This is a genomic window from Stenotrophomonas cyclobalanopsidis (assembly GCF_008710035.1).
In the GTDB taxonomy this organism is placed as follows: domain Bacteria; phylum Pseudomonadota; class Gammaproteobacteria; order Xanthomonadales; family Xanthomonadaceae; genus Stenotrophomonas; species Stenotrophomonas cyclobalanopsidis.
This window is the reverse complement of sequence record NZ_VYKI01000010.1, coordinates 23,304-80,333: the sequence shown is the minus strand read 5'-3', so window position 1 is coordinate 80,333 and position 57,030 is coordinate 23,304. Positions and strand designations below refer to the sequence as shown.

49 protein-coding genes and 1 other RNA gene (1 of these 50 cut by a window edge) are annotated in these 57,030 nt (G+C 67.4%); 30 read left to right on the top strand and 20 right to left on the bottom strand.

Going from position 1 to position 57,030, the window contains the following annotated elements:
• From FJU31_RS09810 to FJU31_RS09785, 6 genes are all read left to right on the top strand, one after another.
• Positions 1-491, top strand: the 3' portion of a protein-coding gene (locus FJU31_RS09810) for an SDR family NAD(P)-dependent oxidoreductase (protein WP_150454590.1). It extends 280 nt beyond the left edge of the window; only the last 491 of its 771 coding nucleotides appear in the window; its start codon lies off the left edge, out of view; its stop codon occupies positions 489-491.
• A 91-nt stretch (positions 492-582) separates the two neighbouring features.
• Positions 583-1,803, top strand: coding sequence for an efflux RND transporter periplasmic adaptor subunit (locus FJU31_RS09805; RefSeq protein ID WP_150454589.1), 1,221 nt, complete (start codon positions 583-585; stop codon positions 1,801-1,803).
• A 127-nt stretch (positions 1,804-1,930) separates the two neighbouring features.
• Positions 1,931-5,101, top strand: a complete 3,171-nt coding sequence (locus FJU31_RS09800; RefSeq protein WP_150454588.1) for an efflux RND transporter permease subunit — start codon at positions 1,931-1,933, stop codon at positions 5,099-5,101.
• A gap of 63 nt (positions 5,102-5,164) precedes the next feature.
• Entirely contained in the window at positions 5,165-5,902 is a 738-nt protein-coding gene (locus FJU31_RS09795; RefSeq protein ID WP_150454587.1) for an SDR family oxidoreductase, read from the top strand.
• Positions 5,896-7,317: an efflux transporter outer membrane subunit gene (locus FJU31_RS09790; RefSeq protein WP_150454586.1), complete on the top strand. Its 1,422-nt coding sequence runs from the start codon at positions 5,896-5,898 to the stop codon at positions 7,315-7,317. The genes FJU31_RS09795 and FJU31_RS09790 overlap by 7 nt, the downstream gene beginning before the upstream one ends.
• Before the next feature lie 151 nt (positions 7,318-7,468).
• The gene (locus tag FJU31_RS09785; RefSeq protein WP_150454585.1) at positions 7,469-7,732 is read left to right on the top strand and encodes a hypothetical protein; all 264 of its coding nucleotides are present in this window, start codon (positions 7,469-7,471) and stop codon (positions 7,730-7,732) included.
• A 16-nt stretch (positions 7,733-7,748) separates the two neighbouring features.
• On the opposite strand, the gene FJU31_RS09780 is transcribed toward FJU31_RS09785, so the two are convergent.
• Positions 7,749-8,606 carry an endonuclease/exonuclease/phosphatase family protein gene (locus FJU31_RS09780; protein WP_150454584.1) on the bottom strand — a complete coding sequence of 286 codons (858 nt, stop codon included), beginning with the start codon at positions 8,604-8,606 and terminating at the stop codon, positions 7,749-7,751.
• A 205-nt stretch (positions 8,607-8,811) separates the two neighbouring features.
• Here FJU31_RS09780 and FJU31_RS09775 point away from each other — a divergent pair, with 205 nt between their 5' ends.
• A complete protein-coding gene (locus FJU31_RS09775; protein ID WP_246161275.1) occupies positions 8,812-10,920 on the top strand; it encodes a TonB-dependent receptor in 2,109 nt (702 codons plus the stop codon).
• A gap of 20 nt (positions 10,921-10,940) precedes the next feature.
• On the opposite strand, the gene FJU31_RS09770 is transcribed toward FJU31_RS09775, so the two are convergent.
• Positions 10,941-12,950: an esterase/lipase family protein gene (locus tag FJU31_RS09770; RefSeq protein WP_150454583.1), complete on the bottom strand. Its 2,010-nt coding sequence runs from the start codon at positions 12,948-12,950 to the stop codon at positions 10,941-10,943.
• A 121-nt stretch (positions 12,951-13,071) separates the two neighbouring features.
• Between FJU31_RS09770 and FJU31_RS09765 the strand changes: the two genes are divergently transcribed.
• Positions 13,072-13,527 (top strand): methyltransferase family protein, encoded by a 456-nt coding sequence (locus tag FJU31_RS09765; protein ID WP_150454582.1) that lies wholly within the window; start codon positions 13,072-13,074, stop codon positions 13,525-13,527.
• Positions 13,528-13,543: 16 nt separating this feature from the next.
• Here the strand turns inward: FJU31_RS09765 and FJU31_RS09760 are convergent, their stop codons facing one another.
• Both FJU31_RS09760 and ssrA read right to left on the bottom strand, forming a co-directional pair.
• Positions 13,544-14,014 (bottom strand): hypothetical protein, encoded by a 471-nt coding sequence (locus FJU31_RS09760; protein ID WP_150454581.1) that lies wholly within the window; start codon positions 14,012-14,014, stop codon positions 13,544-13,546.
• A gap of 155 nt (positions 14,015-14,169) precedes the next feature.
• Positions 14,170-14,562: a transfer-messenger RNA gene (gene ssrA, locus FJU31_RS09755) on the bottom strand.
• Positions 14,563-14,872: 310 nt separating this feature from the next.
• Between ssrA and FJU31_RS09750 the strand changes: the two genes are divergently transcribed.
• Both FJU31_RS09750 and FJU31_RS09745 read left to right on the top strand, forming a co-directional pair.
• Positions 14,873-15,832 (top strand): hypothetical protein, encoded by a 960-nt coding sequence (locus tag FJU31_RS09750; RefSeq protein ID WP_150454580.1) that lies wholly within the window; start codon positions 14,873-14,875, stop codon positions 15,830-15,832.
• 109 nt (positions 15,833-15,941) lie between these two features.
• Positions 15,942-16,514, top strand: a complete 573-nt coding sequence (locus tag FJU31_RS09745; protein ID WP_150454579.1) for a hypothetical protein — start codon at positions 15,942-15,944, stop codon at positions 16,512-16,514.
• Between the two features lie 144 nt (positions 16,515-16,658).
• On the opposite strand, the gene smpB is transcribed toward FJU31_RS09745, so the two are convergent.
• Entirely contained in the window at positions 16,659-17,162 is a 504-nt protein-coding gene (gene smpB / locus FJU31_RS09740; RefSeq protein WP_065722998.1) for an SsrA-binding protein SmpB, read from the bottom strand.
• A 57-nt stretch (positions 17,163-17,219) separates the two neighbouring features.
• On the opposite strand from smpB, the gene FJU31_RS09735 reads away from it, so the two are divergent.
• Both FJU31_RS09735 and FJU31_RS09730 read left to right on the top strand, forming a co-directional pair.
• The gene (locus FJU31_RS09735; RefSeq protein ID WP_150454578.1) at positions 17,220-17,645 is read left to right on the top strand and encodes a type II toxin-antitoxin system RatA family toxin; all 426 of its coding nucleotides are present in this window, start codon (positions 17,220-17,222) and stop codon (positions 17,643-17,645) included.
• A gap of 3 nt (positions 17,646-17,648) precedes the next feature.
• Positions 17,649-17,906, top strand: coding sequence for an RnfH family protein (locus FJU31_RS09730; RefSeq protein ID WP_150454577.1), 258 nt, complete (start codon positions 17,649-17,651; stop codon positions 17,904-17,906).
• A gap of 36 nt (positions 17,907-17,942) precedes the next feature.
• Here FJU31_RS09730 and FJU31_RS09725 read toward each other — a convergent pair whose 3' ends face one another.
• Complete coding sequence (locus tag FJU31_RS09725) at positions 17,943-18,332, bottom strand: outer membrane protein assembly factor BamE (RefSeq protein ID WP_116863924.1); 390 nt, start codon at positions 18,330-18,332, stop codon at positions 17,943-17,945.
• A gap of 103 nt (positions 18,333-18,435) precedes the next feature.
• Here FJU31_RS09725 and fur point away from each other — a divergent pair, with 103 nt between their 5' ends.
• On the top strand, positions 18,436-18,849 hold the full coding sequence (fur, locus tag FJU31_RS09720; protein WP_150454576.1) for a ferric iron uptake transcriptional regulator: 414 nt from the start codon (positions 18,436-18,438) through the stop codon (positions 18,847-18,849).
• A gap of 77 nt (positions 18,850-18,926) precedes the next feature.
• On the opposite strand, the gene FJU31_RS09715 is transcribed toward fur, so the two are convergent.
• On the bottom strand, positions 18,927-20,198 hold the full coding sequence (locus tag FJU31_RS09715) for an SGNH/GDSL hydrolase family protein (RefSeq protein ID WP_150454575.1): 1,272 nt from the start codon (positions 20,196-20,198) through the stop codon (positions 18,927-18,929).
• Between the two features lie 97 nt (positions 20,199-20,295).
• Between FJU31_RS09715 and FJU31_RS09710 the strand changes: the two genes are divergently transcribed.
• A complete protein-coding gene (locus tag FJU31_RS09710; protein WP_150454574.1) occupies positions 20,296-21,213 on the top strand; it encodes a LysR family transcriptional regulator in 918 nt (305 codons plus the stop codon).
• Between the two features lie 104 nt (positions 21,214-21,317).
• On the opposite strand, the gene recN is transcribed toward FJU31_RS09710, so the two are convergent.
• Positions 21,318-22,979 (bottom strand): DNA repair protein RecN, encoded by a 1,662-nt coding sequence (gene recN, locus FJU31_RS09705; RefSeq protein ID WP_150454573.1) that lies wholly within the window; start codon positions 22,977-22,979, stop codon positions 21,318-21,320.
• A gap of 114 nt (positions 22,980-23,093) precedes the next feature.
• On the opposite strand from recN, the gene hrcA reads away from it, so the two are divergent.
• The 4 genes from hrcA to dnaJ all read left to right on the top strand — a co-directional run bounded on the left by hrcA (position 23,094) and on the right by dnaJ (position 28,121).
• Entirely contained in the window at positions 23,094-24,158 is a 1,065-nt protein-coding gene (hrcA, locus tag FJU31_RS09700; protein WP_150454572.1) for a heat-inducible transcriptional repressor HrcA, read from the top strand.
• Positions 24,159-24,221: 63 nt separating this feature from the next.
• On the top strand, positions 24,222-24,737 hold the full coding sequence (grpE, locus tag FJU31_RS09695) for a nucleotide exchange factor GrpE (protein WP_150454571.1): 516 nt from the start codon (positions 24,222-24,224) through the stop codon (positions 24,735-24,737).
• A 179-nt stretch (positions 24,738-24,916) separates the two neighbouring features.
• The gene (gene dnaK, locus FJU31_RS09690; protein ID WP_150454570.1) at positions 24,917-26,839 is read left to right on the top strand and encodes a molecular chaperone DnaK; all 1,923 of its coding nucleotides are present in this window, start codon (positions 24,917-24,919) and stop codon (positions 26,837-26,839) included.
• Positions 26,840-26,993: 154 nt separating this feature from the next.
• Positions 26,994-28,121 (top strand): molecular chaperone DnaJ, encoded by a 1,128-nt coding sequence (gene dnaJ, locus FJU31_RS09685; RefSeq protein WP_150454569.1) that lies wholly within the window; start codon positions 26,994-26,996, stop codon positions 28,119-28,121.
• Between the two features lie 153 nt (positions 28,122-28,274).
• Here the strand turns inward: dnaJ and FJU31_RS09680 are convergent, their stop codons facing one another.
• The gene (locus FJU31_RS09680) at positions 28,275-29,072 is read right to left on the bottom strand and encodes an AraC family transcriptional regulator (RefSeq protein WP_150454568.1); all 798 of its coding nucleotides are present in this window, start codon (positions 29,070-29,072) and stop codon (positions 28,275-28,277) included.
• A gap of 73 nt (positions 29,073-29,145) precedes the next feature.
• Between FJU31_RS09680 and FJU31_RS09675 the strand changes: the two genes are divergently transcribed.
• The 3 genes from FJU31_RS09675 (at position 29,146) to FJU31_RS09665 (ending at position 33,153) form a co-directional block, all read left to right on the top strand.
• Positions 29,146-30,345: an MFS transporter gene (locus tag FJU31_RS09675; RefSeq protein ID WP_150454567.1), complete on the top strand. Its 1,200-nt coding sequence runs from the start codon at positions 29,146-29,148 to the stop codon at positions 30,343-30,345.
• 772 nt (positions 30,346-31,117) lie between these two features.
• On the top strand, positions 31,118-32,026 hold the full coding sequence (gene pdxY / locus FJU31_RS09670; protein ID WP_150454566.1) for a pyridoxal kinase: 909 nt from the start codon (positions 31,118-31,120) through the stop codon (positions 32,024-32,026).
• Positions 32,023-33,153, top strand: coding sequence for a prephenate dehydrogenase (locus FJU31_RS09665; protein WP_150454565.1), 1,131 nt, complete (start codon positions 32,023-32,025; stop codon positions 33,151-33,153). The genes pdxY and FJU31_RS09665 overlap by 4 nt, the downstream gene beginning before the upstream one ends.
• A 206-nt stretch (positions 33,154-33,359) precedes the next feature.
• Here the strand turns inward: FJU31_RS09665 and FJU31_RS09660 are convergent, their stop codons facing one another.
• The 5 genes from FJU31_RS09660 to FJU31_RS09640 form a co-directional block, all read right to left on the bottom strand.
• Positions 33,360-33,554, bottom strand: coding sequence for a hypothetical protein (locus tag FJU31_RS09660; RefSeq protein WP_150454564.1), 195 nt, complete (start codon positions 33,552-33,554; stop codon positions 33,360-33,362).
• Positions 33,555-33,625: 71 nt separating this feature from the next.
• On the bottom strand, positions 33,626-35,398 hold the full coding sequence (locus tag FJU31_RS09655; RefSeq protein ID WP_116865347.1) for an ABC transporter transmembrane domain-containing protein: 1,773 nt from the start codon (positions 35,396-35,398) through the stop codon (positions 33,626-33,628).
• Positions 35,391-35,987, bottom strand: coding sequence for an IMPACT family protein (locus FJU31_RS09650; RefSeq protein ID WP_150454563.1), 597 nt, complete (start codon positions 35,985-35,987; stop codon positions 35,391-35,393). The genes FJU31_RS09655 and FJU31_RS09650 overlap by 8 nt, the downstream gene beginning before the upstream one ends.
• Before the next feature lie 34 nt (positions 35,988-36,021).
• Entirely contained in the window at positions 36,022-37,023 is a 1,002-nt protein-coding gene (locus FJU31_RS09645; protein ID WP_150454562.1) for a hypothetical protein, read from the bottom strand.
• Positions 37,020-37,574, bottom strand: a complete 555-nt coding sequence (locus FJU31_RS09640; RefSeq protein WP_281290819.1) for an RNA polymerase sigma factor — start codon at positions 37,572-37,574, stop codon at positions 37,020-37,022. The genes FJU31_RS09645 and FJU31_RS09640 overlap by 4 nt, the downstream gene beginning before the upstream one ends.
• Before the next feature lie 263 nt (positions 37,575-37,837).
• On the opposite strand from FJU31_RS09640, the gene FJU31_RS09635 reads away from it, so the two are divergent.
• The gene (locus FJU31_RS09635; RefSeq protein ID WP_425473675.1) at positions 37,838-40,642 is read left to right on the top strand and encodes an EAL domain-containing protein; all 2,805 of its coding nucleotides are present in this window, start codon (positions 37,838-37,840) and stop codon (positions 40,640-40,642) included.
• 34 nt (positions 40,643-40,676) lie between these two features.
• On the opposite strand, the gene FJU31_RS09630 is transcribed toward FJU31_RS09635, so the two are convergent.
• Positions 40,677-41,270 carry an LOG family protein gene (locus tag FJU31_RS09630; RefSeq protein WP_150454559.1) on the bottom strand — a complete coding sequence of 198 codons (594 nt, stop codon included), beginning with the start codon at positions 41,268-41,270 and terminating at the stop codon, positions 40,677-40,679.
• 102 nt (positions 41,271-41,372) lie between these two features.
• Entirely contained in the window at positions 41,373-42,869 is a 1,497-nt protein-coding gene (locus FJU31_RS09625) for an aminotransferase class III-fold pyridoxal phosphate-dependent enzyme (RefSeq protein ID WP_150454558.1), read from the bottom strand.
• 210 nt (positions 42,870-43,079) lie between these two features.
• Between FJU31_RS09625 and queA the strand changes: the two genes are divergently transcribed.
• The 6 genes from queA to fabV all read left to right on the top strand — a co-directional run bounded on the left by queA (position 43,080) and on the right by fabV (position 50,859).
• On the top strand, positions 43,080-44,147 hold the full coding sequence (gene queA, locus FJU31_RS09620) for a tRNA preQ1(34) S-adenosylmethionine ribosyltransferase-isomerase QueA (protein ID WP_150454557.1): 1,068 nt from the start codon (positions 43,080-43,082) through the stop codon (positions 44,145-44,147).
• 175 nt (positions 44,148-44,322) lie between these two features.
• Positions 44,323-45,453, top strand: a complete 1,131-nt coding sequence (tgt, locus tag FJU31_RS09615; RefSeq protein ID WP_150454556.1) for a tRNA guanosine(34) transglycosylase Tgt — start codon at positions 44,323-44,325, stop codon at positions 45,451-45,453.
• 136 nt (positions 45,454-45,589) lie between these two features.
• The gene (gene yajC / locus FJU31_RS09610) at positions 45,590-45,934 is read left to right on the top strand and encodes a preprotein translocase subunit YajC (protein ID WP_057498089.1); all 345 of its coding nucleotides are present in this window, start codon (positions 45,590-45,592) and stop codon (positions 45,932-45,934) included.
• A gap of 61 nt (positions 45,935-45,995) precedes the next feature.
• Entirely contained in the window at positions 45,996-47,852 is a 1,857-nt protein-coding gene (gene secD, locus FJU31_RS09605; protein WP_188115481.1) for a protein translocase subunit SecD, read from the top strand.
• 15 nt (positions 47,853-47,867) lie between these two features.
• A complete protein-coding gene (gene secF, locus FJU31_RS09600; RefSeq protein ID WP_150454554.1) occupies positions 47,868-48,848 on the top strand; it encodes a protein translocase subunit SecF in 981 nt (326 codons plus the stop codon).
• Between the two features lie 751 nt (positions 48,849-49,599).
• Positions 49,600-50,859, top strand: a complete 1,260-nt coding sequence (gene fabV, locus FJU31_RS09595) for an enoyl-ACP reductase FabV (RefSeq protein WP_150454553.1) — start codon at positions 49,600-49,602, stop codon at positions 50,857-50,859.
• A 111-nt stretch (positions 50,860-50,970) separates the two neighbouring features.
• On the opposite strand, the gene FJU31_RS09590 is transcribed toward fabV, so the two are convergent.
• The 3 genes from FJU31_RS09590 to FJU31_RS09580 all read right to left on the bottom strand — a co-directional run bounded on the left by FJU31_RS09590 (position 50,971) and on the right by FJU31_RS09580 (position 54,861).
• A complete protein-coding gene (locus FJU31_RS09590) occupies positions 50,971-53,040 on the bottom strand; it encodes an EAL domain-containing response regulator (protein ID WP_150454552.1) in 2,070 nt (689 codons plus the stop codon).
• A 91-nt stretch (positions 53,041-53,131) separates the two neighbouring features.
• Positions 53,132-54,316, bottom strand: a complete 1,185-nt coding sequence (locus FJU31_RS09585; RefSeq protein WP_150454551.1) for a BaiN/RdsA family NAD(P)/FAD-dependent oxidoreductase — start codon at positions 54,314-54,316, stop codon at positions 53,132-53,134.
• Entirely contained in the window at positions 54,313-54,861 is a 549-nt protein-coding gene (locus FJU31_RS09580; RefSeq protein ID WP_150454550.1) for a YaeQ family protein, read from the bottom strand. Before FJU31_RS09580 ends, FJU31_RS09585 begins: the two co-directional genes overlap by 4 nt.
• Positions 54,862-54,996: 135 nt before the next feature.
• On the opposite strand from FJU31_RS09580, the gene FJU31_RS09575 reads away from it, so the two are divergent.
• Positions 54,997-55,875 (top strand): pseudouridine synthase, encoded by an 879-nt coding sequence (locus FJU31_RS09575; RefSeq protein ID WP_150454549.1) that lies wholly within the window; start codon positions 54,997-54,999, stop codon positions 55,873-55,875.
• A 17-nt stretch (positions 55,876-55,892) separates the two neighbouring features.
• On the opposite strand, the gene FJU31_RS09570 is transcribed toward FJU31_RS09575, so the two are convergent.
• Complete coding sequence (locus FJU31_RS09570) at positions 55,893-56,378, bottom strand: YaiI/YqxD family protein (protein ID WP_150454548.1); 486 nt, start codon at positions 56,376-56,378, stop codon at positions 55,893-55,895.
• A gap of 302 nt (positions 56,379-56,680) precedes the next feature.
• Between FJU31_RS09570 and FJU31_RS09565 the strand changes: the two genes are divergently transcribed.
• Positions 56,681-56,890 (top strand): cold-shock protein, encoded by a 210-nt coding sequence (locus tag FJU31_RS09565; RefSeq protein ID WP_004153307.1) that lies wholly within the window; start codon positions 56,681-56,683, stop codon positions 56,888-56,890.
• Positions 56,891-57,030: the final 140 nt, after the last annotated feature.

The window sequence follows — 57,030 nt, the reverse complement described above, 5'->3', positions numbered from 1 at the left end:
ACAACCGCGGCCGTGTCATCGACCGCAGTGGCGATGCCCTGCTGGATGCAATGCGGGCTGACCTGATGCCGCATGCCCACGCGGTTCGCCACCTGCTGCCGCTGCTGCAGGACAACCCTCATGCCCGCCGCTACGTGATGATCGGCAGCCCCGCCGGTGCCAAGCCCTGGGCTGGCTACGGTGAAACCTCGATCACCACCGCCGCACTGCGCATGTACGCGCAGGTCGTGCACCAGGAAGCGCAGGCAGTGGGCGTGCGTGCGCAGATGCTGGAAGTGTGCAGCCCCGTGTGTACCCCGGCCAATGCGGCCAACGCGTGCATCGAGTGGCCCAGCTCGCTGCTGGTCGGCCGCCGCGTGGTGTCCCTGCTCGATGGATGCCGCGACAACCGCGCCATCGTCCGCTGCGACAGCAGCGATGCGGAACTGCCGCGCGGCCTGTTGAACCTCGACCTGCCACCGCTGTGGCGCGACACCGCAGGCATTGCTTGACCTCAACCATCGTTGAGGTCGCAGGCTACGCCGCCGATTCACCGATCTTAGATTTACACGCACTACCACCCCTTCCGTACGGATGCATGCCATGACTTCTCCCAACACCACCCCAAACCGTTTCAGCCATCGCCTGGCAATGGCCGGCGTGTCGATCCTGGCCGCCGCGGTGCTGGCTGCCTGCAATGGCGGCCATGCCGAAGAGGCCGGCGCACCGCCGCCGCCGCAGGTCAGTGCCGCCCCGGTGCTGGTCAAGCCGATCAGCCAGTGGGACGAGTTCAGCGGCCGCGTCGAGGCCGTGCAGAGCGTCGAACTGCGCCCGCGCGTCTCCGGCTACATCGACAAGGTCAACTACGTGGAAGGCGAAGAAGTGAAGAAGGGCGCCGTCCTGTTCACCATCGACGCCCGCAGCTACCAGGCCGAGTACGACCGCGCCGCTGCTGAAGTGGCCCGCGCCCGTACCCAGGCCAGCCTGGCCCGCAGCGAGTCCGAGCGTGCCAAGCGCCTGTCCGAGCAGCAGGCCATCTCCACCGAGACCGCCGAACAGCGTCGCGCCGCGGCCGACCAGTCCGGTGCCGCGGTGCAGGCCGCGCAGGCCGCACTGGATGCCGCCCGCCTCAACCTGGAATTCACCAAGGTGCGCGCGCCCATCGATGGCCGTGCCGGTCGCGCGATGGTCACCGCCGGCAACCTGGTCACCGCCGGCGACAGCGCCAGCGTGCTGACCACGCTGGTCTCGCTGGACACGGTGTTCGTGTACTTCGATGCCGACGAAAGCACCTTCCTGCGCTACGCCCAGATGGCGCGCAAGGGTGAACGCCCCAGCGAGCGTGACAGCGAACTGCCGGTGAAGGTCGGCCTGTCCGGTGAAGAGGGTTACCCGCATACCGGCAAGGTCGACTTCCTCGACAACCAGGTGGCCCGCAGCACCGGCACCATCCGCGTCCGCGCGCTGCTGGACAACGCCGACCGCCAGTTCACCCCGGGCCTGTTTGCCCGTGTGCAGCTGCTCGGCAGCGGCCAGTTCCAGGCCATGCTGATCGATGACAAGGCCGTGCTGACCGACCAGGACCGCAAGTACGTATACGTGGTCGACAAGGATGGCAAGGCCCAGCGCCGCGACATTCAGCTCGGCCGCACCGCCGAAGGCCTGCGCATCGTCGAGAGCGGCCTGGCCGCCGGTGACAAGGTCATCATCGACGGCGTGCAGAAGGTCTTCATGCCGGGCATGCCGGTGCAGGCCAAGGCGGTGGCGATGCAGCCGCCGGCCGCCGCACCGGGCCGCGATGCCACCGCCGCTCTGAACCACTGATCCGCCGTCCTCTGATCCAGGTTTCCGCTTAGCTGCCGGCGCCAGCAGCAGCCTTCCCTGCCTTCGTCAGACTGACGAGGGGCAGGGCGGCTGTTGCCCGTCGGCGGCATTTCCCAGGAATTTTTCCATGGACTTTTCCCGTTTCTTCATCGACAGGCCGATCTTCGCGGCGGTGCTGTCGATCGTGATCTTCGCCGCCGGCCTGATCTCGATCCCGTTGCTGCCGATCGGCGAGTACCCCGAAGTGGTGCCGCCGTCGGTGGTCGTGCGCACGGTCTACCCGGGCGCCAACCCCAAGGTCATCGCTGAAACCGTGGCCACCCCGCTGGAAGAGGCGATCAACGGCGTCGAGGGCATGATGTACCTCAAGTCGGTGGCCGGCTCCGATGGTGTGCTGCAGATGACCGTCACCTTCCGCCCGGGCACCGACCCGGACGCGGCGGCGGTGAAGGTTCAGAACCGCGTGGCGCAGGCGCAGGCGCGTCTGCCCGAGGACGTGCGCCGGCAGGGTGTGACCACCCAGAAGCAGTCGCCGACGTTCCTGATGGTGGTGCACCTGACCTCGCCCAATGGCAAGTACGACACCCTGTACCTGCGCAACTACGCCCGCCTGCACGTCAAGGACGCGCTGGCGCGTATTCCGGGTGTGGGTGATGCGCAGATCTTCGGTGGCGGTGACTACGCCATGCGCGCCTGGCTGGACCCGGACAAGGTGGCCTCGCGTGGCCTGACTGCCAGCGACGTGGTTGCCGCCATGCGCGAGCAGAACGTGCAGGTTTCGGCCGGCCAGCTCGGTGCGGAACCGCTGCCCAACAGCCAGTTCCTGACCCTGATCAATGCCCAGGGCCGCCTGAAGTCCGAGAAGGAATTCGGCGACATCGTGCTCAAGAGCGGCACCGATGGCGAGATCGTGCGCCTGGCCGATGTCGCCCGCGTGGAACTGGGTGCCGGCGATTACACCCTGCGCTCGCAGCTGGATGGCAAGAACGCGGTGGGTATCGGCATCTTCCAGGCGCCGGGCGCCAACGCGCTGGAAATCCGTGATGCGGTCATCGGCACCATGGACGAGATGCAGAAGACCATGCCGGCCGACGTGAAGTACGAGGCGGTGTATGACACCACCATCTTCGTGCGTGACTCGATCAAGGCCGTGGTGTCCACCCTGCTCGAAGCCATCGCCCTGGTGGTGCTGGTGGTGATCCTGTTCCTGCAGACCTGGCGTGCCTCGATCATTCCACTGATCGCCGTGCCGGTGTCGGTGGTGGGTACCTTCGCTGCACTGTACCTGCTGGGCTTCTCGATCAACACGCTGAGCCTGTTCGGCCTGGTGCTGGCGATCGGCATCGTGGTCGACGATGCGATCGTGGTCGTGGAAAACGTTGAACGCAACATCGAGGAAGGCCTCACCCCGCTCGCGGCGGCCCACCAGGCCATGCGCGAAGTGTCCGGCCCGATCATCGCGATCGCGCTGGTGCTGTGCGCCGTGTTCGTGCCGATGGCCTTCCTGTCCGGCGTCACCGGCCAGTTCTACAAGCAGTTCGCCGTCACCATCGCCATCTCCACGGTGATCTCGGCGATCAACTCGCTGACCCTGTCGCCGGCCCTTGCCGCGCGCCTGCTGAAGCCGCATGACGCTGCCAAGGATGCGCCGACGCGCATCATCGACCGCCTGTTCGGCTGGGTGTTCCGTCCGTTCAACCGCTTCTTCAAGTCCAGCTCGGAGAAGTACGAGCGGGGTGTCTCGAAGATCCTCGGCCGTCGTGGTGCGGTGTTCGTGGTCTACGCGATCCTGCTGGTCGGTACCGGCATGATCTTCAAGCTGGTGCCGCCGGGCTTCATCCCGACCCAGGACAAGCTGTACCTGATCGCCGGCGTGAAGCTGCCGGAAGGCTCGTCGATCGCGCGTACCGATGAAATGCTGCGCAAGGTCGCCAGGATCGCCCAGGAAACCGATGGCGTTGCCCATACCATCTCGTTCCCGGGCCTGAACGCGCTGCAGTTCACCAACACGCCCAACACCGGCGTGGCGTTCATTCCGCTCAAGCCGTTCGCCGAGCGTCATGGCCGTACCGCTGCGCAGATCAATGCCGAGATCAACCAGAAGATCGCCGGCCTGCAGGAAGGCTTTGCCTTCGCGATGATGCCGCCGCCGATCCTCGGCCTGGGCAACGGCAACGGCTACCAGATGTTCATCCAGGACCGTGGCAACCTGGGCTACGGCGCGCTGCAGAATGCGGTGCAGGCGATGCAGGGCACTGTCGCGCAGACTCCGGGCATGGCCTTCCCGATCACCAGCTACCAGGCCAACGTGCCGCAGCTGGATGCGGAAGTGGACCGCGTCAAGGCCAAGGCTCAGGGCGTGCAGCTCACCGAGCTGTTCGACACCCTGCAGACCTACCTGGGTTCGGCCTACGTCAACGACTTCAACCAGTTCGGTCGTACCTGGCAGGTGATCGCCCAGGCTGACGGCCCATTCCGTGAGAGCGTCGAAGACATCGGCAAGCTGCGAACCCGCAATGCCCGTGGCGAGATGGTGCCGATCGGTTCGATGGTCACCATCAAGCAGACCTTCGGTCCGGACCCGGTGCTGCGTTTCAACGGCTACCCAGCTGCCGACCTGGCTGGTGAAGCCGATCCGCGCCTGCTGTCCTCGGCTGAAGCGATGAACAAGCTGACCGAGATCGCCGGCAAGGTGCTGCCGGTGGGCATGACCACCGAATGGACCGACCTGAGCTACCAGCAGGCCACCCAGGGCAAGGCCGCCTTCATCGTGTTCCCGGTGGCGATCATGCTGGCCTTCCTGGTGCTGGCGGCACTGTACGAAAGCTGGTCGCTGCCGTTGGCGGTGATCCTGATCGTGCCGATGACCCTGCTGTCGGCCCTGTTCGGCGTGTGGATGACCGGTGGTGACAACAACGTGTTCGTGCAGGTCGGCCTGGTGGTGCTGATGGGCCTGGCGTGCAAGAACGCGATCCTGATCGTCGAGTTCGCCCGCGAACTGGAAATGAGCGGCAAGGGCATCGTTGAAGCGGCGCTGGAAGCCTGCCGCCTGCGCCTGCGTCCGATCGTGATGACCTCCATCGCGTTCATCGCCGGCACCGTGCCGCTGGTGCTGTCCCACGGTGCAGGCGCCGAAGTGCGCTCTGTCACCGGCATCACGGTGTTTGCCGGCATGCTGGGCGTGACCCTGTTCGGCCTGTTCCTGACCCCGGTGTTCTACGTGGCCCTGCGCAAGTTCGTCACCCGCAACGGCGGTGGCCAGCTGGTGCAGCACGGCGATCCCACCCTCCATCACTGACATGCACTCCCGCGGTCGCCGCCCCGAGCGGCGGCCGCTTCCCCCAAACCAAGGCATGAATCCATGAACACCCATCAGAACAAGATCGCGCTGGTCACCGGCGCCACCCGTGGCATCGGCCTGGAAACCGTGCGCCAGCTGGCCCAGGCTGGCGTGCACACGCTGCTGGCCGGTCGCAAGCGCGAGACCGCGGTGGAGCAGGCACTGCTGCTGCAGGGCGAAGGCCTGCCGGTGGAAGCCATCCAGCTGGACGTGACCGATGCCGCCAGCATCGCCGAGGCCGTCGAGCAGGTGCGCCAGCGCCACGGCCGCCTGGACATACTGGTCAACAACGCCGGCATCATGATCGAGAACCCGGCGCAGGCGCCGTCCGAGCAGTCGCTGGACACCTGGCACCGCACCTTCGACACCAACGTCTACGCGCTGGTCGCGGTCACCCAGGCGTTCCTGCCGCTGGTCAAGCAGGCCAAGTCCGGCCGCATCGTCAACGTGTCCAGCATGCTCGGCTCGCAGACCCTGCACGCCGACCCGAACTCGGGCATCTACGATTTCAAGGTCCCGGCGTACAACGCGTCCAAGGCGGCCGTAAACAGCTGGACCCTGGCGCTGGCGTACGAGCTGCGCAACACGCCGATCAAGGTCAACACCGTGCATCCGGGCTACGTGAAGACCGACATGAACGGTGGCAACGGCGAGATCGAGATCAGCGAAGGCGCGCGTTCCAGCGTGGAAATGGCGCTGATCGGCGAAGCCGGTGCCAGCGGCAGCTTCACCTACCTGGGCGAGGTACTGCCATGGTGATCCGCACGTTGGCGATGGCCATCTCCAGCCTGGTGCTGGCAGGGTGTGTCAGCGTCGGCCCCAACTACACGGCCCCGGCGCAGGAGCCGGTGGTCCTGCAGGGCGCACAGCAGGCGGTGTTCAGCACCGCCTCGCCGGTGGCCAGCTGGTGGGCGCAGTTCGATGATCCGGTGCTGGAAGAACTGGTGCACGGCGCACTGTCGGAGAACCTGGACCTGCGCGTGGCTGTGGCCCGCGTCAGCCAGGCCCGTGCGGTGTTCGTCGAAAGCCGCTTCGACCAGGCCCCGCATGTCACCGCTGGCGGCAGCTACGATCGCCGCAAGCAACCTGATCCGCAGCTGGGTGGGCAGCGGGTGTTCAGTGAAAGCTACCAGCTCGGCTTCGACGCCGGCTGGGAGCTGGATCTGTTCGGCCGCAAGCGCCGCGCTGCAGAAGCCGCACGCGCCGATCTCGGTGCCGAGCAGGCCAACCTGGCCGATGCCCAGGTGCTGGTCGCCGCCGAAGTGGCGCGCAACTACTTCGAGCTGCGCGGCACGCAGAAGCGCATCGCGGTGGCCCAGCACACGCTGGAGAACCTGCGCGATACGCAGAAGCTGACCGAAGCGCGCTGGGAACTGGGCGCCGGCAGCGAACTGGATGTGCAGAGCAGCCGCGCCCGCCTGAAGGCGATCGAGGCCGACATCCCGCTGCTGGAAGTGTCCGAGGCACAGTCGCGCAACCGCCTGGCGGTGCTGCTGGGCCAACGCCCGGACGTGTTGACCGCGATGCTGGCACCGCAGGACGTGCCGGCGTTTGCCAAGGCGCTGCCTCTGGGTGACACCCGCGAACTGCTGCGCCAGCGTGCCGATGTGCGCGTGGCCGAGCGTCGTCTTGCTGCCGCCACCGCGCGTATCGGCGTGGCCACGGCCGATCTGTTCCCGCGGCTGTCGCTGTCCGGTTTCGTCGGCTTCCTCGGCGGCGATGCCAGCGGCCTGGTCAACGGTAACAACAAGGCCTGGTCGCTGACTCCCTCGCTGAGCTGGGCGGCGTTCGATTTCGGCACCGTGCGTGCGCGCCTGCGTGCCAGCAAGGCCGAGGCCGAAGGCGTGGCCGCGCAGTACGAACAGGCCGTGCTGCTGGCGCTGGAAGACACCGAGAACGCGCTGACCCGCTACTCCAAGCAGCAGGCGCGGCTGGCCATCGTGGTCGAGCAGGCGCAGGCGGCGCGGCGTGCCGAATCGCTGGCGCAGATCCGCTTCCGCGAGGGTTCGGAGGACTTCCTGACCCTGCTGGATGCGCAGCGCACGCAGCTGGCCGCCGACGATGCATTGGCCGCAGCCGAGGCGGAGGTCAACGTCAGTGTGGTCGGTGTCTACAAGGCACTGGGCGGCTGGGGGCAGTCGCCGCAGGCGCCGAGCGTGGCGCAGGTGCAGTAACCGCGGGGTTGCAGTACCCACGAAGGGGCGGATGCGCAGGCATCCGTCCCTTTGTTGTTTCTGGCCCGGCTGCCGCAGTGACGCTTCTGACTCTGCCGGAACGCTGGCCCGCCGTAGTAACTAATGGGGCAGGTTCCAGGGAGCGGCGGCAATGAGTGGCGACAAGCAATCGACGCAGCGGGTGCTGTTCGGTGATCCCGGCCTGCCTGGCGCAGGCCTGTCCGTAGTGGTGGTGGCGCTGCTGGTGCTGGCCGCGCTGGCAGTGGCCATCGGCTTCCTGCGCCTGCCCGATTCGCTGCTGGCGCCAGGCCTGGTCGGCATCGGCCTGTTCCTGGCCATCGCCGCGCGCATCTGTCAGGCGCGCGACCAGCATCAGGCGCTGTATCGCCTGCTGGGAAGGCGGCCACCGCCGTAGCGATGGCCCCACGTGCTCAGGGCTTCGGCCAGTCCAGTTCAACTACCAGCGGGAAGTGGTCCGACGGCAGCACGCCGCCGATGCGACGGTCGTCGGTGGTGAAGCTGCGTGCATGGAAGCCACGCACCAGTACCCAGTCCAGCTGCACGGTGGCCTTGCCGGTGAAATCGTGGAAGGTCTCGCGCGGGCCCTTCGGCGCCTTCACCTGGGTGCGGGTGTCCTGCAGCACGCGGGTGAACGCCTTGTAGGTCTCGCTGCCCGGCTCGGTGTTGAAATCACCGGTCATCACCACCGGCAGGTCGGCCGGGAGCGTTGCCAGGCGCTTGGCGATCAGCTCGGCACCCTTGATCCGGCGCGGCTCGTCCTCGTCGCGATAGGGCAGGTGGGTGTCCATGAAGTAGAAGCGGCGGCCATCGTCCAGGCGGCGGAACAGCGCCCAGGTGACCATGCGCGGGTACAGGTTGCCCCAGGTGATGCTGCCCGGCACGTCCGGCGTATCGGACAGCCAGAAGTTGCCCGACTCCTCGATGGCCAGCACCTTGGTGTCGTAGAACACGCCCATGTGCTCATCGCCGTCGCCACCGCGGCGGCCTTCCCCGAACCAGCGGTAGCCGGGCAGGTGGGCGGCCAGGTAGGTGGCCTGTTCCTGCACCAGTTCCTGGGTGCCGACCACGGCCGGGTGCGCATCGAGGATGACCTTGACCATCACATCGCGACGATCGTCCCAGCGCTTGCCGGGCTCGGTATCGGCGGGGGTGCGCACGTTGAAGGACATCACCTTCAGCGGAGCGGGCGATTGGGCTGCCCAGGCAGCGGCGGGCAGAGCAAGAGCCAAAAGCGCGCACAATGCGGGCCGGCGAAGACGCGACAACATCGTGGAATCCCTCCATTCCATGAAAACGGTTTCACGGAGCATGCCATGGAACGGGAGCAGGCGGTGTGCCGGGATGGGCGGCTGGCGAACGCCGCGGCCCCTTTGGCCCGGCGCATGGATTTGACGCATTTCGGCGCGTCGGGAAAGATACGCCCCTGTTCCGGGCCAGCCATATCGCCACGCCCTCCCCCCAAGAGGAGTTCACGTGCTGAGATGTTCGCGGCTGACGGTCGCCATTTCGTTGCTGGTCTGTGCCCACGCCCACGCCGAGCAGGCCCCGCCCGAAGCGCAGACGCTCGACAAGGTCATCGTGACCGCCTCGCGTACCGGCCAGGACGCCGCTACCGCGCCGCAGACGGTGGTGATCATCGGCAAGGAACAGATCGAGCAGCAGCTGCGGCTCAGCAGCAATTCGTCCGATGTGCTGTCCAGCCTGCTGCCGTCCTACACGCCGAGCCGCGGCAAGATGAACGGCAGCGGCGAGACCCTGCGCGGTCGCACGCCGCTGATCCTGGTCGATGGCATTCCGCAGTCGAACCCACTGCGCCCGACCGGCCGCGAAGCCCACACCATCGATTACGCACTGGTCGAGCGCATCGAGGTCATCCAGGGCGCCAACGCCATGAACGGCCTGGGCGCCACCGGCGGTACCATCAACCTCATCACCCGGCGCCCGGAACCGGGTGCGGTTAACCAGCACGTGGGCGTGCAGACCACGCTGCCGACGTCCGAGGTGCGCGGCGAAACCGCCGGCTATCGCGCCGATTACCGCATCAGCGGCAGCAAGGGCAAGTGGGATTACCTGCTGGGTGCCGGTTATGAGGACCAGGGTCTGTGGGTGGACGGCGAGGGCACGCCGATCGGCGTGGACGTCACCCAGGGCGATCTGATGTCGACCCGCGCCTACGACCTGCACGCGAAGCTGGGCTACTGGATCGACGACAACCAGGAGCTGCAGTTCAGCAGCAACCGCTACCGCATCAAGTCCAAAGCCGAGTACGTGCCGGTGGCAGGCAACCGCGGCCTGGGCATCGCCACGACGTCGGTGCGCGGCACGCCGCCGGGTACGCCGGCCTGGAACGATGCCTGGACCACCGGCCTCAGCTACACCCACCACGACCTGGCGGGCATGGAACTGAAGGCGATGGTGTTCAACCAGGAATTCGAAGGCCTGTTCGGCGCCGACAATTCGTCCACCTTTCAGGATCCGCTGATCGCACCGGTCGGGACGCTGTATGACCAGTCGCGCTCGACCGCTTCCAAGTGGGGGTCCAAGACCAGCCTGGGCCGCGATGATCTGCTCGGCGGCGACCTGAAGATCACTGCGGGCGTGGACACGCTGCGCGACAGTGGCAAGCAGGATCTTTACGGCACCGGCCGCACCTACGTGCCCGATTCGCGCTACAGCAGCGTGGCCGGCTTCGTGCAGGCTGACTACACGCTGCTGCCGCAGCTGACCGTGCAGGGTGGCTGGCGCCGCGAAGAGGCCGACCTGCGCATCGACAGCTACACCACGCTGTACCGCTACAACCGCGTGGCAGTGCAGGGCGGCACGCTGAAGTTCCAGCAGAACCTGCGCAACATCGGCCTGGTGTACGCGCCGACCGAGCGCTTCAACACCTTTGCCAGCTATTCTGAGGGGTTTGGCATGCCCGACGTCGGCCGCGTGCTGCGCTCGATCAACACGCCGGGCACTAACGTGGAATCGCTGCGCTCTTTGCAGCCGCTGCTGACCCGCAACAGCGAGATCGGCGTGCGCTACCGCTCGCCGTCGTGGGAAGCCGAGGCCAGTGCGTTCCAGTCGCGCTCCGAGTACGGCACGCGGGTGATCGCGGTCGACGGCGCGTTCCAGCTCGCCCGCGAAAAGACCGCCATCGAAGGCCTGGATGCGAGCGTGCGCTATCGCCTGAGTGATGCGCACCGCCTGGGCCTGTCCTATGCCTGGACCCGCGGGCGCTACGACAGCAATGCCGATGGCCGGCTCGACGCACGCCTGGACGGCCTGAACATCGCGCCGAACCGCGTCATCGCTACCTGGTCGGCGCAGTGGACGCCGGAGCTGTCCACCTTCGTGCAGGGGCAGTACGCCTTCAGCCGCAACTTCGATGAGGCCGCCAAGGAATTCAGCGGCTATGCGCTGTTCGATCTGGGCGCGGACTACAGGCTTGCCAAGGGCAAGGTGAACCTGGGCATCGCCAACCTGTTCGACCGCCAGTACATCACCTACTACTCGCAGAGCGCGCTGATCGAACCGGCGCGGTACTTCGCCGGGCGTGGGCGGACGGTGACGCTGGGTTACAGCCTGGATTTCTGAGGCGGGCCGCGCGGGCAGAATTACTTCTGCCCGCCATCATGCGCCTGCATGTCCTCATGCAGGATGCGCCGCAGTTCGACAATCGCCGGCGTGGCTTCCTGCACGCTGTGCCCGGACACGATCACCTTTTCCGACACCGCGTTGGGCAGGTGCGAGCTCCAGTACGGCACCAGCCCGTCGTTGGTCTTTTCCAGCGGGCCGTCTGCGCTGGCGCGGGCGATGATCGAGTGGTAGCGCACGCGCGGTGACATCGGCAGGTCGGCCACCGCCTTCACGAAGGGATCGTCCTTGTCCAGATTCTGGATGCTGTTCATCTGGTAGCCTTGTCTGGCGTCCTTCTCGCTGAAACTGCCAGCGTCGTCGGCGCCGGCGACATCCTCCAGCACGGTCAGCGGCAGCCGTACCAGGCGGCCGATCCAGCGCCCAAGCCGGGTGCCTGCCACGTCGGTACCGCGGTGCGGCGTGGCGATGAACACCACCCGCGAGATTTCCGGCTCCGGCTGGAACGTCAGTACGGGCGCGCCTCGCGTGCGCAGCAGTTCGCGCTGTGCAGGGCTCATCTTCGCCGTCGCCAGCAGCGTGTCCACCAGATGGTCACCGGAGGAGGACACCAGCAGTCTTGAAATCACCCCGCCCATGCTGTGGGCGACAACGACCATGTCATGTGATGCGCGCGCTTTGCCAGTGGGGTCGTAGTGCTGCATCACGTCGTCCAGCGTGTGCCGGATCGCATCGTGGCTCAACGCAATCGGCATGTTGGTCGGGTAGTAGAACTGCCAGACCTGGAAGTTGCGGCGGATGTCGTCGTCGCGCATCAGCTCATTGGCAACATTGACCCATGCTTCCGGGCTGCTGGCCAGGCCGTGGATCATGAGCAGCACGCGCCGATTAGGGTCGTAAGGCTGCAGCATGAACAAGTGCGGGCGATCAATGCCGCCCTTGCTGCCGAACAGGCTGCGCAGCGACTGCCGGCTGAAATTGGAACGTGCCAGCCACAGTGCGTAGCCTGCGGTGAAGTTGGCGGCCAGCGGCACCTTCTGCCCATGCAGTTCCACTGCAGCAATCTGATAAGGATCGTGGATCTCCACCGACGGTGCCTCGTCGTGCAGCACCTCCCAGAGGTTGGCACCGGAGAAGCGCAATAAAACGGTGATCGAGGGCGACGGCATTCCGCTCCAGCTTGGGGAGGAAGCCGCCTCCTTCCTGTCTGTGCTCTGTGCGGGCGCAGCCGCTGATGACGACTCGTTGGCAGGGTCGGCCATTACTGCCACCAGCTCGGCGCCGAAGCCATCGCGCCGCTGGACCCGGCGCAGGGTGCCGGTGAAAGACAGCGATGCCGCCGGCACCAGTTCGACGGGCTCACGGGTGTCCTGCACCACATCCTTGTCGGGCGGTGCAAGGACGAAGGTCCAGCGGCCCAGCGTCAGCCGGCCGTCTACGTTGCGGACGTGCTGGCTGGAATACGCGTCGAACAACATCACCGCAGCTTCCTGGGCTGCCAGATTGTAGTAGTCGCGAACCTGGGTCTGGCGGTCTTCAAAGCCGCGCTGGTTGGCCGTGCGCTCGGTGAAGAACAGGTACGCGTAGGCCTGCCGAGCGACCTGCATCCATGCATCCATCCGGGGCTGGAAGCTGGGGTCGGCCACCCGCATGGCGGTTGTCGTACCTCGCTTCTGCTTGGGGGCGGGCATGGCCATGGCCTGCTGCAGCCACAGCTCGGCCAGCGTCGACCGCTTGTCTTCCTCGCGCACCACGATGCTCGCTTCCATCGCCTCGATGCAGGGCAGACCGGGCTTGGCACAGGTGGTCTCGTCCAGGCCGGCCACCCGTAGCGTTTCCATCGTGGCCGCACTCAGCCTGCCGCTGGTGAGGATGTCGCCGCGCTTGAGCGCGATGTACTGGCCCGGGGTGACCGAGGCCACCTGCACCGAGGGGCCGAACTGGCGCAGCGTGGCGCAGCCGCTCAGCAGGAGCAGCGCGGTGATGATGAGGGTCGTGTGGCGGATGACGCCGAAGCCCGTGGTTGCCATGCGATCCTCCAGCGCGGTGGCGCCACTCTAGCGGCCGGGGTGTCAACGCGGAAGCACGTGGCTAAACGCGCGCTGGACGGACTGTGGCACCATCGCCGGCAGGGCATTCCAGGGAATGACGATGCACCTGCTGGAAACGCGGATTCCGCCGCCGCTGGTCATGCTGCTGTGCGCGGCGTTGGGCTATGCGCTGGCCCGCGCTTGGCCGTGGCCCTCGCTGCCGGTGCCGGGCTGGATGGCGCTGCTGGTGATGCTGCTGGGCCTGGCCCTGAACCTGTTGCCCAAGCTGGCCTTCCGCCGCGCCAGGACCACGGTCAATCCGCTGCGCCCGGCCGCCGCCACGGCGCTGGTGACCGGCGGCATCTACCGACACACGCGCAACCCGATGTACCTGGGGCAGGCGCTGGTGCTGCTGGGCGGAATGCTGTGGCTGGGCAGTGCTGCGGCCCTGCTGGTGGTGCCGCTGTTCGTCGGCTGGATCACCCGCTTTCAGATCCTGCCGGAGGAGCGGGTGCTGTCTGCCAGGTTCGGCTTCGACTATGCCGCCTTCAGGCGCGACGTGCGGCGCTGGCTGTAGGGCAGGGCGCCTGCGCTCAGCCGGCGATCTGGCAGGTCACCGACGCCGAGTACCCTTCGTACTCATCGGCGGCACCGACATGCAGGGTGTGCTTTGCGTCCACCTTGCGGATGTACGACGGCGCTTCGGTCTCCGCGTCCTCGTTGACCGTGGTGACCGACAGCTGGCGGCCCACCTGCTCGGCGGCCACGTTCTTCAGATAGACATGCAGGCTCCTGCTCCCGCCCGGGGCGATGTCGACGCTGGCGCTGTCCACGCTGCCGCCGAACAGGGCGACCTTGCCGCCCTGGGCCTCGAACACGCCGCCCCGCAAGTGCGTCAGGCCGGCAGCCTGCAGTGCTTTCTCGGCCTGGGCCTGGGTGAAATCCGAGCCGGCCTTGCAGGCCAGCAGGGTTTCCAGGGCAGCGGTGCCCTGGTTCGACGGCGCAGCGGCGAGGGCGGTGCTGGTGGCCAGGGTGAGGAGCAGGGCGGTGATCTGGAGCTTCATGGCAGGTCCTTCTGGCATCGGGGGCCGGGGTCGGGCAGGGATCGAGTGTGGGCCAGGCTGCGGCCGATTGCACGGGATGCAAGACAGGCAACAAAAAAGCCGGACCCCAATCGACGGGTGTGTCCGGCTTTTCGTGCCCCGAGGGGCGGTACAGATGGTGGAGGTGGGCGGAATTGAACCGCCGTCCGAAGGCACTCCATCCCCAGCACTACATGCTTAGCTCACCGTTGAATCTCATCCCCGAGCAGCACGGTGTGCAAAGCGCACCCGGGAACCAGCCTGTTGTGTTCTAGTGCCGGACTGACAGGCAGCCGCCCAGCGCGATTCCATGATAATGACTCTACGCTGCGAGCATGGACACAAGCAGTTTCGAGGCTCCGCCTAAGTCGGCAGAAGGTCACGCACCGCAGTTTTTAGGCTGCGAGAGCGACCGGAGCGTAGTTGTCGTCGTTGGCAACTAGAGTTTTGCAGCTGGATTTACGAGGACAGCTACCCCCTCGGCATGCGCCAGGCGACTTCACAACCCCCGTCGAAACCAATGCACCCCCGGTTTCTTCAAGTCTTGCAAGGCTTTCAGGTGCCTGGTTGCCCAGAGACCTGCCTAACGATGCGAATAATACGGCAATCTTCCTGAACAGTCACGCCCGGCGGACGTCTGGCCGGATGAGGGCCCCTGTCGATGGACACGTTGTGACTACGTGCTGGCCGTGTTCGAATCAGGCTATTCAGTCTCCAGGGGGACGCCGGATGTCAGTCAGGTCGTGGGCAGCGCTGTTCGCGTGCATTGCTGTTCTGTTGCTGCTGGCCCCATGGGCCCGTGCCGAGCCGCAAGGCGTTTCGCGACGGGCGCCGCCTCTTGTGACCGTGGGCTACGACGAGTCCTTTGATCTGTTCAACCTGCTCGACAACCTGCCTGACTGGCTGCCGGGCTATACCAGTGCGATCTACAAGGAGGACTGGGAGCGCCGCTTCCGGCTGGACGCGCAGGATCTTGCAGCGATCGAGGAGTACGCCCGCTTCCGCCAGCGCACGTCGCCCATGGCCCGGGATGATGACGAAACGCGGCCCGTGGCGGAGCGCCTGTTTGCCGGCAGCGACACCCGCGTTGGCGACCCCTACACCAGCTACTTCCAGAATGCCGCGTCATTTACGGCTGCCGTCAAGGCAGCAATCGCTGCGCAGGCACCTGGCGACCACGAGCTGTTGCGGCGCTACTACGCGCGGTTCGAGCCCCGTGCGCGTGAGCTGCTGACAGTGACTGGACGCTTCACCCAGCAGCAGGAAGCCTTGACCCGGGAACTGGCGGCGCCGGAGACAGCAGCGTTCGTCGCGCGCATGCGCACGTTCTACGGCGCCGAGGCTGCGCCTGTCTTCCAGGTGCGGTTTGTGTGGTGGCCGTACACCAACCGCACCCAGGCCAAGCTGCGCGGCGGTTCCATCGTGCTGTACTCGCCGCCGGGCGTGGAGGACGACTGGGCGCCGATCGTGCTGCACGAGTACGCGCACTTCCTTTCGGCTGGCCAGCCCGCGGCCGGTCGTGAGGCATTGGCGGCAGCGTTCGCACGGTTGTGCCCTGCAGCCCTGGCCCTGCCCAATCCGTTGAACGCACTGGAGGAGCCGCTGGCGATCTACTGGGGCCAGTACCGGTTTGAGCGGGAGGTGCATGGAAGGACGCTTTCGAGCCAGTCTTCGTGGTACTTCCAGCCTCATGCCGACCGCGCGGCGAAGGCGATCGCGGCCGCATTTCCGGCGGATCAGCCGGCGCCCGTACTGAGTGAAGGCCCGCTGCTACAGGCTGCGGCGTCGGTCTGCGAGTGAAGTCGAGGGATTGCCGCATGCCCGTCATAGCGGATTGCTAACTTCATTGGCACGATTTTGCGACACACTGGCGGCCAACATTCGACCAGGAACGACACGGAGACCCTGGGTGACTGACACCCTCCAACAACGCAGCCTGCGACAGCTGATCGGGCCGGTAGGCGCCGACTACCGCCGACGCGCGTTGCCGCCCGGCTGGGTCTGGGCGGTGCTGGCCGCGATCATTACTGCGGGCTGCCTGACCGCGCTGCCGGCGACGGCGGCGGTGTTCCTGGTGGCCAGTGCGGTGGTGGTGTACTGGCCGCGACGCGACCAGGCCCTGGTGCCGGGCTGGCGGATGCTGGCCCTGGCCGTGCTGGCGGTGATGGTCTGGGGCCCGGACGTCATCGCGCTGTGGTTCGAGCACGGGGCGGCCGTTGCCCTGCTGACCCTGGCGTCGTTGAGCATCCTGACCCATGTCCGCCGCAGCTGGGCGCTGTCGCAGCAGCTGCAGCACCAGGCCGATGCGCTGGATGACCAGCAGTTGCTGGCCCTGTTGCCTGACGATGCGGCCCAGCTGGCAAAGCAGTGGCGGGCGGGTGATGACCGCCATGCGCCGGAGCTGGCGGTGGTGATGCACCTGGCGGTGATGCATGCGGCGCTGGCGCCGCGGATGCGCGGGCAGGGCATGCTGGCGGGCTGATGGCACCTCGGTAGAGTCGAGCTTGCTCGACTGATCGGGAACCTTGTAGAGCCGAGCCCATGCTCGGCTGCCGCGAAAGCGCGGTCGAGCAAGCTCGACTCTACGAACCCCCAGTCGAGCAAGCTCGACTTTACATGACAGCTGTTACGCGTCGCGGTTTCCGCGACGCATCACGCGCTGCTTCTCGATTGCCCAGTCACGGTCCTTGGCGGCATCGCGCTTGTCGTGGGTCTGCTTGCCCTTGGCCAGCGCCACCTCCAGCTTGATCTTGTTCTTGCTCCAATACATGGCCGTGGGCACGATCGTGTAGCCATCGCGCTCGACCTTGCCGACCAGCTTGTCGATCTCGCTACGGTGCAGCAGCAGCTTGCGCTCGCGCCGGTCGTTGGCCACCACGTGGGTGGAGGCCTGGATCAACGGGGTGATCTGCGCGCCGATCAGGAAGATCTCGCCCTGCTTCACGTAGGCGTAGGCGTCGATGATGTTGCCGCGCCCGGCGCGGATCGACTTCACCTCCCAGCCCTGCAGGGCCAGGCCTGCCTCGAAGCGTTCCTCGATGTGGTACTCGTGGCGGGCACGCTTGTTCAATGCGATGGTTTTGTTGGCCGTCGCGTTCTTTGCTTTATCCTTGCCGCTGTTCTTGCTCATTTCCGTATTGTCTCCGATTCGGGCCCGCCCGGTCGATTGCCGAAACGCGCCGTCCTTATGCCTACTATCCGCCGCAGCGCCCTGGTCGAACACTCGGCCGCGCGCATGTTCGACCTCGTCAACGACGTCCAGGCCTATCCGCGCCGCTTCCGCTGGTGCTCGGACGCCCGCATCCTGGAACAGGGCGAGGACCGCTTGGTCGCCCGCCTGGATCTGGGCCTGGGCTCGTTCAGCACCTGGTTCCAGACCGAAAACACCCTGCAGCGCCCACACAGCATCGATATGCAGCTGCGCGACGGCCCGTTCAAGCAGCTGCACGGCCGTTGGGAATTCCATGCCCTGGCCGAGAATGCCTGCAAGGTCACCCTGACCCTGGAGTTCGAGCCGAAATCCCGCCTGCTTGCGCCGGCGCTGGCGATCGGTTTCCAGGGCCTGGCCGACCGCATGGTCAACGACTTCGTCCGCGTTGCCGACGAGGGCTGAGCGATGATCGAGGTCGAGGTGGTGCTGGCCTGGCCGCAGCAGGTGCTGTCACGCCGGCTGCAGCTGCCGGAAGGCGCGACCGTGGCCGAGGCCATTGCCGCCGCCGCCCTCGAGGGCAGTGATGACCGTCCGGCCGCCGCCGTGCATGGCGTGCTGGCACGCCCGCAGCAGGTGCTGCTGGATGGTGATCGGGTGGAGCTGCTGCGGCCTCTGCAGGCTGATCCCAAGGAAAACCGCCGTCGTCGCGCGCGCGGCGATTGATTCCAGGGTCCTGCCCCGAGGGGCGGGCAGAAGGGCTCAGCGGCTCTTCTTCTTGTCCTTGGCCAGGTTGCGGCCGAACTGGCGGACCGTCTGCTGGGCCAGCGCCTTGTCGTTGGCCGGGAAGTAGTCGCCTTCCCAACGGGTGACGGCGTCGTTCTCGAAGTACACGGTGAAGTTCTTCACTTCGGTACGGCCGAGACGGTCGATCCGCTGGCTGGCGGTGTAGTCCCAGCGCTGGGCGTGGAACGGGTCCGGCACGGACGGGGTGCCCAGCAGGGCGTTCACCTGCTGCTTGCTCTGCCCGACCTGCAGCTTGGACACGGCATCTTCCCGGATCAGGTTGCCCTGATAGATGGGTTGCTTGTAGATGATGCCGCACCCGGTGGTGGACAGGGCGACGGCGGCGACCAACAGAAGATTGCGCATCGGTACTGGCGTTTGGGGAAATCAAACCGATGATACACTCCCGGCGTGCCACCGCGACCCAATCCGAGGCAGCTGGCGCTAAATCGCCAATGAACGGAGACCTATGGAAACCCACGACCTGCGTAAAGTCGGCCTGAAGGTGACCCATCCGCGGATGCGGATCCTGGCGCTGCTCGAGCAGCGCGATGCGCAGCACCACCACCACATGACCGCCGAAGACATCTACCGCCAGCTCTTGGAGCACGGCGATGAAATCGGCCTGGCCACGGTGTACCGGGTGCTGACCCAGTTCGAGGCCGCCGGCCTGGTGCTGAAGCACAACTTCGAAGGCGGCCAGGCCGTCTACGAGCTGGACCGTGGCGGCCATCACGACCATATGGTCGACGTGGACAGCGGCAGGATCATCGAGTTCGAAAGCCACGAGATCGAGGAGCTGCAGCGCAGGATCGCCGCAGACCACGGGTACGAGCTGGAAGAGCACTCGCTGGTGCTGTACGTGCGCAAGAAGCGCAAGTAAGGCGCTGCAGCCAGCTGCGGATGTACGAAGACCCCGGGCCGGCCCGGGGTTTTTCATTGTTGGGCCTGGGGCTGGGGTCAGAGCCCTTTGCTGGTGCAAAGGGATCCGATGCCGGCCGACCCCTGATCTCCAAGCAGCGTGTCCAGATTCACTGCCTCGGCCATGGCCCGGTTACCGGCATCGCCGGGGTGCAGGTGGTCACCGGAATCAAAGGCAGCGGCCATCTGCGACGGTTCCGCCGGGTCGCGCAGGGCCGCATCCAGGTCGACCACCGCATCGAAGGGGTTGTCCGTGCGCAGCCAGTCGTTCAGCTGGCGGCGCAGTGCGTCCTTGTCTGCGTCGTAGTAGTCCTTCAGCGGCGTGCCAGCCAGGGCGCCAGCAAACGGCGGCAGGGTGGCGCCGAGGATGCGCAGGCCGTGGCGGTGAGCCTGCTGGGCCAGCGCCCGGTAGCCGGCCTGCAGTTGGCCCAGTGTTGGGCGGGGCTCGTCGCGGGCGAAGGCCGTGCCCGGCCAGCTGATGTCGTTGATGCCGATCAGCACGATCACGCTGGCCACACCGGGCTGGTCGATCACGTCGCGTTGGAAGCGGGCGAGGGCGGCTGCGCCCATGCCATCGCGCAGCAGGCGGCCGCCGGAAATGCCGGCATTGACCACGGCCACGCCGCGCGGGGCCAGACGGGCGGCCAGATGGTCGGTCCAGCGCTGGTCCTGGTCCAGGGTGGCGGTGGCGCCATCGGTGATCGAATCGCCGATGACCACGACGCTGCGCGCGCTGGCCGGCGCCTCGACGTCGATCCCCGCCAGCACCACGCGCGCCGTGGTCGGGCGGGCGTCGTGGAGCGTGCTCGACCGGCTCTGCTCGCCCGGCGCGATCCAGCTGGTCTGCCGGCCGTCCCAGTGGAAGGTCTGCACCAGGGTCGGCCTGGACAGGTAGGTACTGACCTGCACCTGCTGCAGGTTGCGCGTAGGCAGGGCGAGCGGGTCGCTCAGGCGCTGCTCGCCCGGCGCGATGCGCACGTCCGGCTGGCCATCGAAACGCAGGGCCAGCGGCGGCGAACCGGCCTCCACCGCCACGCTGGCCGCATCGATCTGCAGCGGATGCGTGCCGTGGGCGTTACTCAGCCGCACTCTCAGGCGCGGGCCGCCCAGAGTGAGGCGGGCTGCCTGGCGGAAGGTCTGGTTGTCCAGCTGCGCGGGCAACAGCGTCGGGAACAGGAAGTCCGGCCCCCATACCGGTTGCGGGCTGGCCTGCCAGCTGGCGACCCAATGGCTGGGGCTGGCAGGTTCGGCATTGGCGGTGCCGGACAGGGCGATCAGGGCAGTGGCGGCAAGATGGCGAAGGCGGTTCATCGGGCAATCCCGGCAGGTGGGAGCGCCATGGTGATTCCGCACCCATCTGTGAACTAGACTGCGGATGGATAATCATCTGTGAACTGGATTCACTGGCATGGCACGACCCGACATCAACCGATCCGGCGAACTGGAAGTATTCGTGCGGGTCATCGAGACCGGCGGGTTCTCCGCTGCCGCGCGCTCGCTGGACATGACGCCCTCGGCGGTCAGCAAGCTGGTGGCGCGACTGGAACAGCGGCTGGGCACGCGCCTGCTGCAGCGCTCCACCCGCCAGCTGCAGCTGACTCCGGAAGGCTGCGCGTTCTACGAGCGCGGCCTGCGCGTGCTGGCCGACCTGGAGGAGGCCGAGCGCTGCGCCAGCGCCCATGCCGAGCCGCGCGGGCGCCTGCGGGTCAATTCCAACGTGCCTTTCGGCCAGCACTTCCTGCTGCCGCTGCTGCCCGCGTTCCTGCGGAAGAACCCGCAGGTGGGCGTGGACCTGACCCTGAACGACGAGGTGATCGATCTGCTGGAGCAGCGCACCGACGTGGCCGTGCGCGCCGGGCCGCTGAAGAGTTCCAGCCTGGCGGCGCGGCGCCTGGGCTCGACCCGGATGATGATCGTCGCGGCACCGGCCTATGCGCAGCGCCATGGCCTGCCGCACACGGCCGAGGCGCTGCAGGCGCACAACCGGCTGGATATCGGCCATGCGCGGGCGATGCAGGGCTGGCCGGTGCTGCAGGACGAGCGCGAGCGGATGGTGCTGCCCAGCGGCAATGCCCGCGCCAGCAATGGCGATGCGCTGCGCCAGCTGGTGCTGGGTGGGCTGGGCATGGCGCGGCTGGCCGCGTTCCAAGTGCAGGCTGACATTGCGGCGGGGCGGCTGCTGCCGGTGCTGGAGGAGGCGAACCCGGGTGACCTCGAAGAGGTGCACGCGGTGTTTCTGGGGCAGGGTGGTTACCTGCCGCTGCGGGTGCGGGCGTTCCTCGATTTCCTGGTGGAGCACGTGGATCTGGCGCGGCCGGTGGGGTGACATGCGCCGCGCTGCCGCGCGGAAGCCGAGCATGGGCTCGGCTCTACACGTCGGTTCCGTTCGAGATTCCTGTAGAGCCGAGCCCACGCTCGGCGCTATCAGCCTCAGGCCTGCAACAGCTTGCGCGCGGCGGCGCGTGCTTCCTTGCTCACTTCCACGCCACCCAGCATGCGTGCCAGTTCTTCCTCGCGCGCCTTGGTGTCCAGCTTCTCCACCGCGCTCTGGGTCATGCCTTCCACCGGGGCCTTGCTGACCCGGTAATGGGCGTGGCCCTTGGAGGCGACCTGCGGCAGGTGGGTGACGCACAGCACCTGGCGCTTCTCGCCCAGTGCGCGCAGCTTCTGGCCCACGATGTCGGCCACCGCGCCACCGATGCCCGAGTCGACTTCGTCGAACACCATGGTCGGCACTGCATCCAGATCCAGCGCGGCCACTTCGATGGCCAGCGAGATGCGCGACAGTTCACCGCCGGAGGCGACCTTGCGCAGCGCCCGCGGCGGCTGGCCGGCATTGGCCGCGACCAGGAACTCGACGCGCTCGGCGCCCTGCGGGTCGGGCTTGCCGCTGTCCTGTGCTTCCAGCTCGATCAGGAACTGGCCGCCGCCCATGCCCAGCTCGGCGATGATGCCGGTGGTGGTGGCCGACAGCTCGGCGGCGGCCTTGCGGCGGCAGGCAGTGAGCACCTCGGCCTGCACGCGCCAGGCGGCGGCAGCCTTCTCCATCTCACCGGCCAGGCGCTGCAGGCGCTCATCGGCGCCGCGCAGCTGCTCCACTTCGGCATGCATGCGCTCGCGCTGCGCGCCCAGTTCGTCCATCGGCACGCGGTGCTTGCGGGCCAGGTCGTGCAGGCGGCCGAGGCGGCGCTCGTTCTCCTCGAACTGTTCCGGGTCGGCATCCAGGTCGTCGTGCACGCGGTCCAGCAGCGACAGGGCTTCGTGCAGCTGGATCGAGGCGTTCTCGATCAGGCCGTCCACTTCGCCCAGGCGCGGGTCGTGTTCGATCAAACGCGACAGTTCGTGGCGCACCTGCTGCAGCAGGTCCATGGCCGAGCTGCCGTCGTCGCCGTTGAGCTGGTTGCTGGCCGCCTGGCAGGCGCTCAGCAGGGCGCTGGCGTGGGCCTGGCGGCGGTGGCTGGCGCCCAGCGCGACAATCGACTCGGGTTCCAGGTCTTCGCGGTCCAGCTCGCGCAGCTGGTGCTCGAGGAAGCCGATGCGGTCGGAAACGTCGCCCTGTTGCGACAGGGCCAGTGATTCATCGACCAGGGTCTGCCAGGCCGCAGCGGCGCGGCGCACCTGGCGGCGCTCGTCCTCGTTGCGGGCATAGGCGTCGAGCAGGGCCAGCTGCGACGGGCGCGTCAGCAGGGCCTGCTGCTCGTGCTGGCCATGGATTTCCACCAGCCGCCCCGCCAGATCGGCCAGCTGCGCCAGGGTCACCGGGCGGCCGTTGATCCACGAGCGCGAGCCGCCATCGGCGCGGATCACCCGGCGCAGCTGGCACTGGTCCTCGTCATCCAGCTCGTTGTCGGCCAGCCACTGGCGCGCGGCCTGCAGCTGGTCCAGGGCGAACTCGGCCGACAGCTCGGCACGGGCGGCGCCATGGCGGACCACGCCGCTGTCGGCGCGCAGGCCGGACAGGAAGCCGAGCGCGTCGACCATCAGCGACTTGCCGGCGCCGGTCTCGCCGGAAACGACGGTCATGCCCGGCCCGAACTCCAGTTCGGTAGCGCGGACGACGGCAAAATCCTTGATCGAAAGATGTCTGAGCATGGGTACAGGGGTGTCTGAGCCGCGCAACGCTAGCACGCGCGGCGGGGTGGTCCAATGACTTGCCAAGGCGACGCACCGCCATTATCTAGTGTCCGTGTCTCACAGGTTGATTCCATGCACGGTTCCGCTGACCAGCTTGCCCCGCGTGCGCGCCATCTGCTGCGCACGCTGATCGCGCGTTACATCCAGGACGGCGAGCCGGTCGGCTCGCAGACGCTGGCGCGCGTGGCGGGCCTGGAGGTCAGCCCGGCCACCATCCGCAACATCCTCGGCGATCTGGAGGACCTGGGCCTGCTGGCCTCGCCGCACACCTCGGCCGGGCGCATCCCGACCGCGCACGGCTACCGGGTGTTCGTCGACAGCCTGCTGCAGATGCAGCCGCCGGGCGAGGGCGAACTGGCCCGGCTGCGCCACGAGCTGGCCGGTGGTGGCAGCACCCAGGCCCTGCTGGGCAGCGCCTCGGAGCTGCTGTCGGCGATGAGCCACTTCGTCGGCGTGGTCAGCGCGCCGCGCCGCGAGCAGTTCGCCTTCCGCCAGATCGATTTCGTGGCGCTGGATGGGCGCCGGGTGCTGGCGATCCTGGTGTTTGCCGACAACGAGGTGCAGAACCGGGTCATCGAAACCCGCCAGGGCTTCGAGCCGGGCCAGCTGGAACAGGTGGCCAACTACCTCAATGCGCATTTCGCCGGCCTGCCGCTGGCCGAGATCCGCACCCGCCTGCTGCTGGAGCTGCGCGACGCCCGGTCCGCGCTGGAACAGCTGCTGGCGCACAGCATCGAGCTGGCCGAGCAGGCCCTGCAGCCGCCGGCCGACGATATGCTGGTGGCCGGGCAGACCCGGCTGATGGGGGTGCAGGACCTGTCCGACCTGGAGCGCCTGCGCGAGCTGTTCGAGCTGTTCTCCAGCAAGCGCGAGATCCTGCAGCTGCTGGAGCGGACCATCCAGGCCCCGGGCGTGCGCATCTTCATCGGCGAAGAGACCGGGATGATGCCGCTGCAGGGCGTCTCGCTGGTCACCGCGCCCTATACCGCCAACGGCCAGGTGCTGGGCGTGCTGGGGGTGATCGGGCCCAAGCGGATGGCCTACGACCGGGTGATTCCGCTGGTCCAGGCCACCGCGGACGTGCTTGGGGCGGCCTTTTCGCCCCCGCGACGCGGTCCGGGGCCGGCAGACGCTTGAAACGCAGCATCCCGCCCACACTAGGGTGGGTGGAGGCGGAGAGTGACCGCCAGGGACCCAGACATGAACCAAGAACATCCAGATATCGAATCCCAGCAGAGCGCCGCCGATGCGGCCGCTGCCGCAGGCAACCATGACGAACTGGAGCGCCTGCGCGCCGAGGTCGAGCAGGTCAGGGCCGATGCGCTGCGTGAGCGCGCCGACCTGGAGAACCAGCGCAAGCGCGTCGCCCGCGACATCGAGCAGGCCCGCAAGTTCGCCAACGAGAAGCTGCTGGGCGAGCTGTTGCCGGTGTTTGACAGCCTGGATGCCGGCCTGAAGGCCGCCGGCGACGATCCCAACCCGCTGCGCGAGGGGCTGGAAATGACCTACAAGCAGCTGCTGAAGGTCGCCGCCGACAACGGCCTGGTCCTGCTGGACCCGACCGGCCAGGCGTTCAACCCGGAACACCACCAGGCCATCAGCCAGGTGCCGGCCCCCGGCGCCGCCCCCGGCAGCGTGGTGACCGTGTTCCAGAAGGGCTACCTGCTCAACGAGCGCCTGCTGCGGCCGGCGCTGGTGGTCGTGGCCGCCGATTGACGGGCCGGGCGCGCGACCGCCGGGCATGGCCCGGCGCTACCCCCGGCATTGTTTTCCAGGCGCTTAACACAGCGTTCGGGTGATGGCTTGAATGTTCCACGAGCCTCCCCCACATCCCATTCATCCACCGGCCGACCGGCCGGATTGACACCAACAAGCAATCTTCAGGAGTCTCCCCCATGGGCAAGATCATTGGTATCGACCTCGGCACCACCAACTCGTGCGTGGCGATCATGGACGGCGGCAAGGCCCGCGTCATCGAGAATTCGGAAGGCGATCGCACCACCCCGTCGATCGTCGCCTACACCAAGGACGGCGAAGTCCTGGTCGGCGCCTCGGCCAAGCGCCAGGCCGTCACCAACCCCAAGAACACCTTCTACGCGGTGAAGCGCCTGATCGGCCGCAAGTTCACCGATGCCGAAGTGCAGAAGGACATCGCCCACGTCCCGTACAGCATCCTGGCCCATGACAATGGCGACGCCTGGGTGTCGACCAGCGATGCCAAGAAGATGGCGCCGCAGGAAATCTCGGCCAAGGTGCTGGAAAAGATGAAGAAGACCGCCGAGGACTTCCTCGGTGAGAAGGTCACCGAAGCGGTCATCACCGTGCCGGCCTACTTCAACGACAGCCAGCGCCAGGCGACCAAGGACGCCGGCCGCATCGCCGGCCTGGACGTCAAGCGCATCATCAACGAGCCGACCGCGGCCGCGCTGGCCTATGGCCTGGACAAGGGCGACAACAAGGATCGCAAGATCGTGGTGTACGACCTGGGCGGCGGCACCTTCGACGTCTCGGTGATCGAGATCGCCAACGTCGACGGCGAGAAGCAGTTCGAAGTGCTGGCTACCAACGGCGACACCTTCCTGGGCGGCGAAGATTTCGACAACCGCGTCATCGAGTACCTGGTTGAAGAGTTCAACAAGGACCAGGGCATCGACCTGCGCAAGGATCCGCTGGCCCTGCAGCGCCTGAAGGACGCTGCCGAACGCGCCAAGATCGAACTGTCCAGCGCCCAGCAGACCGAAGTGAACCTGCCGTACGTCACTGCTGACGCCTCGGGTCCGAAGCACCTGAACATCAAGCTGACCCGCGCCAAGCTGGAATCGCTGGTCGACGAGTTGATCCGCAAGTCGATCGAGCCGTGCCGCGTCGCCCTGAACGATGCCGGCCTGCGTTCGAGCGACATCAGCGAAGTGATCCTGGTCGGTGGCCAGACCCGCATGCCGAAGGTGCAGCAGGCGGTGACCGAGTTCTTCGGCAAGGAACCGCGCAAGGACGTCAACCCGGACGAAGCCGTGGCACTGGGTGCGGCGATCCAGGGTGGCGTGCTGGGCGGCGACGTCAAGGACGTGCTGCTGCTGGACGTGACCCCGCTGTCGCTGGGCATCGAGACCATGGGCGGCGTGTTCACCAAGATCATCGAGAAGAACACCACCATCCCGACCAAGGCCTCGCAGGTGTTCTCCACCGCCGAGGACAACCAGTCGGCCGTGACCGTGCACGTGCTGCAGGGTGAGCGCGAACAGGCCCGCTTCAACAAGTCGCTGGCCAAGTTCGATCTGTCCGGCATCGAGCCGGCCCCGCGCGGCCTGCCGCAGGTGGAGGTGTCCTTCGACATCGACGCCAACGGCATCCTGCATGTGTCGGCCAAGGACAAGAAGACCAACAAGGAACAGAAGGTCGAGATCAAGGCCGGTTCGGGTCTGTCCGAGGAAGAGATCGCACGCATGGTCGCTGATGCGGAAGCCAACCGCGAAGAAGACAAGAAGTTCCAGGAACTGGTGCAGGCCCGCAACCAGGCTGATGCCCTGATCCACGGCACCCGCAGCGCCATCACCGAGCACGGCAGCAAGGTCGGCGGCGATGTCATCGGCAAGGTCGAGGCGGCGCTGGCCGACCTGGAAACCGCGATGAAGGGCGACGACAAGGCACAGATCGAAGCCAAGTCGAAGGTGCTGGAAGAAGCCGGCCAGGCGCTGTTCGCCGCTGCTTCGGCCGACCAGGGCGGTGCCCCGGGTGGCGATGCAGGCAACACGGGCAAGGCAGCGGATGACGTGGTGGACGCCGAGTTCACCGAAGTCAAGGACGACAAGAAGTCCTGATCCGGACCGACACGGGACGCTGCCTGCCAGCGTCCCGTTGTCGAACCAGGGTCCTGGCCGCCGCCCGGCGTGTCGGGGCGCCCGACGCAAGAGCGGACCTCGTTCCGCTCTTCCGCTTTGACGAATCCCGACTTTCCGGAAACTGATTCACCTTATGAGCAAGCGCGATTACTACGAAGTGCTGGGCGTTGCCCGCACCGCCACCGACGACGAGCTGAAGAAGGCCTACCGTCGCTGCGCGATGAAGTTCCACCCGGACCGCAACCCGGGCGATACGGCCGCCGAAGCCTCCTTCAAGGAGTGCAAGGAAGCCTACGAAACGCTGTCCGATGGCAACAAGCGCCGCATGTATGATGCCCACGGCCACGCCGCGTTCGAGCACGGCATGGGTGGCGGCGGTGGTCCGGGCGGCCCGGACATGAACGATATCTTCGGCGATATCTTCGGCAACATCTTTGGTGGCGGCGGTGGTGGTCAGCGCCAGGCCCGTCGCGGCGCCGATATCGGCTACGTGATGGAACTGGACCTGGAAGAAGCCGTGCGCGGCGTCGAGCGCCGGATCGAGATCCCGACCCTGGCCGAGTGCGGCGACTGCGATGGCAGTGGCTCCGAAGACGGCAAGGTCGAGACCTGCAACGTCTGCCATGGCCGCGGCCAGGTGCGCATCCAGCGCGGCATCTTCGCCATGCAGCAGGCCTGCCACAACTGCAACGGCCGTGGCCAGATCATCGCCAAGCCCTGCAAGACCTGCCATGGCAACGGCCGCATCGAGGAAGACAAGGTGCTGTCGGTGAAGGTGCCGGCCGGCGTCGATACCGGCGACCGCATCCGCCTGCAGGGCGAAGGCGAGGCCGGCCCGGCCGGTACGCCGCCGGGTGACCTGTACGTGGAAGTGCGCGTGCGCGAGCACCACATCTTCCAGCGCGACGGTGACGACCTGCACTGCGAAGTGCCGATCCGCATCTCGCAGGCCGCACTGGGCGACACCGTGCGCGTGGCCACCCTCGGCGGCGAAGCGGAAATCCGTATTCCGGCCGAGACCCAGACCGGCAAGCTGTTCCGCCTGCGCGGGAAGGGCGTGCGTTCGGTGCGCAGCCGCAGCGAAGGCGACCTCTACTGCCGCGTGGTGGTGGAGACCCCGGTCAATCTCACTGCGGACCAGCGCAGGCTGCTGGAGCAGTTCGAGGCGACCTTCAACGGCGAGGAGGCGCGCAAGCACTCGCCGAAGTCGGCCACGTTCATCGATGGCGTGAAGGGCTTCTGGGACCGCATGACGTCCTGAGTTCTTGAACGGAAAACGTACGACGGTAGCGCCGGGCCATGCCCGGCGTTTCTGTTTGTGGGCATCGAACGCATTCTGCCGGGCATGGCCCGGCGCTACCAGGAGTGCTGCTTTCTGGTAGATCCACGCCATGCGTGTGCGTCGTTCAAGGAATCAGCGGAAGAATGCCGCCGGCGTCTGCCCCAGCTGCCGCTTGAACATGCTGGTGAACGCGCTGGGGCTGTCATAGCCCATTGCCAGCGCCACATCGATCACCTTTTCGCCCACGGCCAGGCGTTCCATCGCGGCCAGCAGCCGGGCCTGTTGCCGCCACTGGCCGAAGGTCATGCCCAGTTCGCTGGCGAAATGGCGCTGGATGGTTTTGACGTCCACCGCCAGGGCTTCGGCCCAGTCCTGCAGCGTGGCTTCGTCGCCGGGATGCTTCTGGATGTGCTGGCAGATGCGCTGCAGGCGTGGATCGACCGGCGTCGGCAGGTGCAGGGGCAACGCGTCCATGCGGTGCAGTTCATCCAGCAGCAGGCGCACCACGCGGCCATCGCGGCTGTCGTCCTCGTGTTCGCCCTCGATGAGGGTCGCTGCATGCAGCAGTTCGCGCAGCAGCGGCGCCACCTGCACCGCGAAGGCCTCGGTGGCCAGCTGCGGGGCGAATGCCGGGTCGATGTAGAGGCTGCGCATGTGCACGTCGGCGATGCAGTCCACCGCGTGGGCCATGCCGGCGGGCATCCAGATGGCGCGCGTGGACGGCACCACCCAGCGGCCGACCTCGGAGCGCACCACCATCAGGCCGGACATCGCGTAGACCAGCTGGTGGCGGCGATGACGGTGTGGCGATACCCGGGTGCCGGCCGGGTAATCCTTGACCCGGCAGGTCACCGGCCGGTGGCCGGGCACCTCATTCCAGGGCGCGGATTCCCTGATGGAGCAGGGAGTGTCCTTTTTGCGATATGGCATGACCAGAACGCGGCGGAAGGGAGGGGGAGGGCACCGTAGCATGCAGGGCTCGCCCCCAACCTGACTGCGCACCATGTCCAGCCTGGCTACACCCGCCCCCACCGTCCGCAGCTCGACCCGCGGCGTGCTGGCGGCGATTTCCACCTCCCACATGGTCAACGACATGATGCAGTCGCTGATCCTGGCCATCTATCCGGTGATCAAGGGAGGCTTCAACCTCAGCTTCACCCAGATCGGCCTGATCACGCTGACCTACCAGCTGACCGCCTCGATCTTCCAGCCGCTGGTCGGTCTGGCCACCGACCGCAGGCCGGCGCCGTACTCGCTGCCGATCGGCATGGCCTCGACTCTGTGCGGCATGCTGCTGCTCGGCTTCGCGCCGAACTACGCGATGGTGCTGCTGGCCGCGGCGATGGTCGGCATCGGTTCGGCCATCTTCCACCCGGAAGCCTCGCGCATCGCGCGTCTCGCCTCCGGTGGCCGCCACGGGCTTGCCCAGTCGGTGTTCCAGGTCGGCGGCAACTTCGGTACTGCCCTGGGTCCGCTGATTGCCGCCGCGGTGATCGTGCCGTTCGGCCAGCACGCCGCCTCCTGGTTTGCCGGCGCCGCGCTGATCGGCATCGCCCTGCTGACCTATGTCAGCCGCTGGTATGCGCTGCATCTGGGCGCCCCGCGCCCGGTCGGACAGGCCACGGCCGCCCCGCGTCATCCGACCCGCACCGTGGCCCGGGTGATGGCGATCCTGCTGGTGCTGATCTTCAGCAAGTACTTCTACATGGCCAGCATCGGCAGCTACTTCACCTTCTACCTGATCCACCACTTCGGCATTCCGGTGGCGCAGGCGCAGCTGCACCTGTTCGCGTTCCTGGTGGCGTCGGCGGCCGGCGGTTTCCTCGGTGGCCCGCTGGGTGACCGCATCGGCCGCAAGCCGATCATCTGGACCTCGATCCTGGGCGTGGCGCCGTTCGCGCTGGCGCTGCCGCATGCGGATCTGTTCTGGACGACGGTGCTGGCGGTGCTGATCGGCTTCGTGCTGTCGTCGGCGTTCTCGGCCATCGTGGTGTATGCGCAGGAGATGATGCCGCACCGCATCGGCATGGTGTCGGGGCTGTTCTTCGGCTTCGCCTTCGGCATGGGTGGGCTGGGTGCGGCGGTGCTGGGTCTGTTGGCGGACAAGACCAGCATCGAGTACGTGTACCAGCTGACCGCGTTCCTGCCGTTGCTGGGCATCATTGCCGCCTGGCTGCCGCCGTCGCGTCCTGCTGCTCACTGAGCGGTTGGGGTTTGCAGGGCTTGCAGCCCTGCACCTGCTTCAATCAACGTCAACGGCAGAAGCGGGCTATTCGTGGGATGGCGGGGTGGGTCCGGTTGAGGGGGACGCTGCAAGTACGTCCATGTAAGCTCGGTCGCCGCTTGCTCGTGCGCGCTGTCCTGCGCACACGGCAAGACCGGGGTTGGGCGTCCTGCCCAACCCGCCCGAGGCATGCCTCGGGCCCATGCGGCTCACGCCCCCTCAACCGGACCCACCCCGCCTTCGACAGTTTCCCGCGATCTGTCGGAACGGCGTTCTGCTCTGGTGGGTGCCGACCGTTGGTCGGCACGGGGTCTGATGTCGATATCTGACAGACGTGTCGACCAACGGTCGACACCTACCAACAACGGCACAGTAGATCCACGCCATGCGTGGATGAATTCAGTCGATGTCTGACAGATGTGCCGACCAACGGTCGGCACCCACCAACAGGCGCCGGCCAACTGTCGAAGGCGGGGCACTGTGGGTTTGCGGGGTGTGAGCCGCATGGGCCCGAGGCATGCCTCGGGCGGGTTGGGCAGGACGCCCAACCCCGGTCTTGCCGTGTGCGCAGGACAGCGCGCACGAGCAAGCGGCGACCAAGCCTACAGGGACGTATTTACGGCGTCCCCGCAAACCCACAGTGCCCCGCCGTTCCACGGAATACCCGCTTTTGACGTTGACGTTGACGTTGATTCTGCAGGTGCAGGGCTGCAAGCCCTGCCGAAAACCCCCTTGGGCGTAGAATGCCGGCATGAGCGAATCCCTCGACAACCACCTGCTCCACGGCCGTCGCCAGCGCCCCGACGGGCCCTCGCCGATCGACGTCATCTCCGTCCAGTCGCAGCTCGTCTACGGCCACGCCGGCAACAGCGCCGCTGTCCCGCCGATGCGCGCCCTCGGCGTGCGCGTGGCGGAAATCCCGACCGTCCTGCTCAGCAATGCGCCGTTCTACGACACCACCCGCGGCCGCGTGCTGCCCGCTGACTGGTTCGCCGACCTGCTGCTCGGCACCGGCGAGCGCGGCCTGCCGCAGCGGGCGAAGATGCTGGTCTCCGGCTACTTCGGCAGCGCCGCCAACGGTGCCGCCTTCGCCGATTGGCTGGACGGGATCCTGCCGGCCTGCCCGCAGCTGCGCTATTGCCTGGACCCGGTGATCGGTGACACCCACACCGGCCCCTATGTGGAGCCCGGGCTGGAGACGATCTTCGCAGAGCGCCTGCTGCCGCATGCCTGGCTGGTCACGCCCAACGCATTTGAACTCAACCGCCTGACCGGCATGCCGGCCCTGGCCGAGGCCGATGCCATCGCCGCGGCGCGCGCGCTGCTGGCGCGTGGCCCGCAATGGGTGATCGCGCACAGCGTGGGCGGCCCCCCGGGCGAGCTGGTGACCCTGGCCGTAGGCCGCGAAGAAACCTGGCGCTGGACCTCGCCGCTGCTGCCGGTGGACGTCGCCGGCACCGGTGATGTGCTGATGTCGCTGGTGGTGTCCTTCCTGCTGCGCGGCGAGACGATGCAGCAGGCCATTTCGCGCGCCATCGCCGGTACCCATGCGGCGCTGGAAGCGACCCTGGCCAACGGCTTCGAGGAGTTCGACGTGATCGCTGCCGCGCCTGCTGCGCTGGCGGAGGCCACCCGCTTCCACGCCGAACGCGTGGCATGAGCGGGCTGCAGACGCGTACGCCGCGCACGGTCGGCATCGTTGGCAGTGCCGGCGCCTACGGGCGCTGGCTGGCCCGCTTCTTCCAGCAGCACATGCAGCTGCAGGTGATCGGCCATGATCCGGCCGATCCGGCCTCGCATACGCCCGAGCAGCTGCTGGCACAGGCCGATGTGCTGGTGTTTTCGGCACCGATCCGGCACACGTCGGCGCTGATCGCCGACTACGTGCAGCAGTCGGCTGGCCGCGAACACGGCCGCCTGTGGCTGGACGTCACCTCGGTGAAGGATGCGCCGGTGCAGGCGATGCTGGCCTCGCAGGCCGAAGTGGTCGGCCTGCACCCGATGACCGCGCCGCCCAAGGCGCCGACCCTGAAGGGCCGGGTGATGGTGGTCTGCGAGGCGCGGCTGCAGCACTGGCAGCCGTGGGTCGACAGCCTCTGCGCGGCCCTGCAGGCCGAGTGCGTGCGCGCCACGCCCCAGCACCACGACCAGATGATGGCGCTGGTGCAGGCGATGGTGCATGCCACTCATCTGGCGCAGGCCGGCGTGCTGCGCGAGTACCAGCCGCAGCTGGGCGATCTGGCCGCGATGATGCCGTACCGCTCGGCCTCGTTCGAACTGGATACGGCGATCATCTCCCGCATCCTGTCGTTGAACCCGGTGATCTACGAAGACATCCAGTTCGGCAACCCCTACGTGGCGCCGATGCTGGATCGGCTGGTCGGCCAGCTGCAGGCACTGCAGGCACAGGTCGGGCAGGGCGACGACGCAGCGCGTGGCTGGTTCCGCGAGCAGCTGCTGGCCGCCAACCACGACGCCTTTGGTGAGCCTGCGCTTGCCGCGGGCAACTACACCTTCGAACGCGTGGGCTACCTGCTGGCCGACCTGACGGAGCGCAACGCCTTGTCGGTGCACCTGCCGGAGGATCGGCCGGGTTCGCTGCGCGAGCTGCTGCACGTGTTCGAGCAGCACAGCATCAGCCTGGCCTCGATCCACTCGTCGCGTACGCCGGGCGGCGAGGTGCATTTCCGTATCGGTTTCGTGGCGGGCAGTGATCCGCTTTCCATCGCGCGGGCGGCGGTGGCGGTCGATTCCAGCGGCATCGGCCGGGTGCTGGGACAGGCCTAGTCATCCACAGGCGGTGTGGATGATTTCTGAGCAAACGTGTGGATAACCGCGCGCAGCCCTTGGCAGGCAAGGCTGTCAAGATGGTTGGTTAAAAATTGACCACAATATTTTTCATGCCCGGCGGCCGGAGCGTGTCGACCAAGGTCGACACCTGCCAGAGCGGGGGGGTGCCAGATCCGGTAGCGCCGGGCCGTGCCTGGCGAACCTCAGATCGTCAACCGCAGCTCGCCGCCACTGGTGGTGAACTCGCGGCCATTGCGCACCAGATGACGGCCGTCATCCAGTTCATAGCGCGGGCTGGTCTCCACCTTCTGGCCGCTACCGCCGGCATCGGGCTTGAACTCGATGATGATGTGGCTTTCGCCATTGGCGTCGATTGCAGGGAACTGACGGAACGACATCGTGCACCTCCTTCAGCAGATCCTTCGGTTTCGCCGCCAGCTTGGGCCGGCCGGTGTTAGCCGGCCGTCAATCAATCGACGAACTGCAACCGCGCCAGCTCCGCATACAGTCCACCTTCAGCCAACAGCTGCGCATGCGTGCCTTCGGCGACGATGCGGCCCTGGTCCATCACCACGATGCGGTCGGCCTTGAGTACGGTCGCCAGGCGGTGGGCGATCACTACGGTGGTGCGCCCGGCCATCAACCGTTCCAGTGCCTGCTGCACGCTGTGCTCGCTCTGCGCATCCAGCGCGCTGGTGGCCTCGTCCAGCAGCAGGATGGGCGAATCCTTCAGCAGGGCGCGGGCAATCGCCACGCGCTGCTGCTGGCCGCCCGAGAGGCGCGCGCCGCGCTCGCCCAGCTCGCTGTCGTAGCCCTGCGGCAGGGCGCGCAGGAAGCCATCGGCTTCAGCCGCACGCGCCGCGGCTTCCACCTCGGCATCGCTGGCCTGCAGGCGGCCGTAACGGATGTTGTCGCGCGCACTGGTGGCGAACAGGGTCGGCTGCTGCGGCACCAGCGCAAGCTGCGCACGCAGGTCGGCCGGATCGACTTCGCGCACGTCGTGGCCGTCCACGCAGATGCGGCCGCTGGCCGGATCATGGAAGCGCAGCAGCAGCGACAGCACCGTGCTCTTGCCGGCACCGGACGGGCCGACCAGAGCCACGGTCTCGCCGGGACGCACGTTCAGGCTGAAGTGGTCCAGCGCCGGCTGGTCCGGCCGCTGCGGGTAGTGAAACACCACATCGTCGAACTGGATCTGCCCCTGCAGCGGCTGCGGCAGCGCATGCGGCTGCGCGGGTGCACGGATCTCGATGTCTTCCTGCAGCAGCTCGCCGATGCGGCCCATGCCGCCGGCCGCGCGCTGCAGTTCGTTCCAGACTTCGGCCAGCGCACCCACCGAGCCGCCGCCGATCAGCGCGTACAGCACGAACTGGCCGAGGGTGCCGGCACTCAGGCGGCCATCGATGACATCGTGCGCGCCCAGCCAGAGCACGCCGACGATGGCGCCGAACACCAGCAGGATGGCGCTGGCGGTGACCAGCGACTGTGCACCGATGCGACGGCGCGCGGCGGTGATGGCATCGCCGAGCGCATGGTCGAAGCGACCGCGCTCGTACGGCTCGCGGGCATGGGCCTGCACGGTGCGTACCGCGCCCAGGGTCTCGCTGGCCAGGCTGTTGGCATCGGCGATGCGGTCCTGGCTGTTGCGGGCGACCACGCGCAGCTTGCGCGCGCCGATGATGATCGGCAGCACCGCCAGCGGGATGCCCAGCAGCGACCATGCGGCGAGGCGCGGGCTGGTGACGAACAGCATCGCCAGGCTGCCGACCACGGTCACGCTGCTGCGCAGGGCCACCGACATGGTCGAGCCGACCACGCTGCGCAGCAGTTCGGTATCGGCGGTGAGGCGCGAAACCAGTTCGCCGCTGCGGCTGCGGTCATGGAAGCCGGCGCCGAGCTGGATCAGGTGTGCGTACAGCTGGCTGCGCAGGTCGGCGACGACCTTTTCGCCCAGCAGCGACACGAAGTAGAAGCGCGCGGCGGTGCCCAAGGCCATCACCACTGCCACCAGCATCAGCAGGGCGAAGGCACGGTTGATCTGGCCGCCGCTGCTGAAGCCATGGTCGATCATCTGCTTGACCGCCGGCGGCAGGCTCAGCGTGGCGGCTGAGGAGACCGCCAGGGCCAGCAGCCAGGCGGTGAACAACCCGCTGTGGCGGCGCACGAAAGGCCACAGCGTACGCAGGCTGCCCAGGCGGCGCAGCGGCGGGGTTGAAGCGGACGTCTCGTCCTTGTCAGTCATCCTGGTCGTCGTCTTCTATGCGGATACGGTCACGGGTGGCGTCGCGCAGGCGGATTTTCAATGCGTCGACCTGGTCGGCGGGCAATTCCACCCGCAGCCGCACACCGTTGGCATCGAACTGTTCATCGCGCTTTTCGGCGGCGAAGGCGGGCAGGGCGGCGTGCAGGGTGCCAAGGTCTTCGAAACCAGCCAGCAGCTGCAGGCGCGCCATCGCCACCAGCGGCAGACGGGGCGCGGTACGCAGGCATTCGGCGGCAGTGCCACCGTAGGCGCGCACAAGGCCGCCTGCACCCAGCTTGATGCCACCATACCAGCGGGTCACCACCACCATGACGCGGTCGAAGCCCTGGCCATCGATGGCCGCCAGGATCGGCCGGCCGGCGGTGCCTGCGGGCTCGCCATCATCGCTGGACCGGTAATCCAGGCCATGTCGGTAGGCCCAGCAGTTGTGGGTGGCATCGGCCACAGCCACCTGCTGCAGAAACGCCAGTGCACCCGCGCCGCTGTCGATGGGCGCGGCGTGGGCGGTGAAGCGGCTGTGCTTGATGTCAAGCGTATGGCTGACGGGCTGGGCGAGGGTATCGGGCATTCCCACCATTCTACGGGGTCGGCGCGGGCCTGCCTCAGTCGTCCAGCAGCGGGCGCAGGTCCTTGGGCAGGCGCGCTTCGGGATACAGCTGCAGGTAACGCTCCAGGCTGGCCCGGGCCAGATCGCGCTGGCCGTTGTCGCGGCGTTCGCGGATCTTCTGCAGCCACTGCCGGCGCGGCAGCGAGGCGTCGGCGGCCACCTCGGCGTGCACCGCCGTGGCGCTGAGCGCGGCATCGCTGGACCGGCGCAGCATCACCCCCGGTGCGCTGGACGGTGCGGTGGCGTTGGCCTTGGATGCCGCCGGGGCCATGCGGCGCTGGCCGCGGACCGCGTCGGCGCTGGCCGCAGCTGCGCCCTGGATCGAATCCAAATCCATTGCAGCCGGGGCTGGAGCCGAGTACGCGGCCGGGGCTGCTGCGGGTGCGGGGGCAGCAGGCGCTGGCGGCGCGAAGACTGCCTCGGCAGCGGGCTCGGCAGGCCGGCTGCGTGCGGCCATGCGCGGTGCGGACTCGGCCGCTGGCGGGGCTGCCGGCGCTTCGGGCGTACGTGCAATGACGGTCTTGGCGGACGGCGCCGGTGCCGCAGGCGCCGCCTGTGGTGCAGGCAGCGGCGAAGGCGGCGGTGGGGGCGCGATTTCGGCTGCAGCGGACATCGGCTGCGGCGCCTGGGCATCGGCTGCCGCACGTTCGTCGGCCACGGGCGCGGCGACGATCTGTGCTTCCTGTGCCGGCACGACCGGCGGCTCTGGCCGCATCTGCCAGGCGATGCCGACCGCAAACACCACCGAGGCGGCGATGCCGAACACCGCCGGCCAGCGCGGCCGCGACCGGCGCGCGCGCGCGCTCGACGGTGGGGCGGTGTCGGCTGCTGCGGGTGCGCCACCTTCAGCAGCGTCCCCGGCAGGCGTGGACACCGACGCGCGCGCGGCCGCCAGGATCGCCGCGTCCAGCGCAGCGGGCGGGGCGTGGTCGTGGCGGCGGCCGATCAGGCCGGCCAGCGCACGTTCTTCAGGCGACAGGGGGTCGTCTCGGTTCATGCCTTCAGTCCCGCACGCAGCTTGTCCATCGCATAGCGCAGCCGCGATTTCACCGTTTCCCGGCCGACGCCGGTGATCTGGCCGATCTCCTCCAGGCTCAGTTCCTGTTCCAGCCGCAGCTGCAGCACTTCGCGCTGCTCGGGCGGCAGGTCGTCCATCGCCAGCTGGATGCGCCGGCGCTGCTCGAATTCAGACAGTTCAGCTTCCGGGGTCTGCCCGTCTTCCAGCGCAGCCAGGCGCAGGTCGGCATCGGCCGGCGCGGCAGGGCGGTGGCGGGCAGCACGCCAGTGGTCATTCAGGCGGTTGTGCGCGATGCGGAACAGCCAAGTGCTGAATGCGGCGTCAGGCTGCCAACCGGCGCGCGCGCTGATCACCCGCTGCCAGACGTCCTGGAAGATCTCCTCGGCCAGCGCGGTGTCGCGCAGCTGCCGCAGCAGGAAGCCGAACAGGCGCTTGCGATGGCGCGCGTACAGGCCTTCGAAGGCCTGCAGGTCGCCGCCGGCCCAGGCCAGCATCAGCGCTTCATCGGTTGGCAGGGCGGTCGCTTCCACGGCAGACAGGGTAAGGCCTGCAGGCGGTGGCGCATAGCCGGTGGCGGGGGCGGGCAGGGCGCAGTTCACGGCGGTTCGTGAGTGGGGGTCCACATCAACAACGCCCGGAGGCACGAAACGGGGTTTGCGGTCTTCCATTTCCCCCCCGGTGCCGCGTTATGCTCGCGCACTCAGGGGAGGCGACGCAGCAGCGGCGCCAAGAGAACGTCATTTTGTCCACGCATGCCGACCGTGTGTCATTGCTGTCACCTCACGAGGCCGTCTTGAGCACGGCGCTGGTGCGCGCGCTGCAGGCGCTGCTGCCGGACACCGCGATCGTGCGGGTGGGCTGGAACGACCCGCAGCTGGGCCGTGGGCAGGACAGCTGGCCGCAGGGCGCCAGCGAAGCCGAGCTCGACCGGGACCAGTCAATCTGGGAGCACACTGTTTGGGAGCAGGCTGCCTGGGAGCACGACGGCGCACAGCTGTCGCTGCGGGTGCGCGGCGGGTCGCCTTCGGAGGCCTGGTGGGGGGTGTCGCGGCAGGCGATGGAACTGGCCCTGCAGCGCGGCCGCCAGGCGGGGCAGATCCGCGCACTCGAGCAGGCTGAACGTCTTCAGCAGGCGCTGTACCAGATCGCCGATCTGGCCGGTGCCGACCTGGAGATGGGCGAGATGCTGCGCCACGTGCACGGCGTGCTCGGTTCGCTGATGTACGCGGAGAACTGCTACATCGTCGAGTACGACGATGTGCGCGACCAGATGCGCTTCCTGTATTTCGCCGACCAGGTGGATGAGTTCGTGGCCGATCCTACGATCAGCTACGACGCCGGGCAGATGCCGCGCAGTCTGACCGTTGCGCTGCTGCGCCATGGCAAGCCGCTCAGTGGCCCGTCGCGCGAGCTGCTGGCCGATGCCGAGGAAGCGCACGATCCCGAGCGCGGCCCGGAAAGCCTGGACTGGCTGGGTGTGCCGATGCTGCGCGATGGCCGCGTCTGTGGCGCCATCGTGGTGCAGAGCTACGAACAGGCCGCGCTGTACGGCGAGGCCGAGCGCGCACTCCTGGGCTTCGTCGCCCAGCATGTGCAGACCGCGATGGACCGGCGCCAGGCGCAGGTGCGGCTGGAACAGCAGGTGGAACGGCGCACGCTGGAACTGCAGCGCGCCAACCGCAGCCTGCAGGACGAAGTGGCCGAGCGCCGCCGTGGCGAGCAGCTGCAGACTGCCCTCTACAACATCGCCGAAATGGCCATGTCGGCCGACAGCCTGGCCCAGTTCTACGGCCAGGTACACGGGGTGGTGGGCCGGTTGCTGGATGCGCGCAATTTCTACATCGCCCTGGTCAACGCGCGCGGCGACGGCCTGGACTTCGTCTACTCGGTGGACGAGCACAACAGCTCGCGCGCGCCGCGTGCCTTCAGCCGCGGCCTGACCGAATACGTGGTGCGCCACCGGCGCCCGCTGCTGGCTTCGCGGGCGCAGATCGACGCGCTGCTGGCCGCCGGTGAAGTGCGTGAATCCGGTGCGCGCTCGCACTGCTGGCTGGGCGTGCCGCTGCTCCGCGACGACGAGGTGGTCGGCGCGATCGTGGTGCAGAGCTACACCGACCAGATCGCCTTCAGCGTGCACGACCAGCGCCTGCTGACCTTCGTGGCGCAGAACATCGGCACTGGCCTGGCCCGCCAGCGCGACCAGCAGCAGCTGCGTTCGGCGCATGCCGAGCTGGAAAAGCGCGTGGAAGAGCGCACCCGCGAGCTGGGCGAAGTGAACGACAAGCTGCTGGGACAGATTGCCGAGCGCCTTCGCGCCGAGCAGCGCCTGACCCACCAGGCCATGCACGATGCATTGACCGGCCTGCCCAACCGCCTGCACCTGCTGGACCGCCTGCAGGACGCGCTGGCCCTGGCCCGCCGCGAAGGTGGCCCGGTGTTCGCGATGCTGTTCCTGGACCTGGACCGCTTCAAGCTGGTCAATGACAGCATCGGCCACGCCGCCGGCGACCGCATGCTGGTGGAAGTGGCCAAGCGCATCGTGTCCATGGCAGGCGACGGTGACGTGGTCGCGCGCCTGGGCGGTGATGAATTCGCGGTGCTGCTGCAGTGCCCGCAGGGCCTGGGCCAGGCGCTGGATTTCGGCCAGCGCGTGCTGCTGGCCCTGCAGGAATCGATGTGGATCGACGGTCGCGAGCTGTTTCCCTCCGGCAGCCTTGGCATCGCCCTGTGGAACCCGCACTACCGCACCGGCGAAGAGCTGCTGCGCGATGCCGACGCGGCGATGTACCGGGCCAAGGCCCAGGGCCATGACCGCTGCGCGATCTTCGACGAGGACATGCGCGAGCAGGCGATGCGCAGCCTGGACCTGGAAGCGGACCTGCGGCGGGCGATCAACAACCGCGATTTCGTGCCGTTCTACCAGCCGATCGTGCGCCTGTCCGATGGCGAAGTGGTTGGCCACGAGGCGCTGCTGCGCTGGAAGCACGAGCGCAGCGGCCTGCTGCTGCCCGGCGCCTTCCTGGAGCTCGGCGAGGAAAGCGGCCTGATCGAGCAGGTCGACTGGCTGATCTACGAGCAGGTCATCGCCAGCCTGGCCGACGGTGGTCGCGGCTATGTGTCGGTGAACGTGTCACCGCGGCATTTCCGCTCGGCCGATTTCAGCAAGCGCCTGTTCGGCCTGCTGGAAGCCAACGATGCCGACCCTCAGCGGCTGCGCCTGGAAATCACCGAGGTCGCGCTGCTGGACGATGGCCCACACACGCTGCGCATCCTCAAGGGGCTGCGCGAGCGAGGCATCCAAGTGCAGCTGGATGATTTCGGCACCGGCTTCTCGGCGCTGTCCTACCTGCACCGGTTCCCGATCAGCACGCTGAAGATCGACCAGAGCTTCATCGCTGGCCTGCACGGCCCGGAGGCGCAGAGCACGCGCGCGCTGGTGGAGGGCGTGCTGTCGCTGGCGCGCACGCTGGGCATCGAAACGATCGGCGAGGGCATCGAGACCGAAGCCCAGCAGCAGTGCCTGTTCGAGCTGGGCTGCGACTACGGCCAGGGCTACCTGCTGGGGCGGCCGGCACCATGGACGCGCGCGGTGGCCTGAGCCACCGCGCAGGTCCGGATTCACCCGGCCAGGTTCAACGCAGCGCGGCGCGGCGCTTCTCGTCGATCCACTTCGAGGCCTGCGCCGGCTTGTAGGCCTGCATCCAGGCCAGCATCTCGTCGATGTCCGAGCCGTACCACAGGTCCTGGCGCTGTTCCGGGTGCAGGAAGCGCTCTTCCACCATGCGGTCGATCATGCCGATCAGCGGGGCGTAGAAGCCGTCCACGTCGAGGAAGGCGCAGGGCTTGTTGCCGATGCCAAGCTGGCGCCAGGTGAGCATCTCGAAGATCTCTTCCATGGTGCCGAAGCCGCCAGGCAGGGCGACGAAGCCGTCGGACAGATCGAACATGCGCGACTTGCGCTCATGCATCGAACCGACGATCTCCAGTTCGGTCAGGCCGCGGTGGGCCACTTCCCAGTCGGCCAGCTGGCGCGGGATGACGCCGGTCACTTCACCGCCAGCGGCGAGCACGGCATTGGCGACGGTGCCCATCAGGCCGACGTTGCCGCCGCCGTAGACCAGGCGCATGCCATCGCGGGCGATGCGGTCGCCCAGCGCCATGGCGCGTTCGGTGTAGACCGGCTTGCTGCCAGCGTTGGAGCCACAGTAGACGCAGAGGGACTTCATGGGGGATTCCTGTCTCTTGGTGCGGAAACGAAAACGCCCCGCCGGCAACCGGGTCGGCGGTCGCGGGCGGGGTGTTGGTCAATTATGACGCGTTGGCGCGGGTTACGCGGCGGCGGCCTGCTCACGGCGCGGGCCTTCACGCAGGGCGCGGCCGACCAGGCCCACCAGCAGGTCCAGCTCGTCGCTGTCCATGCCGAAGTGCGGGGTGAAGCGCAGCGAGTTCTCGCCACCGTGGATCACGTTGATGCCGTGCTGGCGCAGCCACTCCTCGGTGGAACCGGCGCCATAGCACTTGAACTGCGGGGCCAGCTCGCAGGAGAACAGCAGGCCGGTGCCCTGCACCTTGGTGATCAGCCCGCCCAGCTCGCTCTTCAGCTGTTCCAGCTTGCGCACCGCCTCGGCGCCGCGTTCGGCGATGTTGGCGCGCACCTGCGGGGTCAGCTGGGCCAGGGTGGCGCAGGCCACGTCCAGCGCACGCGGGTTGCTGGTCATGGTGTTGCCGTAGATGCCCTTGCGGTACAGCTGCGCGGCATGCTCGGTCACCGCCAGCACCGACAGCGGGTACTGCGCGGCATTGAGCGCCTTGGAATAGGTTTCCATGTCCGGCGGGTCGAGGCCTTCGAAGCCTGGGTAATCCACCACCGACAGCACGCCGTGGGCACGCAGGCCGGCCTGGATCGAATCGAGCAGCAGCAGGCTGCCGTGGGCGCGGGTCAGTTCGCGGGCCACCGCATAGAACGCTTGCGGCACCGAACGGCCCGGGTCTCCTTCGCCCATCACCGGCTCAAGGAACACCGCTTCGATGAACCACTGGTTGCGCTCTGCATCCTCGAACACCTGGCGCAGGCCAGCCTCGTCGTACGGCGCGACGGTGATCACCGAGTCCTCGCCACGGTAGCTGGCCAGGTGCTGCTGGTAGCTCTTGCGGCTGGAATCGGAATACAGCGCCGGGCGATCGGTGCGGCCGTGGAAGCTGCCCTTGATCACCACGCGCTTGATGGCGGCGCCGGCATGGCGCGCGCCCGGGTCGGTCTGCAGCTTGGCGTTGACGTCGGCAATGCGCGCGGCCAGGCCGACCGCTTCGGAACCGGAATTCAGGCACATGAAACGGGCAAACGGGCAGCCGCCGCGACGGTGGCCGATCTCTGCGCGCAGGGCGGTGATGAAGCGCTGCTGCGACAGGCTCGGGGTCATGATGTTGGCCATCACCTGCGGGCGAGACATCGCTTCGAGCACCGCATCAGGGGTGTGGCCGAAGCCGAGCATGCCGTAGCCGCCCGCGTCGTACAGCACCGCGCCCTTCAGGGTGACCACCCACGGGCCGCGTGCGGCCAGTGCCACATACGGGGTCACCGCATCATCGGCATAGAAATTGACGAAGCCGTCCTGCATTGCATCGATCTGCGCCTGCTCGTCCTGCGCCAGCAGCGGCCCCAGTTCCTGCTGCACGCGCGCGAACTCGGCGGCGGCGGCGTCCACGGCAGCGACCAGCTGCGGGTGGCGGGCGGACAGTGCGGTCAGGGTGGCGTCGTCCAGGCCGGTGGTGAGGCGGGTGCCGGGCTGGGCGCGGAGGGGGGCGAGGCGTTCGATGAAGCTCATTGCAGATCTCCTGAAACGTTGGGTCGCACGGGCCTTCAAACGCAAAACGCGCGTCATCACGCGCGCTTGGGGCGGACTCGTGCTGCGGACTTCCTTCCCGATGCTAGCACTTGTTTTTTTGCGCGATAACCCCGCAGAAACCTGCTGCATAGCAGCATATTGCCCGACGTTCGGCACGAAGCACGCCGGCTCTCAGGCGCTGGACGTACAATGCGCGCCATTGCCGACCTGTTGCCGATCACTGCCTTGAAGAAGTCCGATTTCCACTACGACCTGCCGGCCGAACTGATTGCCCAGGCGCCCCTGGCCGAACGCTCGGCCAGCCGTCTGATGCTGGTGCCGCCGGCACCGGCCGCCTTCACCGATGTGCAGGTGCGCGACCTGCCGTCGCTGCTGCAGCCGGGCGACCTGATGGTGTTCAACGACACCCGGGTGATCCCGGCGCGCCTGTTCGGGCAGAAGGCCAGCGGTGGCCGCGTCGAGATCCTGATCGAGCGGCTGCTCGGTGCCCAGCAGGCGCGTGCCCAGGTCGGTGCCAGCAAGTCGCCCAAGGCCGGCAGCCGCATCGCCCTGGATGCCGGTGGCGAGGCCGAGGTGCTGGGCCGCGACGGCGAGTTCTACGTGCTGCAGTTCCACGTGCCCGAATCGCTGGAGCAGTGGCTGCTGCATGCCGGCCGCCTGCCGCTGCCGCCCTACATCCAGCGCGAGCCGGGCCTGGACGACCGCGAGCGCTACCAGACCGTGTTCGCCCGTGAAGTGGGCGCGGTGGCCGCACCGACCGCCGGCCTGCACTTCGACGAGCCGCTGCTGGCGGCGCTGAAGGCCAAGGGCGTGGATTTCGGCCACGTCACCCTGCACGTGGGTGCGGGCACCTTCCAGCCGGTGCGTGCCGATGACCTGAAGGACCACGTGATGCACCGCGAGTGGCTGAACGTGGGTGCGGAGCTGGTCCAGCAGGTGCGCCGCACCCGTGATGCGGGCGGCCGGGTGATCGGCGTGGGCACCACCGTGGTGCGCGCGCTGGAAAGCGCGATGCGCGACGGCGAGCTGCTGCCGTTTGCCGGCGAGACCCAGATCTTCATCACCCCGGGCTACCGCATCCGCAGCGTCGACGCGATGGTGACCAACTTCCACCTGCCGGAAAGCACGCTGTTGATGATGATCTCCGCGTTCGCCGGCAAGGACCGCGTGTTCGAGGCCTACCGGCACGCGATCGAGCAGCGCTACCGCTTCTTCAGCTACGGCGACGCGATGCTGCTGTTCCCGCAGGCGGGCTGACCTCTGCCTGCGGGTGGTGGGTGCGCATCGCTGGTGCGCACCCCTGGGGGTGATATCAACGCCATGCGTGGATGAACCCGGTACCCCTGGCCGTCTCCTCCGGGCATGGCCCGGCGCTACCGACAGCGGCCTCTTTCGGAGACAATAGGCAACTATTTGCCTGAACGACCGTTCCATGTCCCGATTGCAGTTCCAGCTCCAGACCCGCGACGGCCGTGCCCGCCGTGGCCGCCTGACCTTCCCGCGTGGCACGGTGGAAACGCCGGCCTTCATGCCGGTGGGAACCTATGGCTCGGTCAAGGGCATCCTGCCGGACCAGGTGCGCGCGCTGGGCGCCGAGATCATCCTCGGCAACACCTTCCACCTGTACCTGCGGCCGGGCCTGGACATCATCGCCGACCACGGCGGCCTGCATGGCTTCTGCCAGTGGGATGGCCCGATCCTGACCGACTCCGGCGGCTTCCAGGTGTTCTCGCTGGCCCACCGCCGCAAGATCACCGAGCAGGGCGTGACCTTTGCCTCGCCCACCGACGGTGCCCGCGTGTTCCTGGGCCCGGAAGAGAGCATGAAGATCCAGAAGGTGCTCGATTCGGACGTGGTGATGATCTTCGACGAGTGCACCCCGTACCCGGCCACCGAGGATGTTGCCCGCCGTTCGATGGAGCTGAGCCTGCGCTGGGCGCAGCGCAGCCGCAACGCGCATGACGAGCTGGGCAATGACGCGGCGCTGTTCGGCATCGTCCAGGGTGGCGTGCACACCGACCTGCGCAGCCGCTCGGCCGAGGCCCTGCAGGCGATCGGTTTCGACGGCTACGCCATCGGTGGCCTGGCCGTGGGCGAGCCGGAGCACGAGCGCAACGCCATGCTCGACCACCTGGACCCGGAACTGCCGGGCGACCGCCCGCGCTACCTGATGGGCGTGGGCCGGCCGGAAGACCTGGTCGAGGGCGTGGCCCGTGGCGTGGACATGTTCGATTGCGTGATGCCGACCCGCAATGCCCGCAATGGCCACTATTTCACCTCGTTCGGCACCGTACGCATCCGCAACTCGCAGTACGCGCGCGACCTGGACCCGATCGAGCCGGGCTGCGGCTGCGTGGCCTGCAGCGGCGGCTACACCCGCTCGTACCTGCGCCACCTGGACCGCTGCAACGAGATGCTGGCGCCGATGCTGGGTACCCTGCACAACCTGTTCTACTACGAGAAACTGATGGCTGACATCCGCGCGGCCATCGAGGCGGGAACCTTCCAGGCCTTCCGCGAGTCCTTCTACGCAGCACGCGGGGCGGTCGCGCCGCCCCTGTGACCCCAGAGCACCCCTGCCGAACGGCCCAAGGACGAACGTCCGGGGCCGTGGCATACTTCAAGGCTGACCCAGATCCGCGGTCGACACCCTGCGCCCGTCAAACGGGCCTGAGCGCCGCCCAACCAAAGGACCAACGATGAACCTGCTTGCTTTCCTGATTCCCGCCGCCCACGCCCAGGCCGCCGGTGGCCAACCGCAGGGCATGGGCCTGACCACGCTGCTGTTCCCGATCATCCTGATCGCCATCATGTACTTCCTGATGATCCGCCCGCAGATGAAGCGGCAGAAGGAGCACAAGGCCATGCTGGAGAAGATCAAGCGCGGTGACGAAGTGCTGACCAACGGCGGCATCGCCGGCGTGGTCACCGACATCGGCGACAACTTCATCACCATCGAAGTGGCTGACAACGTGCGCATCCGCGTGCAGAAGGGCGCTGTCGGCAACGTGCTGCCGGCCGGTACCCTGAAGTCGGCCCAGTAAGCCACTCCCTTTCCGATGCACAACCGCGGCGCCGGGGATGGCGCCGCGCGGGACCCAAGCAATGCTCGAATTTCCACGCTGGAAGTACGTCGTCATCCTGATCGTACTGGCGCTCAGTGCCCTGTACGCGCTGCCCAACATCTACCAGAAGGACCCCGCCGTCCAGATCACCGCCAACCGTGGCGGTACGGTCGACGACGCGCTGCGCGACCGTGTGCTGGCCGACCTGAAGAAGGCCGGTATCACCACGATCGGCGCCGAGAAGGAAGGGGAAAGCCTGATCGTCCGCCTGCCGGACCTGAAGGCCCAGTCCGCGGCCAGCGATGCGCTGCGTGACACCGTCGGCGAGAACTACACGGTGGCCCTGAACCTGGCCTCGACCGTGCCGGACTGGCTGGCCAAGCTGGGCGGCCGCCCGATGGTGCTGGGCCTGGACCTGCAGGGTGGCGTGCACTTCGTGCTGCAGGTCGACCAGAAGGCTGCGCTGGACAAGCGCCTGGACGCCTACACCGAAGACGTGCGCAGCACCCTGCGTGACGCGCGCATTCCGTACCAGTCGGTCGAACGCCGCGCTGACAACACCATCGTGGCCAACCTGAGCCCGTCGGCCGGTGACGATGCCGCTGCCAACGCCCGCACGGCGCTGGTCAAGTCGCAGCCGACCCTGGGTTACGACGTCAGCGGCAGCCGCATCACGGTGACCATCCCGGACACCGAGATCTCGCAGATCGCCAACGGCGCCATCGAGCAGAACATCAACACCCTGCGCAACCGCGTGAACCAGCTGGGCGTGGCCGAGCCGATCATCCAGCGCCAGGGTGCCGACCGCGTGGTCGTGCAGCTGCCGGGCGTGCAGGACACCGCCGAAGCCAAGCGCATGATCGGTGCCACCGCCACGCTGGAATACCGTGCGGTGGTCGAGGGCAATGCGCAGGACGCGATCGCCTCCGGCCGCATCCCGCCGGAAGCCAAGGTCTACCAGCGTCGTGAAGGCGGTGGTCCGGTGCTGCTGAACAAGCGCGTGATCGTCACCGGCGACCAGATGGTCGGCGCACAGGCGGTGACCGACACCAGCAGCGGTGCCCCGGCGGTCAGCGTGACGCTGAACAACGTCGGTGGCCAGCGCATGTTCGACTTCACCAGCGCCAACGTAAACAAGCCGATGGCCGTGGTGTACACCGAGCGCGTGCCGACCGTGACGGTCGTTGACGGCCAGGAGGTGCGTGGCTTCAAGGTCAACGAGGAGGTGATCTCGGTGGCCAACATCAACGGCGTGTTCGGCAAGAACTTCCAGACCACCGGTCTGCAGAAGAAGGAAGCCGAGGACCTGGCCAAGCTGCTGAAGTCCGGCTCGCTGGCAGCGCCGATGGACTTCGTCGAAGAGCGCGTGGTCGGCCCGAGCCTGGGTGCGGAGAACGTCAAGAACGGTATCACCGCGGTGGTCTACGCGTTCCTGTTCACCCTGGTGTTCTTCACCATCTACTACCGCATGTTCGGCCTGATCACCTCGCTGGCGATGCTGTTCAACCTGCTGATCGTGGTGGCAGTGATGTCGCTGTTCGGCGCGACGATGACCCTGCCTGGCTTCGCCGGCCTGGCGTTGTCGGTCGGCCTGTCGGTGGACGCCAACGTGCTGATCAACGAGCGTATCCGTGAAGAGCTGCGTGCCGGCGTGCCGGGCAAGACCGCGATCGTGACCGGTTACGAACGTGCGTCGGGCACGATTCTTGACGCCAACCTGACCGGCCTGATCGTCGGTGTGGCCCTGTTCGCCTTCGGCACGGGTCCGCTGAAGGGCTTCGCCCTGACCATGATCATCGGTATTTTCGCCTCGATGTTCACTGCGATCACCGTGTCGCGCGCCCTGGCGACGCTGATCTATGGCCGTCGCAAGAAGCTCCAGAACGTGGCCATCTGACGGGACGACACGCACATGAAAATTTTTCCGCTGCACATCCTCCCGAACGACACCCAGATCGACTTCATGCGCTGGCGCCATGTCGCGATGGTCGTCACGATCATCGTGTTCCTGGCATCGATCGGCATCATCGGCTTCAAGGGCTTCAACTACGCCCTGGACTTCACCGGCGGCACCCTGATCGAAGCCCGCTTCGATCACGCGGTGGACGTCGAGCAGGTCCGCACCAAGCTCGAGGACAATGGTTTTGAAGGCGCCCAGGTGCAGAGCGTCGGTGGCAATACCGACCTGCTGATCCGCCTGGCCCCGCACGGTGAGCACGCCCCGGGTACCGGTGCGGCCGCCGCCGAGGACAAGGCCACCGCTGCGGCGGTGGTCAAGGCGCTGTCCACCGCCGACAACCAGGCCACCGTGCTGCGCAACGAGTTCGTTGGTCCGCAGATCGGCAAGGACCTGGCGATGAACGGTCTGTACGCCACCATCTTCATGCTGGCCGGCTTCCTGATCTACATTGCGGTGCGCTTCGAATGGAAGTTCGCGGTCACCGCCAGCATCGTGGCGATGTTCGACCTGATCGTGACGGTGGCTTACGTGTCCCTGCTGGGTCGTGAGTTCGACCTGACCGTGCTGGCCGGCCTGTTGTCGGTGATGGGCTTTGCGATCAACGACATCATCGTGGTCTTCGACCGCGTGCGCGAAAACTTCCGCAGCCTGCGTGCCGAGCCGATGGAAGTGCTGAACCGTTCGATCAACCAGACGCTGTCGCGTACGGTGATCACCGCGGTGATGTTCTTCCTGTCGGCACTTGCGCTGTACCTGTACGGCGGCAGCTCGATGGAAGGCCTGGCCGAGACCCACATGATCGGTGCGGTGATCGTGGTGCTGTCCTCGATCCTGGTGGCGGTGCCGATGCTGACCATTGGTGCGCTGCGCGTGACCAAGCAGGATCTGCTGCCGAAGGCGAAGGACGTCGAGGCCCTGGCCCGTCGTCCGTAAGCCCCCGCTGCACGCAGTACACAGAGAACCCCGCGCAAGCGGGGTTTTTTGTTGGCAGGGCTGCGCCCTGGTACGCGTCATCGCATGCGCGCTGCCGCTCCCACGCTTCGCTGCGCGAACCGTGGGCCCCACTTACCAGCTCCCAGACCCCCGCCGCTTCGCGTCCGCCCCCCGGCTCAGGGGGCTTTGCCCCAGACCGGTTCCGCACGGCTGTTGGTGGGTGCCGACCGTTGATCGACACATCTGTCAGATGTCGAATGAATTCATCCACGCATGGCGCGGATCTACTGGGGCGCGCGGCTGTTGGTAGGTGTCGACCTTGGTCGACACGATTTTTCTGTCAGACATCGATGTTCGACCCCGTGCCGACCAACGGTCGGCACCCACCAGAGCAGAACGCCGTTCCGGCAGATCGCCGAGAACTGTCGAAGGCGGGGTGGGTCCGGTTGAGGGGGCGTGAGCCGCATGGATGCGGCGACCGAGCTTACAGGGACGTACTTGCAGCGTCCCCCTCAACCGGACCCACCCCGCCAACCCTCAGGACCCCAGCTTTTGACGTTGACGTTGACGTTGCAGTGGCTTGAAGCAGGTGCAGGGCTGCAAGCCCTGCAAAAAGAAAACCCCACCCTACGCCAGCGTCGGTTGTGCATTCTTCCCCCGCGCACTACGATCCTGCGGTTCGCGCGCGCCTGCGCGCGCCCGTATTCCTGCTGAGCGCCCCGTGCGCCGCATCTGCCAACCCGAGGTATCCATGGTCATCAAACCGCGCGTCCGCGGCTTCATCTGCGTCACCACCCACCCGACCGGCTGCGAGGCCGCGGTCAAGCAGCAGATCGACTATATCCGCGCCCGCCCGCCGATCCAGAACGGCCCCAAGCGCGTGCTGGTCATCGGTGCCTCCACCGGCTATGGCCTGGCCGCGCGTATCACCGCCGCCTTCGGCAGCGGCGCCGCGACACTGGGCATCTTCTTCGAGCGTCCGGGCAGCGAAACCAAGCCGGGCACCGCGGGCTGGTACAACTCCGCCGCGTTCCACAAGTACGCCGACGAAGCCGGCCTGTACGCCAAGAGCATCAACGGCGATGCCTTCTCCGATGAAGTGAAGGCCAAGACCATCGAGATGATCAAGGCCGATCTCGGCCAGGTCGACCAGGTCGTCTACAGCCTGGCTGCGCCGCGCCGCAAGCACCCCAAGACCGGCGACATCATCAGCTCGACGCTGAAGCCGATCGGCGAGCCGATCGTCCTGCGCGGCCTGGATACCGACAAGGAAGTGCTGACCGAGACCCACCTGCAGCCGGCCACGGCCGAGGAAATCGCCGGCACCGTCGCGGTGATGGGCGGCGAAGACTGGCAGATGTGGATCGACGCGCTGTCCGAGGCCGGCGTGCTCGCCAACGGCTGCACCACCACCGCCTTCACCTACGTGGGCGAGGAGATCACCCAGGCGATCTACTGGAACGGTTCGATCGGTGCGGCCAAGAAGGACCTCGACGACAAGGTGCTGGGCCTGCGCGCATCGCTGGCGAAGATCGGCGGCGACGCGCGCGTGTCGGTGCTGAAGGCGGTGGTCACCCAGGCCAGCTCGGCCATCCCGACCATGCCGCTGTACCTGTCGCTGCTGTTCAAGGTGATGAAGGCGCAGGGGACCCACGAAGGCTGCATCGAGCAGCTCGACGTGCTGTACGGCATCCTCTACGGCGGCAAGGCTGACGGCGTGGCCGTAGACCGCCTGCGCCACGACCTGGTCGATGGCCAGGGCCGTACCGTCGCCCTGGTGGACGAGGAAGGCCGCCTGCGCGCCGACTACAAGGAAATGGCCCCGGAAGTGCAGGGCAAGGTGCTGGAGCTGTGGCCGCAGGTGACCAACGAGAACCTGTACGAGATCAGCGACCTGGCCGGTTACAAGGCCGACTTCCTGCGCCTGTTCGGGTTCGGCGTGGAAGGCGTCGATTACGAAGCCGACGTCAACCCGGACGTGAAGATCGCCAACCTGGTCGACCTGACCTGACCTGACGCGATAGACGGTGGCGCCGGGCCATGCCCGGCGGATGCCGTGGATCCCGCTGCGCTCGCCGGGTATGACCCGGCGCTACCTGCGCGACCGGCGGTAGTGCCGGGTTCAGCCGAAATCGAAGTTCATCGACGGCAGCGCCGGGCCGACGAACTCGCCCTGCACGTAGTCGACGCCCGCGCTGAACAGCAGGGTCATCGAGTTGGCATCGCTGACGAACTCGGCCATGGTGCGGATGCCTGCTTCCTGCGCACGCGCGGTGATCTGGCTGATGCGGTCGATGTTCTCGCGGGTCGCCGCCAGGTCACTGGTGAAGCCGCGATCCAGCTTGAGGAACTGCGGCTCGAAGTGGGCCAGCAGCTGGAACGAATCCAGCCCCGAACCAAACTGCTCCAGGCCGATCCGGCAGCCCAACGGGGCGACGTCGGCCAGGAACTGCTGGGCGGCACGCAGGTGGGTGAACACCTTCGCCTCCGGCGCATGCAGCCACAGGCGCTCGCCCGGCACGCCCTGTGCCTGCAGCTGCTGGCGCAGCGTAGCAATCAGCTTCGGGTCGTCGAACGACTCGGGGGTGACCTTGACCAGGATCTGGGTCTGATGGCCTGCGCGAGCACGTGCGCCCAGCACGCTGATGGCCTGCGAGACGACCCAGCGGTTGATGTCGCCCAGCAGGCCGTGCTCCTCGGCGATGCCGAGGAAGGCGGTCGGGCTGAGCAGCTCGCCGTTGTGCTCCAGCCGCAGGTAGGCCTCGTACAGTTCCAGCGGCTCGCCCTGCAGGTTCAGCACCGGCTGGTAGTGCAGCTGGAAGCCGTCGCCGGCCAGCGCTTCGCGGATACGCGCGACCCAGCGCTGCACGCGCTCTTCCTCGATGCGGTCAACCGCGGCCGGGTCGAAGATGCGCGTGGTATTGCCGAGTGCGGCAGCGGCCTGCGCGCATTCGCTGGCACGCGCCAGTACCTGGCCGATACTGGCAATCTTTTCGCCCACCTGCACGCCGCCGAGGCTGACGGTGACCGTGGCCGAGCGCGCGCCGATGGTGAACACGTGTGCGGCAAAGGCTTCGCGGATGCGCTCGGCCATGGCCATCGTCTGTGCGTAGGCGCCGGACTGCAGCACCGCGAAGCTGTGTTCGCCGAAGCGTGCCATCTGCGCGTCATTGCCCACCACTTCAGCCAGCAGCGCGGCCATCGCGCCGATCAGGGCGTCGGCCGAGTCCAGCCCGATATCGGGAATGAGGCGCGCGTAGTGGTCCGGCTCGACCAGCAGCAGGCCGAACTGGCCCTCGCTGCGCCCGGCCTGGGCCACCGCATCTTCCACCTGCAGCATGAAGGTGGGGCGGTTGAGCAGGCCCGTGACCTGGTCGCGCTGGCGCAGGTCCTCGACCTCGCGGGCCAGTTCGGTGTCCAGCTCCAGGCGGCGGCGGAACACCACCTGCAGGCAGGACTCGCCCTCGTAGGTGGCGGCAGTGAATTCCATGGTGGCCGGGAACGCACTGCCATCCTGGTGGCGCGCATCCAGCTGGTACTGCGGCGGCGGCGCCTCGCCACGGCTGAGCGACTTCAGCAGCTGCTTGAAGCTGTCCACGTGCTGGGCGGCGACCATGTCCAGCAGCGAGATGCCTTCGACCTCGTCGAAGTCCTCGTAGCCGAACATTTCCAGATACGCATCGTTGGCACGGATGTGCATGCCTTCGTGGACATAGGCGATGGGGTCGCGCGAGGAGGCGATCAGCGCGTCGCAGCGGCGCTCGGTCTCGCGCATCTGCGCCTCGATGCGGCGCAGGCCACGGCGCGCCTGCAGGTCGACCCACTGGTCGCGGACCACCGCCAGCAGGTGCTCATTGCGCTGGCGCAGCGCCAGGGCACGGACGCCGTTGCTGCTGGCCTGGACCAGTTCGTCCTCGTCGATGCGATCGGCCAGCAGCACCAAGGGGATGTCCTTGCCGCTGGCGGCGATGTGCTGGGCCACCAGCGGCAGCGGGATGCCCTGCGACGGCGAGGCCAGCACCAGGTCGATGGCCTGGCTGGCCAGCACCTGCGACAGCTCGGCCGAATCATGTGGCCGCCACGGGCGCACGGCGATGCCGCTGTTGCGCAGGGTGCTGACGATGGCTTCGGCGTTCTCGCCGCTGTCATCGACGATCAGCAGCCGGATGGTGATGTCGTTCGCGTTCTGCATGCACTGCTCCCCAATCTGCAAATCTAGATACACGATGCGCGGCGGTCCGTCCATGCGCTCGCCCCTTGCGGGGTTGGAACGGCGATGCGGTTCACACCACGCTGCCGGCGGCATGGCCGCTGGCCCAGGCCCACTGGAAGTTGTAGCCGCCCAGCCAACCGGTCACGTCCAGCACTTCGCCGACGAAATGCAGGCCGGGCACGCGCTTGGATTCCATCGTGGCCGACGACACCTCGGCGGTGTCCACGCCGCCCAGGGTGACCTCGGCGGTGCGGTAGCCCTCGGTGCCGCTGGCCACCAGCGGGAAGGCGCCCAGCAGCTGCCCGGCCTGGCGCAGCACCGGTTCATCCAGCTGCCGCACCGGGCGGTCCGGCAGCCAGTGTTCGCACAGGCGCTGGGCCAGGCGCTTGGGCAGCACCTCGGCCAGCACCGTGCGCAGTCCGGCCGCCGGGCGGTCGCGCTTCATCTGCCGCAGCCACTCGGTCGCATCCTGGCCCGGCAGCAGGTCCAGCTCCAGTGCATCGCCGGGTTGCCAGAACGAGGAGATCTGCAGGATGGCCGGCCCGCTGACGCCGCGATGGGTCAGCAGCATGAAGTTCTGGAAGCGCTTGCCGTTGCAGCGCGCCTCGACCGGCAGGGCGACGCCGCTGAGGTCGGCCAGCCGCTCCTGGTGGGTGCCACTGAGGGTCAGCGGCACAAGGCCGGCGCGGGTGGGCAGCACCTGGTGGCCGAACTGGCGGGCCAGCTCATAACCGAAGCCGGTGGCGCCCATGCTGGGGATGGACAGGCCGCCGGTCGCCACCACCAGCGAGGCGCAGTGGAACAGGCCCTGGCCGGTGTGCACGCGGAAGCCATCGCTGCCGTGCTCGATGCGCTGCACGCTGCAGTCGGTGCGGATCTGCACGCCCGCGGCCTGGCACTCGTCCACCAGCATCTTTACGATCTGCTTGGACGAGATGTCGCAGAACAGCTGCCCGAGCTCCTTCTCGTGATGGGCAATGCCGTGCTTGTCCACCATCTCGATGAAGTGCCACGGCGAATAGCGCGCCAGGGCCGACTTGCAGAAATGCGGGTTGGCCGAGACGAAGTTGGCCGGGGTGGTGCCGGTGTTGGTGAAGTTGCAGCGGCCACCACCGGACATCAGGATCTTCTTGCCGACCTTGTTGGCATGGTCGATCACGTGCACGTGGCGGCCGCGCTGGCCGGCGGTGATCGCGGTCATCAGGCCAGCCGCGCCGGCGCCGATGACCAGCACGTCGCAGCGGATCGTGCTCATGCCTTGGCGCGCTTGCGCCAGTTCGGAATGATGTCGAGCTGCATCTGGTCGTTGAGGAGCTGCACCTCGCCGTCCTGGATCAGCACGCTGAAACGCATGGCGCGCTGGATCTGCTGGCCCCACTGTTCGACAAAGGCGCCGTCGAGGTCGACCACCGACAGGTTGTCGAAGCGGGCAAGGCTCTTGCCCTGCTTGTTCCACCAGATCTCGGACGCATTGCCGCCGTAGTTCACCACCTGCACCTGGCGGCTGCGGTTGCAGGCCTTGCGCACGCGCGATTCGTCCGGGTGGCCCAGGTCGATCCACTGCAGGATGTCGCCGGTGTAATCGTGGTTCCACAGGTCCGGTTCGTCGTCGGTGCTCAGGCCGCGGCCGAACTCCAGGCGGTCATCGGCATTGAGGGCGAAGGCGAGCAGGCGCACCATCAGGCGCTCGTCGGTTTCCGACGGGTGCTGGGCCAGGGTCAGGTTGTGGGTCGCGTAGTAGCCGCGATCCATGTCGCTGATCTGCAGCTCGGCCTTGCGAATGGTGGCGGTGAGGGCCATGGGGAATCCGTGCACTAAAGACGAGCATGATAGAGGTTTGCCGGAGGGGTGTCCGTGGTCCGGGTGTCTGCCGGGCGTCAACGGTGGCACCCTTGCTGTCTTCCCCCTGATGGATTGCCCGCTGATGGGACGGACATGACGACGCTGCCCAGCCGCCTGCAGCTGCCGCCGGGGGACTGGCCGAACCTGCTCGACGGGCTGTGCGCGCGTTTCCCGCGCATCGACCGCGCGCAGTGGCAGGACCGTTTCGCCCGCGGCCGCGTGCAGGACGCGCAGGGCAGGGCGCTCGCGGCGGACCAGCACTGGCAGGTCGGGCTGGAGATCCTCTATTTCCGTGAAGTCAGTGACGAGCCGTCCATTCCGTTCAGCGAGCGCATCCTCTACCAGGATGAGCATCTGCTGGTGGCCGACAAGCCGCATTATCTGCCGGTGACCCCCGCGGGCGGCTACGTGCGCGAGACGCTGCTGGCGCGCCTGGTGGCGCTCACCCGCAATGCCGACCTGGTACCGCTGCACCGGCTGGATCGGCTGACCGCCGGGCTGGTGCTGTTCTCGCAGCGGGCGGATTCGCGCGACGCCTACCAGCGCCTGTTCCGCGAGCGGCGCATCGACAAGACCTACGAAGCGCTGGCGCCGGCGCTGCCGGGCCTGGCGTTTCCGTTGCAGCGGCTGAGCCGGCTCGTGGCCGGCGAGCCGTTCTTCCGCATGGCCGAAGTGCCAGGCGAGGCAAATGCGCGCACCCGGGTGGAGGTGATTGCCGCCGACGGAGCGGTCTGGCATTACCGGCTGCAGCCGGAAACCGGGCGCAAGCACCAGCTGCGGGTGCACATGGCGGCCCTGGGCGCTCCGATCCTCGGCGATGACCTGTACCCGCAGCTGCAGCCGGCGGCCGATCCGTTGCAGGCGCCGCCGTTGCAGCTGCTGGCGCGGGCCCTGGCGTTCCAGGACCCGCTGAGCGGAGAGCGGCGGGCGTTCAGCAGCGAGCGCGCGTTGCAGCTGCCGGAAAGGCGCTGATCAGCGCGGTTGCAGCCTCACGGCTTCACACGGGCCAGCCAGCGGTCCAGCTCGGCAGCGAACAGCTGGCGGTCGCGCTGGCCCAACGGCGGCGGGCCGCCGGTCTGGACCCCTGCGCCACGCAGTTCTTCCATGAAATTGCGCATCGACAGCCGCTCGGCCATGTTGTTGGCGGTGTACAGCTGCCCGCGCGGGTTCAGGGCCACGGCCTTCTTTTCCAGCACCAGCGCGGCCAGCGGGATGTCCTGGGTGACCACCAGGTCGCCGGCGGCCACCCGTTCGACGATGGCGCTGTCGGCCACGTCCAGTCCCTGCGGTACCTGGATGGAGCGCAGCCAGCGCGAGGGTGGGGTGCGGATCCACTGGTTGGCGACCATGGTCAGTTCCAGGCCGACCCGCTCGGCGGCGCGGAACAGGATGTCGCGGATGACGCCGGGGCAGGCGTCTGCATCGACCCAGATCCTCGGTCGGCCCTGTTCAGCTTGGGTTTCAGCTTCAGTCATCTACCCAGTGTAGGGTAGGAAAATCCTGAATGGGGACTCGGGTTTAGCCTCGATCCGGTGCCAAGCCTTGCCACGCCTAGCGGGGCTGGCGATGGCAATGAATGTCAGGGCTATCGCTTTTTCCCCAAAACACGCGTATCGTTCGATCCACTGTGTTTGCTAGGGTCACCGTGAATCGTGGCCTGGTGCAGTTGATCTCACGATCCGCTCATCGATCCGCTTTACCAACGCCTGCAACTCAGTCTCGGCCCCGATTCCCGGTGGCTGCGATTTTTTCAACATGTGTTTCAGGAGTTAGTCAAATGTCTGATCGTCAGACCGGCACCGTCAAGTGGTTCAACGACGCCAAGGGCTTCGGCTTCATCACCCCGGAAAGCGGCCCGGACCTGTTCGTGCACTTCCGTGCCATCCAGGGCACCGGCTTCAAGACCCTGCAGGAAGGCCAGAAGGTTACCTTCATCGCCGTCCAGGGCCAGAAGGGTATGCAGGCTGACCAGGTGCAGGCGGTCTAATCCGTCTGCTACCGTTTGGTAGCCAGAAACGCCGGAAGCGAAAGCTTCCGGCGTTTTTTTTGCCTCTCTGTAGAGTCGAGGGGGGGGGGGGAGCGCGGCCGGCCCGACGGGGCCAGGCCGGAAAAAAACAAAACAACAAA

Coding starts and splice junctions, on each gene's coding strand:
- FJU31_RS09710 (WP_150454574.1), top strand. CDS start 20,296: ATGGCACGACCCGACATCAACCGATCCGGCGAACTGGAAGTATTCGTG.
- fur (WP_150454576.1), top strand. CDS start 18,436: ATGGAAACCCACGACCTGCGTAAAGTCGGCCTGAAGGTGACCCATCCG.
- queA (WP_150454557.1), top strand. CDS start 43,080: ATGCGCGCCATTGCCGACCTGTTGCCGATCACTGCCTTGAAGAAGTCC.
- FJU31_RS09735 (WP_150454578.1), top strand. CDS start 17,220: ATGCCTACTATCCGCCGCAGCGCCCTGGTCGAACACTCGGCCGCGCGC.
- grpE (WP_150454571.1), top strand. CDS start 24,222: ATGAACCAAGAACATCCAGATATCGAATCCCAGCAGAGCGCCGCCGAT.
- tgt (WP_150454556.1), top strand. CDS start 44,323: ATGTCCCGATTGCAGTTCCAGCTCCAGACCCGCGACGGCCGTGCCCGC.
- fabV (WP_150454553.1), top strand. CDS start 49,600: ATGGTCATCAAACCGCGCGTCCGCGGCTTCATCTGCGTCACCACCCAC.
- FJU31_RS09785 (WP_150454585.1), top strand. CDS start 7,469: ATGAGTGGCGACAAGCAATCGACGCAGCGGGTGCTGTTCGGTGATCCC.
- FJU31_RS09575 (WP_150454549.1), top strand. CDS start 54,997: ATGACGACGCTGCCCAGCCGCCTGCAGCTGCCGCCGGGGGACTGGCCG.
- FJU31_RS09765 (WP_150454582.1), top strand. CDS start 13,072: ATGCACCTGCTGGAAACGCGGATTCCGCCGCCGCTGGTCATGCTGCTG.
- pdxY (WP_150454566.1), top strand. CDS start 31,118: ATGAGCGAATCCCTCGACAACCACCTGCTCCACGGCCGTCGCCAGCGC.
- secD (WP_188115481.1), top strand. CDS start 45,996: ATGCTCGAATTTCCACGCTGGAAGTACGTCGTCATCCTGATCGTACTG.
- FJU31_RS09795 (WP_150454587.1), top strand. CDS start 5,165: ATGAACACCCATCAGAACAAGATCGCGCTGGTCACCGGCGCCACCCGT.
- FJU31_RS09730 (WP_150454577.1), top strand. CDS start 17,649: ATGATCGAGGTCGAGGTGGTGCTGGCCTGGCCGCAGCAGGTGCTGTCA.
- FJU31_RS09630 (WP_150454559.1), bottom strand. CDS start 41,270: ATGAAGTCCCTCTGCGTCTACTGTGGCTCCAACGCTGGCAGCAAGCCG.
- FJU31_RS09570 (WP_150454548.1), bottom strand. CDS start 56,378: ATGACTGAAGCTGAAACCCAAGCTGAACAGGGCCGACCGAGGATCTGG.
- FJU31_RS09625 (WP_150454558.1), bottom strand. CDS start 42,869: ATGAGCTTCATCGAACGCCTCGCCCCCCTCCGCGCCCAGCCCGGCACC.
- FJU31_RS09800 (WP_150454588.1), top strand. CDS start 1,931: ATGGACTTTTCCCGTTTCTTCATCGACAGGCCGATCTTCGCGGCGGTG.
- FJU31_RS09780 (WP_150454584.1), bottom strand. CDS start 8,606: ATGTTGTCGCGTCTTCGCCGGCCCGCATTGTGCGCGCTTTTGGCTCTT.
- recN (WP_150454573.1), bottom strand. CDS start 22,979: ATGCTCAGACATCTTTCGATCAAGGATTTTGCCGTCGTCCGCGCTACC.
- FJU31_RS09725 (WP_116863924.1), bottom strand. CDS start 18,332: ATGCGCAATCTTCTGTTGGTCGCCGCCGTCGCCCTGTCCACCACCGGG.
- FJU31_RS09760 (WP_150454581.1), bottom strand. CDS start 14,014: ATGAAGCTCCAGATCACCGCCCTGCTCCTCACCCTGGCCACCAGCACC.
- FJU31_RS09565 (WP_004153307.1), top strand. CDS start 56,681: ATGTCTGATCGTCAGACCGGCACCGTCAAGTGGTTCAACGACGCCAAG.
- FJU31_RS09590 (WP_150454552.1), bottom strand. CDS start 53,040: ATGCAGAACGCGAACGACATCACCATCCGGCTGCTGATCGTCGATGAC.
- dnaJ (WP_150454569.1), top strand. CDS start 26,994: ATGAGCAAGCGCGATTACTACGAAGTGCTGGGCGTTGCCCGCACCGCC.
- FJU31_RS09715 (WP_150454575.1), bottom strand. CDS start 20,198: ATGAACCGCCTTCGCCATCTTGCCGCCACTGCCCTGATCGCCCTGTCC.
- FJU31_RS09660 (WP_150454564.1), bottom strand. CDS start 33,554: ATGTCGTTCCGTCAGTTCCCTGCAATCGACGCCAATGGCGAAAGCCAC.
- smpB (WP_065722998.1), bottom strand. CDS start 17,162: ATGAGCAAGAACAGCGGCAAGGATAAAGCAAAGAACGCGACGGCCAAC.
- FJU31_RS09655 (WP_116865347.1), bottom strand. CDS start 35,398: ATGACTGACAAGGACGAGACGTCCGCTTCAACCCCGCCGCTGCGCCGC.
- FJU31_RS09675 (WP_150454567.1), top strand. CDS start 29,146: ATGTCCAGCCTGGCTACACCCGCCCCCACCGTCCGCAGCTCGACCCGC.
- yajC (WP_057498089.1), top strand. CDS start 45,590: ATGAACCTGCTTGCTTTCCTGATTCCCGCCGCCCACGCCCAGGCCGCC.
- FJU31_RS09665 (WP_150454565.1), top strand. CDS start 32,023: ATGAGCGGGCTGCAGACGCGTACGCCGCGCACGGTCGGCATCGTTGGC.
- FJU31_RS09650 (WP_150454563.1), bottom strand. CDS start 35,987: ATGCCCGATACCCTCGCCCAGCCCGTCAGCCATACGCTTGACATCAAG.
- FJU31_RS09580 (WP_150454550.1), bottom strand. CDS start 54,861: ATGGCCCTCACCGCCACCATTCGCAAGGCCGAGCTGCAGATCAGCGAC.
- FJU31_RS09790 (WP_150454586.1), top strand. CDS start 5,896: ATGGTGATCCGCACGTTGGCGATGGCCATCTCCAGCCTGGTGCTGGCA.
- dnaK (WP_150454570.1), top strand. CDS start 24,917: ATGGGCAAGATCATTGGTATCGACCTCGGCACCACCAACTCGTGCGTG.
- secF (WP_150454554.1), top strand. CDS start 47,868: ATGAAAATTTTTCCGCTGCACATCCTCCCGAACGACACCCAGATCGAC.
- FJU31_RS09770 (WP_150454583.1), bottom strand. CDS start 12,950: ATGGCAACCACGGGCTTCGGCGTCATCCGCCACACGACCCTCATCATC.
- FJU31_RS09645 (WP_150454562.1), bottom strand. CDS start 37,023: ATGAACCGAGACGACCCCCTGTCGCCTGAAGAACGTGCGCTGGCCGGC.
- FJU31_RS09585 (WP_150454551.1), bottom strand. CDS start 54,316: ATGAGCACGATCCGCTGCGACGTGCTGGTCATCGGCGCCGGCGCGGCT.
- hrcA (WP_150454572.1), top strand. CDS start 23,094: ATGCACGGTTCCGCTGACCAGCTTGCCCCGCGTGCGCGCCATCTGCTG.
- FJU31_RS09805 (WP_150454589.1), top strand. CDS start 583: ATGACTTCTCCCAACACCACCCCAAACCGTTTCAGCCATCGCCTGGCA.
- FJU31_RS09680 (WP_150454568.1), bottom strand. CDS start 29,072: ATGCCATATCGCAAAAAGGACACTCCCTGCTCCATCAGGGAATCCGCG.